General features: G+C 57.5%; 53 protein-coding genes (1 of these 53 cut by a window edge). 37 read left to right on the forward strand and 16 right to left on the reverse strand.

Features of this window, described 5'->3' with window-relative positions; translation table 11 throughout:
- The 5 genes from AC2FLA_RS11930 to AC2FLA_RS11950 form a co-directional block, all read left to right on the forward strand.
- A partial coding sequence (locus tag AC2FLA_RS11930) for a phasin family protein (RefSeq protein WP_496722421.1) occupies window positions 1–297 on the forward strand: 297 nt, incomplete at its 5' end.
- Window positions 298–484: 187 nt separating this feature from the next.
- The gene (dusA, locus tag AC2FLA_RS11935) at window positions 485–1,522 is read left to right on the forward strand and encodes a tRNA dihydrouridine(20/20a) synthase DusA (protein WP_496722423.1); all 1,038 of its coding nucleotides are present in this window, start codon (window positions 485–487) and stop codon (window positions 1,520–1,522) included.
- Between the two features lie 40 nt (window positions 1,523–1,562).
- Entirely contained in the window at window positions 1,563–2,387 is an 825-nt protein-coding gene (locus AC2FLA_RS11940; RefSeq protein ID WP_109311481.1) for a sulfite exporter TauE/SafE family protein, read from the forward strand.
- Complete coding sequence (locus AC2FLA_RS11945; protein WP_496722425.1) at window positions 2,384–3,166, forward strand: hypothetical protein; 783 nt, start codon at window positions 2,384–2,386, stop codon at window positions 3,164–3,166. Before AC2FLA_RS11940 ends, AC2FLA_RS11945 begins: the two co-directional genes overlap by 4 nt.
- 33 nt (window positions 3,167–3,199) lie before the next feature.
- Window positions 3,200–3,928, forward strand: a complete 729-nt coding sequence (locus tag AC2FLA_RS11950) for a SpoIIAA family protein (RefSeq protein WP_496722427.1) — start codon at window positions 3,200–3,202, stop codon at window positions 3,926–3,928.
- A gap of 267 nt (window positions 3,929–4,195) precedes the next feature.
- Here the strand turns inward: AC2FLA_RS11950 and AC2FLA_RS11955 are convergent, their stop codons facing one another.
- From AC2FLA_RS11955 to ccmI, 3 genes are read right to left on the reverse strand one after another with little or no spacing between them, the layout of a single operon-like run.
- Complete coding sequence (locus tag AC2FLA_RS11955; protein WP_058274068.1) at window positions 4,196–4,429, reverse strand: DUF1289 domain-containing protein; 234 nt, start codon at window positions 4,427–4,429, stop codon at window positions 4,196–4,198.
- Window positions 4,430–4,447: 18 nt separating this feature from the next.
- Window positions 4,448–4,912, reverse strand: a complete 465-nt coding sequence (ruvX, locus tag AC2FLA_RS11960) for a Holliday junction resolvase RuvX (protein WP_058274067.1) — start codon at window positions 4,910–4,912, stop codon at window positions 4,448–4,450.
- Window positions 4,909–6,135, reverse strand: a complete 1,227-nt coding sequence (gene ccmI / locus AC2FLA_RS11965; protein WP_496722429.1) for a c-type cytochrome biogenesis protein CcmI — start codon at window positions 6,133–6,135, stop codon at window positions 4,909–4,911. Before ccmI ends, ruvX begins: the two co-directional genes overlap by 4 nt.
- Before the next feature lie 196 nt (window positions 6,136–6,331).
- Between ccmI and AC2FLA_RS11970 the strand changes: the two genes are divergently transcribed.
- The 4 genes from AC2FLA_RS11970 (at window position 6,332) to AC2FLA_RS11985 (ending at window position 11,599) form a co-directional block, all read left to right on the forward strand.
- Window positions 6,332–7,576 (forward strand): sarcosine oxidase subunit beta family protein, encoded by a 1,245-nt coding sequence (locus AC2FLA_RS11970; RefSeq protein ID WP_058278329.1) that lies wholly within the window; start codon window positions 6,332–6,334, stop codon window positions 7,574–7,576.
- A gap of 76 nt (window positions 7,577–7,652) precedes the next feature.
- Entirely contained in the window at window positions 7,653–7,982 is a 330-nt protein-coding gene (locus tag AC2FLA_RS11975; protein WP_282120397.1) for a sarcosine oxidase subunit delta, read from the forward strand.
- Window positions 7,983–8,025: 43 nt separating this feature from the next.
- Entirely contained in the window at window positions 8,026–11,040 is a 3,015-nt protein-coding gene (locus AC2FLA_RS11980) for a sarcosine oxidase subunit alpha family protein (RefSeq protein WP_496722431.1), read from the forward strand.
- The gene (locus AC2FLA_RS11985; RefSeq protein ID WP_496722433.1) at window positions 11,033–11,599 is read left to right on the forward strand and encodes a sarcosine oxidase subunit gamma; all 567 of its coding nucleotides are present in this window, start codon (window positions 11,033–11,035) and stop codon (window positions 11,597–11,599) included. Before AC2FLA_RS11980 ends, AC2FLA_RS11985 begins: the two co-directional genes overlap by 8 nt.
- A gap of 331 nt (window positions 11,600–11,930) precedes the next feature.
- Here AC2FLA_RS11985 and AC2FLA_RS11990 read toward each other — a convergent pair whose 3' ends face one another.
- Entirely contained in the window at window positions 11,931–12,692 is a 762-nt protein-coding gene (locus AC2FLA_RS11990; protein WP_496722435.1) for an FkbM family methyltransferase, read from the reverse strand.
- A gap of 101 nt (window positions 12,693–12,793) precedes the next feature.
- Here AC2FLA_RS11990 and AC2FLA_RS11995 point away from each other — a divergent pair, with 101 nt between their 5' ends.
- Complete coding sequence (locus tag AC2FLA_RS11995; protein ID WP_496722436.1) at window positions 12,794–13,393, forward strand: superoxide dismutase; 600 nt, start codon at window positions 12,794–12,796, stop codon at window positions 13,391–13,393.
- Between the two features lie 281 nt (window positions 13,394–13,674).
- Here AC2FLA_RS11995 and AC2FLA_RS12000 read toward each other — a convergent pair whose 3' ends face one another.
- Window positions 13,675–14,259, reverse strand: a complete 585-nt coding sequence (locus AC2FLA_RS12000; RefSeq protein WP_496722438.1) for a nickel-binding protein — start codon at window positions 14,257–14,259, stop codon at window positions 13,675–13,677.
- A 100-nt stretch (window positions 14,260–14,359) separates the two neighbouring features.
- Here AC2FLA_RS12000 and AC2FLA_RS12005 point away from each other — a divergent pair, with 100 nt between their 5' ends.
- Both AC2FLA_RS12005 and AC2FLA_RS12010 read left to right on the forward strand, forming a co-directional pair.
- Entirely contained in the window at window positions 14,360–16,006 is a 1,647-nt protein-coding gene (locus AC2FLA_RS12005) for a tetratricopeptide repeat protein (RefSeq protein ID WP_496722439.1), read from the forward strand.
- A gap of 381 nt (window positions 16,007–16,387) precedes the next feature.
- Window positions 16,388–17,179 (forward strand): hypothetical protein, encoded by a 792-nt coding sequence (locus AC2FLA_RS12010; protein ID WP_496722441.1) that lies wholly within the window; start codon window positions 16,388–16,390, stop codon window positions 17,177–17,179.
- Window positions 17,180–17,401: 222 nt separating this feature from the next.
- Here AC2FLA_RS12010 and AC2FLA_RS12015 read toward each other — a convergent pair whose 3' ends face one another.
- Window positions 17,402–18,976: an arylsulfatase gene (locus tag AC2FLA_RS12015; protein ID WP_496722442.1), complete on the reverse strand. Its 1,575-nt coding sequence runs from the start codon at window positions 18,974–18,976 to the stop codon at window positions 17,402–17,404.
- A gap of 154 nt (window positions 18,977–19,130) precedes the next feature.
- Between AC2FLA_RS12015 and AC2FLA_RS12020 the strand changes: the two genes are divergently transcribed.
- Both AC2FLA_RS12020 and AC2FLA_RS12025 read left to right on the forward strand, forming a co-directional pair.
- Window positions 19,131–20,036: a LysR family transcriptional regulator gene (locus tag AC2FLA_RS12020; protein WP_496722444.1), complete on the forward strand. Its 906-nt coding sequence runs from the start codon at window positions 19,131–19,133 to the stop codon at window positions 20,034–20,036.
- Between the two features lie 489 nt (window positions 20,037–20,525).
- Window positions 20,526–20,978 (forward strand): baeRF12 domain-containing protein, encoded by a 453-nt coding sequence (locus AC2FLA_RS12025; protein ID WP_496722446.1) that lies wholly within the window; start codon window positions 20,526–20,528, stop codon window positions 20,976–20,978.
- Window positions 20,979–21,027: 49 nt separating this feature from the next.
- Here the strand turns inward: AC2FLA_RS12025 and AC2FLA_RS12030 are convergent, their stop codons facing one another.
- Complete coding sequence (locus AC2FLA_RS12030; protein ID WP_496722448.1) at window positions 21,028–21,579, reverse strand: LOG family protein; 552 nt, start codon at window positions 21,577–21,579, stop codon at window positions 21,028–21,030.
- 126 nt (window positions 21,580–21,705) lie between these two features.
- Here AC2FLA_RS12030 and AC2FLA_RS12035 point away from each other — a divergent pair, with 126 nt between their 5' ends.
- The 3 genes from AC2FLA_RS12035 (at window position 21,706) to AC2FLA_RS12045 (ending at window position 25,389) form a co-directional block, all read left to right on the forward strand.
- Window positions 21,706–23,028 carry a LysM peptidoglycan-binding domain-containing protein gene (locus AC2FLA_RS12035; RefSeq protein ID WP_496722450.1) on the forward strand — a complete coding sequence of 441 codons (1,323 nt, stop codon included), beginning with the start codon at window positions 21,706–21,708 and terminating at the stop codon, window positions 23,026–23,028.
- Window positions 23,029–23,107: 79 nt separating this feature from the next.
- Window positions 23,108–24,907, forward strand: a complete 1,800-nt coding sequence (locus AC2FLA_RS12040; RefSeq protein ID WP_496722451.1) for an ABCB family ABC transporter ATP-binding protein/permease — start codon at window positions 23,108–23,110, stop codon at window positions 24,905–24,907.
- A gap of 158 nt (window positions 24,908–25,065) precedes the next feature.
- Window positions 25,066–25,389 carry a hypothetical protein gene (locus AC2FLA_RS12045; RefSeq protein WP_496722453.1) on the forward strand — a complete coding sequence of 108 codons (324 nt, stop codon included), beginning with the start codon at window positions 25,066–25,068 and terminating at the stop codon, window positions 25,387–25,389.
- A 45-nt stretch (window positions 25,390–25,434) separates the two neighbouring features.
- Here the strand turns inward: AC2FLA_RS12045 and AC2FLA_RS12050 are convergent, their stop codons facing one another.
- Together AC2FLA_RS12050 and AC2FLA_RS12055 are read right to left on the reverse strand one after the other, a co-directional pair.
- The gene (locus tag AC2FLA_RS12050) at window positions 25,435–29,232 is read right to left on the reverse strand and encodes an efflux RND transporter permease subunit (protein WP_496722455.1); all 3,798 of its coding nucleotides are present in this window, start codon (window positions 29,230–29,232) and stop codon (window positions 25,435–25,437) included.
- Window positions 29,229–30,461, reverse strand: a complete 1,233-nt coding sequence (locus AC2FLA_RS12055) for an efflux RND transporter periplasmic adaptor subunit (RefSeq protein ID WP_496722457.1) — start codon at window positions 30,459–30,461, stop codon at window positions 29,229–29,231. The genes AC2FLA_RS12050 and AC2FLA_RS12055 overlap by 4 nt, the downstream gene beginning before the upstream one ends.
- Before the next feature lie 224 nt (window positions 30,462–30,685).
- On the opposite strand from AC2FLA_RS12055, the gene AC2FLA_RS12060 reads away from it, so the two are divergent.
- The 5 genes from AC2FLA_RS12060 (at window position 30,686) to AC2FLA_RS12080 (ending at window position 36,085) form a co-directional block, all read left to right on the forward strand.
- Window positions 30,686–31,357, forward strand: coding sequence for a hypothetical protein (locus AC2FLA_RS12060; protein ID WP_496722459.1), 672 nt, complete (start codon window positions 30,686–30,688; stop codon window positions 31,355–31,357).
- A 42-nt stretch (window positions 31,358–31,399) separates the two neighbouring features.
- Window positions 31,400–32,722, forward strand: a complete 1,323-nt coding sequence (locus AC2FLA_RS12065) for an outer membrane protein assembly factor BamB family protein (RefSeq protein ID WP_496722460.1) — start codon at window positions 31,400–31,402, stop codon at window positions 32,720–32,722.
- A gap of 48 nt (window positions 32,723–32,770) precedes the next feature.
- Complete coding sequence (der, locus tag AC2FLA_RS12070) at window positions 32,771–34,234, forward strand: ribosome biogenesis GTPase Der (RefSeq protein ID WP_496722462.1); 1,464 nt, start codon at window positions 32,771–32,773, stop codon at window positions 34,232–34,234.
- Window positions 34,235–34,398: 164 nt separating this feature from the next.
- Window positions 34,399–35,385, forward strand: a complete 987-nt coding sequence (locus tag AC2FLA_RS12075) for a fatty acid desaturase (RefSeq protein ID WP_496722464.1) — start codon at window positions 34,399–34,401, stop codon at window positions 35,383–35,385.
- A gap of 91 nt (window positions 35,386–35,476) precedes the next feature.
- Complete coding sequence (locus AC2FLA_RS12080) at window positions 35,477–36,085, forward strand: helix-hairpin-helix domain-containing protein (protein ID WP_496722465.1); 609 nt, start codon at window positions 35,477–35,479, stop codon at window positions 36,083–36,085.
- A 54-nt stretch (window positions 36,086–36,139) separates the two neighbouring features.
- Here the strand turns inward: AC2FLA_RS12080 and serS are convergent, their stop codons facing one another.
- Together serS and AC2FLA_RS12090 are read right to left on the reverse strand one after the other, a co-directional pair.
- Window positions 36,140–37,432 (reverse strand): serine--tRNA ligase, encoded by a 1,293-nt coding sequence (gene serS / locus AC2FLA_RS12085; protein WP_496722467.1) that lies wholly within the window; start codon window positions 37,430–37,432, stop codon window positions 36,140–36,142.
- Between the two features lie 72 nt (window positions 37,433–37,504).
- A complete protein-coding gene (locus AC2FLA_RS12090; protein WP_496722468.1) occupies window positions 37,505–39,169 on the reverse strand; it encodes a mechanosensitive ion channel family protein in 1,665 nt (554 codons plus the stop codon).
- A 201-nt stretch (window positions 39,170–39,370) separates the two neighbouring features.
- Here AC2FLA_RS12090 and yajC point away from each other — a divergent pair, with 201 nt between their 5' ends.
- The 10 genes from yajC to AC2FLA_RS12140 all read left to right on the forward strand — a co-directional run bounded on the left by yajC (window position 39,371) and on the right by AC2FLA_RS12140 (window position 46,365).
- A complete protein-coding gene (yajC, locus tag AC2FLA_RS12095) occupies window positions 39,371–39,658 on the forward strand; it encodes a preprotein translocase subunit YajC (RefSeq protein ID WP_058274044.1) in 288 nt (95 codons plus the stop codon).
- Between the two features lie 33 nt (window positions 39,659–39,691).
- The gene (gene secD / locus AC2FLA_RS12100) at window positions 39,692–41,353 is read left to right on the forward strand and encodes a protein translocase subunit SecD (RefSeq protein ID WP_496722470.1); all 1,662 of its coding nucleotides are present in this window, start codon (window positions 39,692–39,694) and stop codon (window positions 41,351–41,353) included.
- A gap of 1 nt (window position 41,354) precedes the next feature.
- The gene (secF, locus tag AC2FLA_RS12105; RefSeq protein WP_113789550.1) at window positions 41,355–42,329 is read left to right on the forward strand and encodes a protein translocase subunit SecF; all 975 of its coding nucleotides are present in this window, start codon (window positions 41,355–41,357) and stop codon (window positions 42,327–42,329) included.
- Entirely contained in the window at window positions 42,322–43,092 is a 771-nt protein-coding gene (locus AC2FLA_RS12110) for a sulfite exporter TauE/SafE family protein (protein ID WP_496722471.1), read from the forward strand. Before secF ends, AC2FLA_RS12110 begins: the two co-directional genes overlap by 8 nt.
- The gene (locus tag AC2FLA_RS12115) at window positions 43,079–43,432 is read left to right on the forward strand and encodes an Mth938-like domain-containing protein (protein ID WP_496722473.1); all 354 of its coding nucleotides are present in this window, start codon (window positions 43,079–43,081) and stop codon (window positions 43,430–43,432) included. Before AC2FLA_RS12110 ends, AC2FLA_RS12115 begins: the two co-directional genes overlap by 14 nt.
- Window positions 43,433–43,578: 146 nt before the next feature.
- Complete coding sequence (ccmA, locus tag AC2FLA_RS12120) at window positions 43,579–44,193, forward strand: heme ABC exporter ATP-binding protein CcmA (protein ID WP_109311433.1); 615 nt, start codon at window positions 43,579–43,581, stop codon at window positions 44,191–44,193.
- Window positions 44,190–44,846 (forward strand): heme exporter protein CcmB, encoded by a 657-nt coding sequence (gene ccmB, locus AC2FLA_RS12125; protein ID WP_496722474.1) that lies wholly within the window; start codon window positions 44,190–44,192, stop codon window positions 44,844–44,846. The genes ccmA and ccmB overlap by 4 nt, the downstream gene beginning before the upstream one ends.
- A gap of 61 nt (window positions 44,847–44,907) precedes the next feature.
- Window positions 44,908–45,681: a heme ABC transporter permease gene (locus tag AC2FLA_RS12130; RefSeq protein ID WP_496722476.1), complete on the forward strand. Its 774-nt coding sequence runs from the start codon at window positions 44,908–44,910 to the stop codon at window positions 45,679–45,681.
- Window positions 45,678–45,836: a heme exporter protein CcmD gene (gene ccmD, locus AC2FLA_RS12135; RefSeq protein WP_186437450.1), complete on the forward strand. Its 159-nt coding sequence runs from the start codon at window positions 45,678–45,680 to the stop codon at window positions 45,834–45,836. Before AC2FLA_RS12130 ends, ccmD begins: the two co-directional genes overlap by 4 nt.
- Entirely contained in the window at window positions 45,829–46,365 is a 537-nt protein-coding gene (locus tag AC2FLA_RS12140) for a DsbE family thiol:disulfide interchange protein (RefSeq protein ID WP_109311432.1), read from the forward strand. Before ccmD ends, AC2FLA_RS12140 begins: the two co-directional genes overlap by 8 nt.
- Before the next feature lie 115 nt (window positions 46,366–46,480).
- Here AC2FLA_RS12140 and acnA read toward each other — a convergent pair whose 3' ends face one another.
- Window positions 46,481–49,171 (reverse strand): aconitate hydratase AcnA, encoded by a 2,691-nt coding sequence (gene acnA, locus AC2FLA_RS12145; RefSeq protein ID WP_496722478.1) that lies wholly within the window; start codon window positions 49,169–49,171, stop codon window positions 46,481–46,483.
- 231 nt (window positions 49,172–49,402) lie between these two features.
- Between acnA and AC2FLA_RS12150 the strand changes: the two genes are divergently transcribed.
- The gene (locus AC2FLA_RS12150) at window positions 49,403–50,104 is read left to right on the forward strand and encodes a DUF1223 domain-containing protein (RefSeq protein WP_496722480.1); all 702 of its coding nucleotides are present in this window, start codon (window positions 49,403–49,405) and stop codon (window positions 50,102–50,104) included.
- On the opposite strand, the gene AC2FLA_RS12155 is transcribed toward AC2FLA_RS12150, so the two are convergent.
- From AC2FLA_RS12155 to purB, 4 genes are all read right to left on the reverse strand, one after another.
- Window positions 50,105–51,028: a lysophospholipid acyltransferase family protein gene (locus AC2FLA_RS12155; RefSeq protein ID WP_496722482.1), complete on the reverse strand. Its 924-nt coding sequence runs from the start codon at window positions 51,026–51,028 to the stop codon at window positions 50,105–50,107.
- Window positions 51,029–51,143: 115 nt separating this feature from the next.
- Window positions 51,144–52,235, reverse strand: coding sequence for a flagellar motor switch protein FliG (locus tag AC2FLA_RS12160; RefSeq protein ID WP_496722484.1), 1,092 nt, complete (start codon window positions 52,233–52,235; stop codon window positions 51,144–51,146).
- Window positions 52,236–52,303: 68 nt separating this feature from the next.
- Window positions 52,304–52,843 (reverse strand): tetratricopeptide repeat protein, encoded by a 540-nt coding sequence (locus AC2FLA_RS12165; protein WP_058274031.1) that lies wholly within the window; start codon window positions 52,841–52,843, stop codon window positions 52,304–52,306.
- Window positions 52,844–53,222: 379 nt separating this feature from the next.
- On the reverse strand, window positions 53,223–54,527 hold the full coding sequence (purB, locus tag AC2FLA_RS12170; RefSeq protein ID WP_496722486.1) for an adenylosuccinate lyase: 1,305 nt from the start codon (window positions 54,525–54,527) through the stop codon (window positions 53,223–53,225).
- A gap of 89 nt (window positions 54,528–54,616) precedes the next feature.
- Between purB and AC2FLA_RS12175 the strand changes: the two genes are divergently transcribed.
- The 4 genes from AC2FLA_RS12175 to AC2FLA_RS12190 form a co-directional block, all read left to right on the forward strand.
- Window positions 54,617–54,949: a hypothetical protein gene (locus AC2FLA_RS12175; protein ID WP_496722488.1), complete on the forward strand. Its 333-nt coding sequence runs from the start codon at window positions 54,617–54,619 to the stop codon at window positions 54,947–54,949.
- Window positions 54,946–55,368, forward strand: a complete 423-nt coding sequence (locus AC2FLA_RS12180; protein ID WP_496722490.1) for a DUF6314 family protein — start codon at window positions 54,946–54,948, stop codon at window positions 55,366–55,368. The genes AC2FLA_RS12175 and AC2FLA_RS12180 overlap by 4 nt, the downstream gene beginning before the upstream one ends.
- Before the next feature lie 68 nt (window positions 55,369–55,436).
- Entirely contained in the window at window positions 55,437–56,024 is a 588-nt protein-coding gene (locus AC2FLA_RS12185) for a biotin transporter BioY (protein WP_282120434.1), read from the forward strand.
- A 140-nt stretch (window positions 56,025–56,164) separates the two neighbouring features.
- Window positions 56,165–56,332: the 5' portion of a hypothetical protein gene (locus AC2FLA_RS12190; RefSeq protein ID WP_496722492.1), read on the forward strand. The gene runs 390 nt beyond the window's last position; the window shows 168 of its 558 coding nt (coding positions 1–168); it begins with the start codon at window positions 56,165–56,167; its stop codon lies off the right edge, out of view.

Consider the following 56,332-nt stretch of genomic DNA (forward strand, 5'->3'; position numbering starts at 1 on the left):
GCTGAGATCTCGAGCAAATGGACCAAGGACACCCTGGCCAAGCTGACCGAGATGTCGAAAGCCAAGGCAGAGCCTGCCGACTACGCCAAAGCGGCCACAGACTTCGCCAGCGCATCGGCTGAAGTTGCAGCTGAAAACATGGCAGCCTTCGCAGAGATCGCGAAAAAAGTTCAGTCCGAAACCGTTGAGCTGCTGATGGCAGCTGGCAAAGACGTAGCCGAAGACACTACCGCGGCCGTCAAAAAAGCCACCAACGACGTGACCGCAGCTGCCAAGAAAGCAACTGCTGCCAAGTAAGCAAACGCCGCGAGGCGCACCTACTCCTCCCAATCGGTGCTATCGCGCAGGGCAGGTCGAAAGACCTGCCCTTTCTTTTTGTGCTGGAGTGCCTTTTAGGTACACGTCTTGACCACAGTTCGTCCTTGGTTGCGAAACGCGGTCCGGTGCAGTAAGCCACCTATTCAGTGTACACCGAGACCCATCCATGACCGCATCGTCAAACCCTGTTTTACAGCGCCAGTCGGCTTCAACAAGCCTTGTCACCAAGGCCGCGAGGCTGTCGGTTGCACCCATGATGGACTGGACGGACCGGCATTGCCGATTTGTGCACCGACTGCTCAGCCAGCAGACACTTCTATACACGGAAATGGTAACCGCCCCGGCGTTGGTGCGAGGTGGCGCATTGCATTTGTTGGACTTCAGTTCGCAGGAACACCCCGTCGCGCTGCAATTGGGCGGTTCTGATGCAGAGGAGCTGTCGCAGGCGGCCCAGCTGGGCGCGCAAGCGGGGTATGATGAGATCAACCTGAACTGCGGCTGTCCTTCGGATCGGGTGCAATCGGGTACATTCGGGGCCGTCTTGATGAAAGATCCCGCTCGTGTTGCTGATTGCGTTGCCGCGATGCGCGACGCTGTTGATGTCGAGGTGACGGTCAAATGCCGTATTGGGGTCGATGATCAGGATCCGGAACGGGTCTTGCCTGAATTCCTGCAGGCCATTCATGCGGCCGGATGCCGACGCGTAACAATCCACGCGCGCAAAGCATGGCTGCAAGGGCTTAGCCCTAAGGAAAACAGGGATATCCCGCCTTTGGACTACTACCTTGTGCATCGGATGAAAGCGGCGTTCCCGGAGCTGCATATCTCGATCAATGGCGGTGTCACGTCTCTGGAACAAGCAAAGGTGCAACTGGACGCCGGGCTGGACGGTGTCATGATTGGCCGTGCGGCCTATCACCAACCCACGGATATTTTGGCCGAGGCGGATGCCATGATCTTCGGCAGCGGGCAGGTGGCTGATCCGTTTGATGTTGTTCACAAAATGGTGCCCTATGTCGAAAACCACCTTGCCGGGGGCGGTCGTCTGCACCAGATCACGCGTCACATGCTGGGCCTGTTTGCCGGTCGTCCCGGTGCGCGCGCGTGGAGGCGGGCTCTGTCCGAGGGTGCGGTTCACGACGGAGCAGGCCCCGAAGTGATGCTGCAGGCGCTGGACAGCATCGCGCCTTTGGCAGAGGTTTGACAGCAACAGGATACGGCCGGTTGGCCGGTTTGGGGGGATGATGCCCGAGACGATGTTACTGGCCCAAATGCTGGGCCTTTTGCTTGTAATCGGGGCGCTGGCCGGTGTTTTGGCCGGATTGCTGGGTGTCGGCGGTGGGATCGTTTTGGTGCCAGCGTTTTTCTATGCGTTCCAAACACTTGGATATGGTGGCCCGCAATTGATGCAGTTGTGTCTTGCGACCTCACTGGCAACCATCATCGTCACCTCATTGCGATCCGTCTTGGCGCACAACAAGAAAGGCGCGGTAGACTGGGATATTTTGCGCGGTTGGGGGCCGGGAATTGCAGTTGGTGCAATTGTCGGCGTGCTGGTCGCCTCAGCGCTACGAACCGAAGCCTTGCAAGCCTTGTTCGGAGTGTTGGGCATGGTCATCGGCGCTTATCTGGGCTTGGGCAAATCGGAATGGCGGCTTGGTGATGTGATGCCAAAAGGCGTGAAGCGGGCCGTTTTGTCACCTTCGGTCGGGTTCCTTTCAGTTCTGATGGGCATTGGCGGCGGTAGCTTTGGCGTGCCGCTGATGAGTCTGTTCAACACGCCCATCCACAGGGCGGTTGCAACGGCGGCCGGGTTTGGCGTGATCATCGCCGTGCCTTCAGTTCTAGGCTTTCTATTCTTGGACATAGCGCCTGAACACCGCCCGCCGTTCACAATTGGCGCTGTCAATTTGATAGCATTTGCAATTGTCGTGACCATGACCATGATCACCGCGCCGTGGGGTGTGAAACTGGCGCATGCGATGGACCCCAAACCATTGAAGCGCGTGTTCGCGGTGTTTCTGACGCTGGTCGCCTTGAACATGCTTCGCAAGGCGTTGGGGCTATGACCGATTTTTGGGACAAGGGCTGGATCAGGTTTCCACACGATCCGACACTTGCCCAATGGGTTGAACACGCTTTGCCGCAAGCCCGCGCCTCGGTCACAGATCCGGCCTATGCGGAATGGCTGGATTGCGAAGGCACGTGGTTCATCGGTGTGGATGCGCTGGATAACGATCCAGAGGGCAGGGTGGGGCAATCAGACCTTTTGTCAGGTCTGGCCATGGACTTTATCGCCGAACATTACGGGCGGTTGCCACTGCACAAGGGGCAAGTCTCGGTCGTTTATCCCGGTTATCCGCGCCCGCGTCGTGGCGAAAACGAAGCCGCCAACAGATACCGGCGGAACCGTGACGCGGCGCATGTGGACGGGTTACGCCCTATGGGGCCGGATCGCCGACGCCGGGTGGATGAGCCACATGCGTGGATCCTGGGCATACCGTTAACCGAGGCCAGCGCGGATGCCGCCCCGATGGTTCTGTGGGAGGGCAGCCACAAGATACTGGGTGCGGCCTTTGCGCGTGTCATGGAAGGCCAGCCCAAGGACAGCCTTCACCAGATTGACATCACCGATGTCTATCAGACCGCCCGTCGAGAGGTGTTTGAAACCTGCCCCCGTATCGAGCTGCCTGCAAAGCCGGGTGAAGCCTATCTGCTGCATCGCCACTGCCTGCACGGTGTCGCACCCTGGACCAAAGCGGCGACCGCCGGGCCGGATGGACGGATGATCGCCTATTTTCGCCCGGAATGCGCGGGGGGAGTAGCCGAGTGGATCGAATCCCCGTAACCTGTTGCCATTATTCAGGTTTGGAGGTTTTCGATGATTACGGTTCATACGCATTCTGACGGGGCCCAGATTGAGGTCGAGCTGTCCGGTGAAGTGACGAGCAAAGATTACAGCGAGACCTTGGTCCCCGCGATCGAAGCGGCGCTTGAGGCTCATGATGCAGTGCGTCTGTTGGCGATCGTGCAGCCAGAGTTCAAAGGCTACGACCTTGGGGCGGCATGGTCCGATACCAAGCTGGGTCTCAGCCACTGGCGCGGGTTTGACCGTATCGCAGTTGCGGCTGATCAGGGCTGGGTGCAGACCAGCATCCGTCTGGCCGCGCCGATTCTGCCATGCCCCGTTCAGGTGTTTGAACTTTCGGAACTTGAGGCCGCGCGCCGTTGGATGCGCGAGTCGCTAGGGGCCATTCATGTGACCGATCTGGGTGGACCCTGCGTGCAGATCAGCCTGATGGGCAAACTGGACCCAGAAGAATACCAGCAGGCAGAGCGTGATCTGGATACCTTGCTAAGCTCGAAGAACGGGTTCCGTCTGTTGATCGATCTGCGCGAGTTTGACGGCTGGCAGGGGCTGACTGCACTGGCCGCGCATTTCCGCCTGGCCCGAGGGCATGTGGGAATGCTGGATCGCGCCGCCATAGTGGGGGACAAAGCGTGGCAGCATATGGCGCAGCGTGTCGCCAGTCACGTTCTAGGTGCCCGTACGCAGTTCTTTCCTTCTGAGGAATTCGAAAACGCAAAATCCTGGCTTGCCGCGGGGTAAGGAGACGCTGATCAAGACGTCAGTATTCGCCCGACTTTACCATTACGTAAGGTTAATTTACCGACTGTCCAATTTTTCTTGATCGGTTGGTCAAAAACCGCTTAAACCTGTGTTGTTCTTCCGCCTTACCACGTCGGAAGACCATTTTGCTGAAAGGCGCTGCTGTGGGTTGCCACTCACTTACGCATGTCGTCGAACTTGATCCCCCCTCGGAGTTCAGACCGACCCGCAGCGGCGCGAATTCAGCCAAAAAGCCAGAAGTGGATATCAGGATTTGTTCATTCGCGCCGCCCGCCCACCGCGCCGTTTGGCGAGGCGGGGTTTGCGTGCAGGCAGATCTTCCATGATTTCGGCACGCTCAACGCTGTCCATTTTCGACCAGCGCGTGATCTCATCAATTGTGCGATAACAACCGGTACAGATGCGCTCGGTCGGGTGCACGACGCATATCTGGATGCAAGGGCTCTCGACCTCGTTCCTTTTCCAGACCATGTTTGTCATCGGTACACCCCGTTGCCCTTATAGAAAGCGCAGCCTATCCAGCGCTCCTTGTAGAATATAGCCTGCCGCAACGTGATCGATAACCTGTCCGCGACGTTTTCGTGACGTATCCGCCTCAAGAAGTGCCTTTTCCGCCGCGACTGTGCTTAGCCGTTCGTCCCAGAAGCTGATTGAAACCTCGGTCAGACGTGACAGATTTCGGGCAAAAGCGCGGGTCGATTGGCACCGGGGGCCTTCGGTGCCGTCCATGTTTTTGGGCAGGCCGAGTACGACACCACCAATCTCTCGGTCCGCGATGATGTCCAGCAATCGGGCCGAATCCAGGGTGAATTTCTTGCGTCGCACGGTCTCAAGCGGGCTGGCCACGCCGCGCATCCGGTCGGACACGGCCACGCCGATGGTCTTTTCGCCCAGATCCAACCCCATCAGGGCAGTCATAGGGGGCAATGCGGCGGCGAAGTCTTCGAACTCGTCGTAAATCATTGAGCAATACCTGCCTGAAGTGCAGCAGCGTCGATGATCTCCAGCGCATCGGCGTTTCCGGCAAAGACTGCCATGGCTTCGTTCCTTATGTCGATGGCGCGCTGTCCTTCGCCCAGAACGCCCAGTGCAGCGATCAGACGGGCCCAATCCTCGGGCGCGCCCCCTTCGGTAGCCAGCCGATCTGATAGCTGGTTGACCATGCCGCGGATCATCTCTTGCCGTTCTTCCGGGGTCAGCGCCTCAGCAGCCTCGATGTCTTCCTGACTTGGGCCAGGGCCTGCCGGGGCTGACATCTCAGGCGCGTTGAATACGCCAGCGCGAAACGCCAGCTCATCCAGTTGGGCCAGAATTGCGTCGACCCATAGCGCGCCGGCCGGTGCGTTGCGCAAGGCGTCGGTCCAGATGCGATACCCGATGTCAGGGCGCCCGACCTGCACCATCATCTGGCCAAGGTAATACAGCGCCGGGCCGTGTCGCGGATCACGTTTTAATGCTTCACGCAATGCGGCTTCGGCTTCAGGGGACACATAGCCGCCAGCCGACACGATCATCATTTCGGCCAGATGCGAATAGGCGTCTGCGCGGACTTCGTCGCCGGACAGTTCGATCACCCGCTGCTGGGCCTTGTATGCGGCCGGAAAATTGCCTGCGTTCGCCTCGTGTTGCGCTAGTAAAATATGGCCTTGCAGGTCATCGGGGCGCGCTTCGACGGTTTCACGCAACTGCTTCAAAAGCGCCGCATATCCCTCCGACAGCTCAGGCAAGGGGGCTGGTGTTGTGGTGGCTTCGAATTCAGCTTGGCTGGGGCGTTCCGCGCGCAAGGTTTCCGCCTGCGCAATACGCAGCGACAGGGGTTGATCCGGCAGCCCCGCCGCACCCATCCGGTCGTACATCCAGGCCGCACCGCCGACCAGGATAAGACCCACGGCTGCGATCGTGGTGACCGAGGCCCAAAGTGGCGGTCCCGGTCGGGTCGACTGTGCCTGTATCTGTGCGTCTGCGGCCAGAATACGGCGTGAAATCTCGGTGCGTACACGCTCGGCATCTGCTTCCCCGATGACACCTCGGGCCAGATCCTTGTCCACGCCCGCCAATTGTTCGCGATAAACACGAAGGTCATAGGCCGCTGCGGGTTCGCGTGTGTCGCGCGCGCGCAGGATAGAATAGCCTAGGAACACTGCAGTCACGGCAGCTGTTAGGATGATCAGGACCCAGAACGACATGGCTTCTCCGAAGTGGCTGCCCTGACTTAGACCTCTCGGCGGGCCGACAAAAGGGACAAATGGCCGCTGGCCGACTTCGTGTCGCAATAATGGGGCCTATGTCGCAATAGTGCGATATTACGGCGTTGAACGGCAGGGGCGCGCTGGCGTTACGCGGCATATCTTCGCGCAATCACCGAACCGGATGGATTCGCCTATGAAACACTATTCAGCCTTTGCTGTAGCGCGCGAAGCGCTGCGCTATCACACCGGATGGGAACGCGCCTGGCGTTCGCCCGAACCCAAGAAGAAATACGACGTGATCATCGTCGGTGCGGGCGGTCATGGTCTGGCCACGGCCTATTATCTGGGTAAGAACTACGGCATCCAGAATGTCGCCGTGATCGAAAAAGGCTGGCTGGGCGGTGGTAACACCGGTCGGAACACGACTATCATCCGCTCAAACTACCTGCAGGACCCTTCGGCAGCGATCTACGAAAAAGCGCGCAGCCTGTACGAGGATCTGAGCCAGGAACTGAACTATAACATCATGTTCAGCCCCCGTGGCGTTATGATGCTGGCCCAAACCCATCACGAAATTCGCGGCTATCAGCGCACGGCGCATGCCAACGCATTGCAAGGTGTTCAGACCGAATGGATCACCCCCGAGCGCGTCAAAGAGCTGGTGCCGATCATCAATATCGACGGCCCGCGCTATCCGGTTCTGGGCGCATTGTGGCAGGAACGCGGGGGCACCGCTCGTCACGACGCCGTGGCTTGGGGATATGCGCGCGCCTGTTCCGCAATGGGCATGGACATCATCCAGCAATGCGAGGTCAAAGGCGTCAGGTCTGAGAATGGCCGCGTTGTTGGCGTCGATACTACCAAGGGTTCGATTGACTGTGACAAGCTGGGTATGGTGGTTGCGGGCCATTCCGGTCAGCTGGCCGAGATGGCGGGATTCCGTTTGCCGCTTGAGGCGATTGCCCTGCAGGCGTTGGTGTCCGAGCCGATCAAGCCCTGCATGGACGTGGTGGTGATGGCCAACACCGTGCATGGTTACATGTCACAGTCCGACAAGGGTGAGATGGTGATTGGCGGCGGCACTGATGCCTTCAACAACTACACCCAGCGCGGCAGCTTCCATCATATCGAGGAAACCGTTCGGGCACTGGTCGAAACTTTCCCGATGATCTCGCGCCTGAAGATGCTGCGCCAGTGGGGCGGGATTGTGGACATGACCGGCGACCGGTCTCCGATCCTGTCAAAAACGCCTTTGGGCGGTTGCTTTATCAACTGTGGCTGGGGCACGGGTGGCTTCAAGTCGATCCCCGGATCTGGATGGGGCATGGCGCAGCTGATGGCCACAGGTCACTCGCCGCTGACCGAAGCCTTTACGCTGGACCGCTTCAAAGAGGGCCGCTTCATCGACGAAAGCGTCGCCGCCGGGGTGGCGCACTAACACCCTGGCCCGAAGGTGCCACCTAATAGAATTCTGGTTGGCCACATTGCCAGCCGACCGCCAAAAGGATGACCATATGCTGATCCTGAACTGCCCGTATTGCGGCGTCGACGCCGAAGAATCTGAACTGTCCGCCGGAGGTGAGGCGCACCTGAAACGCTTCGGTCCCGGCTCGTCGGATGGCGAATTCCACGACTACCTGTTCATGCGTGAAAATCCCAAAGGCGTTCATTTCGAACGCTGGCGCCACAGCAACGGCTGCGGCAAGTGGTTCCACGCCGCTCGCTGCACACAAACGCTCGAAGTGTTCGGGACTTATACCGCCCAGACCACCGAGCCGCCGAAAGAACTCAAGGACGCGATCACTGCAAAGCGCCCTGGCTGGACGTGGAGAGAGTACGAATGATCCGCGCCGCCATCCATAATTCCGCCTGCGAAAGGTCCGCAACATGAGCACCCGTCTCGCAAAACAAGGCCGGCTGATTGACCGGTCGAAACAGGTCACATTCACCTTCAACGGCACGTCGATGCAGGGGTACGAGGGCGACACGCTTGCCTCGGCCCTGCTGGCCAATGACCAAATGATGATGGGCCGGTCATTCAAATACCACCGGCCCCGCGGTGTCGTCGCCAGCGGTGCGGAAGAGCCGAACGCTTTGGTTGGCTTGGGGCAGGGCAACCGGTTCGAGCCGAACCAGCGCGCCACAACGACCGAGCTGTTCAACGGTCTGACCTCAATTTCACAGAACCACTGGCCGAACCTGGAATTCGACATCGGTGCCGTGAACACAGCGCTGGCGCGGTTCCTGCCAGCGGGCTTCTACTACAAGACATTCATCCACCCCAAGCCGTTCTGGAAGCATGTCTACGAGCCGATCATCCGGCGGTCGGCCGGTCTGGGTAAAGCACCCGATAAGGACAACCGCGACGCAGATACTTATGAGCACTTCTACGCTTTCACCGACGTTCTGGTGATCGGTGGCGGTGTCGCCGGGTTGCAGGCGGCCATGGCGGCGGCCGAGACTGGCGCCAAGGTTCTGCTGATCGAGCAAACCGCGCATTGGGGTGGACGCGCTCCGGTTGATGGCGGGACCATTAATGATGAGCCTGTGGATAAGTTCGTGGAACAATTGGTTTCCAAACTGGAAACAATGGACAACGTTATCATGCGCAACCGCTGCATGGGCGCGGGCGTCTACGACCATGGTTATGTGCTGGGGTATGAGCGTCTGAACGACCATAAACCGGGCACACAAGGTCCACGTCATCGCCTGTGGCGGATCCGGGCCAAGCAGGTCGTCACTGCGACAGGCGCAATCGAACGCCCGCTGTCTTTTGCGGACAATGATGTTCCGGGTGTCATGCTAGCCGCGGCCATGCGCGACTATGTGGTGAATTGGGGCGTCACCCCGGGTGAACGTGTGATCGTTGCGACCAACAATGACGACGCTTATCGCACGGCGATCATCCTCAAACAGGCAGGTGTAGATGTTCTGCGTGTGATCGATGCGCGCGCTGCTGCCGGACCGCTGGCCGAAGAGGCGCGACAGCTTGGCATCCGGGTCGACCCCGGCAAAGCCATTGCCAAAGTCAAAGGCGGCAAGCGCGTCAAAAAGGTCGAAATCTGCAATCAGGAAGGCATCGGTGGCGCTCGTGAAGAAGTTGAGTGCGACGCAGTTGCCATGTCGGGCGGCTGGTCTCCGGTAGTTCACATGTGGTCGCATTGCGGTGGCAAGCTGATCTGGGATGAGGCAAACGCACATTTCCGCCCCGATCCTGCGCGCCCTCCGCTGGGTGCGAATGGCGAAGGGTTCGTTGTGGCCGCAGGTGCCTCAAATGGCCCACTGGCGCTGGGTGATGTTCTGACTGACGCGCATGCCGCTGGCAAAGCGGCCGCCAAGGCGGCTGGCTTCAAGCCGAAAAACACCAAGGCTCCGGCTGGTGAGGCCACGCAAGAGGCCGCTATGCAAGCGGTCTGGCTGATGCCCGCCAACGCCGATGTGCAGCTGCGCATGAAATCGTGGCTGGATTTCCAGAATGACGTCAAGGTCTCGGACGTGCAGCTGGCCGCGCGCGAAGGCTATGAAAGCGTCGAACATACAAAGCGTTACACCACGCTGGGCATGGCGACAGATCAGGGTAAATTGAGCAACATCAACGGCCTAGCGATCCTTGCTGATGCATTGGAATCGGAAATCCCGAAGGTTGGCACCACCACCTTCCGCCCGCCCTATACCCCAATCTCGATGGGTGCGATTGGCGGCGAAGCGCGGGGTGAGGTGTTCCAGCCGATCCGCCAAACACCGATGCATGACTGGCACGACAAGAACGGCGCCGATTGGGAACCGGTCGGTCACTGGCGCCGGACCTATGCCTATGTGCGACCTGGCGAATCCGTGCACGATGCGGTGAACCGCGAGGTGAAGAACACCCGCGACAATCTCGGTCTGCTGGATGCCTCGACACTTGGCAAACTGATCGTCAAAGGCCCCGATGCCGGCAAATTCCTGGACATGATGTACACCAACATGATGTCCACGCTGAAGATCGGCAAATGTCGCTATGGCCTGATGTGCTCGGAAAACGGGTTTCTGATCGATGACGGCGTTGTCGCTCGCATCGACGAGGATACATGGCTGTGCCACACAACCACCGGCGGAGCCGAACGCATCCATGCCCATATGGAAGAATGGCTGCAGACCGAATGGTGGGACTGGAAAGTCTACGTCGCCAACGTGACCGAGCAGTACGCTCAGGTGGCAGTGGTCGGCCCCAATGCCCGCAAGCTGCTTGAAAAGCTGGGCGGCATGGATGTCAGCGCTGAGGCGCTGCCTTTCATGGAGTGGCGCGATGGGCAGATCGGTGGTTTCGATTGCCGTGTCTACCGGATTTCATTCTCAGGTGAACTGAGCTGCGAAATCTCGGTTCCGGCCAGCCAGGGGCAAGCCTTCTGGACCGCTCTGATGGAGGCAGGCAAAGAGTTCGGAGTGATGCCGTACGGCACCGAGTGTCTGCACATCCTGCGGGCCGAGAAGGGCTTTATCATGATCGGGGACGAGACCGACGGCACCGTGATCCCACAGGATCTGAGGCTGCACTGGGCGCTCTCGAAAAAGAAAGAGGACTACCTTGGCAAACGCGCCCATTCGCGCAGCCACATGGCCGATCCGGACCGCTGGAAACTGGTCGGTCTTGAGACTGTGGATGGTTCTGTCATCCCTGACGGAGCTTACGCAGTCGGCGAGGGGGTCAACGCCAATGGTCAGCGCAATATGATCGGTCGCGTTACCTCGACATATTACTCGGCCAACCTCGGAAAAGGTATCGCCATGGGTCTGATCAAGCACGGTCCAGACCGCATGGGCGAGATCGTCGAGTTCCCGGGCACCGATGGCAAAACCTACAAAGCTAAGATCGTGGACCCGATCTTCTTCGATAAGGAAGGGGAGAAGCAGAATGTCTGAACCCATCAGCGCACTGAACCACGCAAGCTATGATGGCATCGCCAAGATCCAGGAATGTGGCCTGCAGGGCATGATTACTTTGCGCGGCGACCTGTCCGACAAAGTGTTGGCCAAGGCCGTCAAGGACGCAACGGGTCAGAAAATGCCCGGTCAGCGCGAAGCTCTGGTCGATGGTGAGTCCGGCGTCTGCTGGATGTCCACCGATGAATTACTGGTGCTTGTTCCTTACGCTGAGGTTGAGGCCAAACTGGCAGCCATGACCAACGCGCTGAGCGGTACACACGCGTTGGCGGTCAACGTCTCGGACGCCCGCGCGGTGTTCCGTATCTCGGGCGGCAATGCGCGTGAGGTGCTGGGCAAGCTTGCCCCGGTCGAGCTGTCGGCGGAGGCATTTCAACCAGGTCAAATCCGCCGCTCGCGCCTGGCGCAGGTGGCAGGCGCGTTCTGGATGGATGACGCCGAAACCTTCCGCGTTGTCTGTTTCCGGTCGGCCGCAGACTACGTGTTCAAGCTGCTTAAAGTTGCGGCGCAGCCCGGCAGCGAGGTTGGGGTTTACTGAACCGAAGTGAACTGAAAAGCCCCGGCTACGCCGGGGTTTTCTTTACCCGGTGGTTACGCTGCAAACTCCCGAACCATATGGTTTGTTGGCAGCGCTTGTATGCGCAAAACTGGCGCGATCCAGCCATGGCCGTCCGACTTCGTGATTTCACATTTGTATTCGACAGTATCCGCCAGAACTGATTGTGCGGAAAAGATCGTCTCAGAAATCCCCGTAGGCGATGCTGTCATTTTGCTTTCTCAAAAACTCTTCCGCGGGTGCTATTCAACTAGCACTCGCCAGATTGGTAAGTGAGGAAACAACTACTTAGATAGGAATAGCGGCTGCATTACTAGTTAGAAAAAAGTACCGTACGGTACCGTGTCATTTCCGTTGGGCTGAGCGCTTTCTGAACATCCAGTGGGCGTCCGGTTTCGTCAGTAATTTCAGAATAAAAGGAGAGACTGCTCAGCATGTCTGAGGTCCGCTGATGTCTGTCCTCTTCGGGCAAAAGCGGTGAGTGGAGTGAGAGGTACAGAGTAGGTCGCGTCCGTTTCAACCAGGGCAGGATCGTTGGCAGCACAAAAAACTCAGCCCCTTCAATATCCATCTTGACCAGAGAGATACCCGACAGGTCATTCGCGGCCTCGAACTGGTCCCATGCGATCGTCAAGGCGTCATTGCCATGTATTCCGTCGTGCAAAAGTGAGCTGGTGGAATCGCCCGGCTCGCCGCGCACCGACGCCATGCGAGCCACTCCGAACTGATCCGACAACGCCACGCCAAAGGCCGAAACGTTTTGGATGTCGTTCAGGTCGAGGTTCCAGGCCAGATGCCGAAATGCCGTTGGGTCCGGTTCGAAACACCAAACGTGCCGCGCCTTGCGGGCACCGTACAGGACTGTGGGACCAATCCATGCGCCGATGTCCAGATAATCCCGATCTGCCGACAGATACTTGTCGAGCACGGCGAAGGTTTCAGGCTCCCACTTGCCATCGGATGCCTTGCGCCAAAATTTCGAATGATAAGGGTCCAGACGAAACGGCTCGCCATTCAGCTGGCCCGCATAGTATCCGCGGGCGCGGTAAAACATCTTGCGCGCCTGTGTAAGCATCGTCTGCCTCCGGGTTTTCTTGTCTCGGCTCTTGACCTGCGGCGGCTGCCAAAGCATTTAACCTTGGGAACCGCAACTTACATTTTTAACAGGGGGCCGATATGGCTTTTGAACTTCCTGATCTTCCTTATGCACATGACGCGCTGGCAGCCAAGGGTATGTCCGCGGAAACACTGGAATATCACCACGACCTGCACCACAAGGCCTATGTCGACAACGGCAACAAGCTGATCGCCGGCACCGAGTGGGACGGCAAGTCGCTGGAAGAGATCATCGTTGGCACCTACGACGCAAATGCCGTCGCGCAAAACGGCATCTTCAACAACATCAGCCAACTGTGGAACCACAACCAGTTTTGGGAAATGATGGGCCCCGGCGGCAACGCAATGCCCGGTGAGCTGGAAAAAGCCCTGACCGAGAGCTTTGGCTCGGTTGACGAGTTCAAGTCGCAGTTCAGCGCGGCTGGTGCCGGTCAGTTCGGCTCGGGCTGGGCGTGGCTGGTTAAGAACGCAGACAGTTCGCTGGCCGTGACCAAGACCGAAAACGGCGTCAACCCGCTGTGCTTTGGTCAGACCGCGCTGCTGGGTTGCGACGTGTGGGAGCACTCCTACTACATCGATTTCCGCAACAAGCGTCCGGCTTACCTGTCGAACTTCCTCGACAATCTGGTAAACTGGGAAAACGTTGCATCGCGGATGTGATTGTTAACCCGATAAGGGTTTTCAAGGGCCTGCTGGCGGTGACGTTGGCAGGTCTTTTCTTGTTTAGATAGCTATTTTTAATGGTGATGTTGCGTTTTGCAATCGGCATCTAATGGCAGCAGTGAGCCCAATTTGTCGAATGCCGCGCTTCGAACGAATGACGGCTTTGGGTTCAGGTTCGCTTTTGATGTTGGGTCGAACTCGTGCCGTCGCCCCAATTAAAGTTGCCCCGAAACTTGTCCGGAGCAATTTCCGACTTGAAGTCCAAGACGACAGGTTGTTCAGTTTGCGATTTGGCTTACCGGCGTGATCTTTCCGATCGGCGCTCCGGCCAATGCGCCATGCTCGCGCAGCGTATCGGGATTGTCGGCCCGGTAGATGCAATACGTCCCTTCACCCGTCAGATAGGAATGGTCCCATTCGATCACATCGCCAAGTTTAGCGACCGCTGCATTCGAGCCCTTCGAAATCTTCTCCTTCTTGTCCAGCCCGAAGAACCCGACACCAGGAATTGGACGTTCTATGACAAAAACCTGATGCCCGTCTCGCGGCTCTGCACCGGCGGCCTGACCACCGCCAACGGTGGGTGAGTTGATGAAGAGCACTTCCGAGATTTTCTCTGCTGTGATGGCGGCGGTTTGAAACAAGTCACGCACTGCTCCTTCATTCTTGGCCGTCATTACTACATAGCTGTCAAGACCAGCGGACAGCGTTTCGTCGACGATCACACCTGCCTGCTGCATGAGCGCCTCAGAGGGGGCCTCGAACGGTGCTTCCAGTTCGACAACAAACTGGCCGGCAAATCCGGCAATGGGTGTGAAGAGAGCCGCAACTAGTACGGCACGGAAAGTGGGGAATTTGAACATATGATCCTCCATGGTTCAAATTTAGCGCTTTGTGGCTTTCGTGGCTATGCTGCCCAAAACCGACTATAATGTTGGCGAAATCCGAGCTGAAATGTCCTGAATGACTTCCGAAATCGCTCCGAAATCACGCGTATTGCGAATTGGTCAGGGTCGTTACGACCTTGAAACCGGTGCACTTACCACGACAGATGGCGCGCCAATACACCTGCGGAAGCAATCCGCCGATGTCCTTGCGGTGCTTGCCTCTCGGGCGGGAGAGGTGGTCGATCGCGAAGCGCTTGTTCAAACGGTCTGGAAGGGCATCGCAACAACCGACGACTCATTGATCCAGTGCATCAGTGATATTCGTCGCGCGCTCGGAAAAGATGTGATCGAAACCTATCCAAAAATTGGCTACCGGCTGGTTGCGGTTGTGGCATCTGCGGATCGCCCAACAAGACTGCCTCACACCAGCCTTCGCCTGATCGCAGCGGTTGGGGCTTTCGCGCTGTTTGCCTCAGGTTTGGGCCTTTGGTTCACTTCTGTTTCCGGCAAATTTGATGCAGGTAGCGCAGCCATAGTGCCGCCTCAAATTTTGCCCGACAAGACGCTCGCGGTTCTACCCTTCGTCAATCTTGGCGGTGGCGAAGAGTTGCAATTTTTTGGGGACGGCCTCAGCGAGGATTTGACCACGGACCTCGCCAAGATACCGGATCTGACGGTGATCGCCTTCGCGTCCAGCGGCGACTTTCCTCAAGCCGAGGCCGGTTTCAGGGAGATCGCTGATAATCTTGGCGTGCGCTACCTTGTGCGCGGAACCGTACGGCACTCCAATGACAGGGTGCGCATCAATGTTTCTCTAATCGACCCTTTCGAGGGCGTGAATATCTGGGCAGAGCGATTTGATCGGGTTCGGCAGGACCCCTTCGATGTCCAGGAAGATGTGACGCGCGCGATCGTCGACGCCCTGTCACTTTCGCTCAAAGCCAACGTGGTGCCATCGCGCGTGGCGACAGACGCGTATTTCATGTTGCTACGCGGTTTAGAGCCATTGCGCGACGGGACAAGAGAAGGCAATCAACGGGCACGCGAATACTTCGAAAAAGCTCTTGCGCTTGACCCAAACTATGCACGTGCACATGCGTACATTGCTGTGGCATACGGGCGCGACATGATGTTCGACTATGCCACCCCGTTGCAACGGCAGTCTGTTCAACCGGGGCTTCAGGCCGCCATCACAGCAATACAACTCGATCCGGACATCCCGAATGCCTATTTCGCGTTGGCAATCCTGAACCTTGCCATCGGAGAGAATGACAAGGCACTTGCGGCAGCGCGGCATTCGATCCAACTCAACCGGAATTTCGCAGAAGGCTACGCTATTTTGGCCGAGGCGGCTGTTTATGGCGGCGATCTTAAAGAGGCACGCGAAGCGATCCAGCACGCCAAACGTTTGCACCCTCATCATCCGGCGCGATTTGACTGGATTGAGGCACACGTCCATCTTCAGCTTGGAGACGCAGAAACCGCGCGCGCGTTGCTGGAGACCACGGTTGAGGAAGCTCCTGGTTTTGCCGCAGCCTTCGTCTTGCTCGCTGCCACCTATGCCGAACTGGGAGAGTATGAACGCTCAAAATCAGTGCTGGCCGCGTTGCGCGCTCAACAGCCAGGTTTTCAGGTTAACCGCTTCGTAGCCTCGGCACCGTTTGCATCAGAAGATCGTCGTCAGCGACTCAATGATGCGCTAATAACTGTAACCAGAGATTGATGCGTCATTCCAAACGGATTTCTAATCACTTTCGCCGCCTGTTGGCGAGCAGCGGTCGTATACTCGGAGTCCAACAGCAGACGATGGTGCACTTGCAGCGAAAGTCTGGAAGTCCGCATTGCTGTCGTTGCTGTCGTTGCTGTCGTTGCTGGCGTCTGAACTGTCCCTAAGACCTACCGAAACCGTCGGATGACCCGTCTGAGCCCAAAAAGACGGATGCTGCGCAGTGCACGAAGGTCTGATCTGCATGTCTCGGATCGCAGACATCTAGATTAATAATGAACTTTAGATTGTATGAAGGTCAAGTAACTCTCCCTCGCTGCCTATCAGATCAAAGGTTTGTAGCCTCGCGCAAACAAGATACACTATTTGAGGAACGAGATGGCAATTTGGAAGCGCAGAAAGAATAACAAGGACACTGATTTGCCACCAGAGCAAGGCGATTTCAACCAATCACCGCAAGTCAAATCAATGCACAATGCGATCAACAAAGAGGAGCCATCCGATCCGCTGATCCGTGCTAAAATGACCAGCAAGGACATAACTGCCGCTACGCTTGATATGCTGAACGACGAAAGAGGCATCCGTGTTGAAACGGCTTTGGGTGTGCTTGGGTCGCTTGCTGGCGCATCGTGCTCCTATGCGATGTTAGACCTTGTTGTGCGTGATCCCAATGCACAAGCCCCCGAAGTCGTAGTTGCCAACCTTAAATCCGGCGAACGTTTGATGTTTGGCGACTACATCAATCGCAAGTTAGTTGAGGGCGAAGACTTGGGTTCTCAAACCCTTTCGCTGTGGCATCTTTTTGCTGGAATGGCGCAGCATCATCTTGGTGAAGTTCCGCAGATTGATTTTCAGGAGTTGTTCGGACGTGTCACTGCACAAGGAGGTACGCCTGACTTTGGCAAAATACAGGTGCCTGACAATCATTTGCCTGGCGATTTGCCGCAGAATTTTGTGAAAGAGTTGTTCCCACAATATCTGCCGATTCTGAGGCGGTATGAGTTGCCGAAAAATCAATATTGGTTGGCGCTTGGCCTTTCGGCTCAGGAAGTGATCGGTATGGGCAAAGATACCGCTGATCCGGCCGTGATGGCGCGCTTAGCACTGGAATGCGCAGTCTATGCATCCAAGTTAGACATGACACCGCACTTGGTAAGAGACAGAACGTAGGTGCGCGCTGGAGCAAAATCGGCCATTCAGCGGCAAATATGGAACGGCTCAATTTCCTATTGAAACCGTCAGATGACCGCACTGAGTCCAAATTGACTGATGCTGCGCTACGTCCAAATGACAAGCTTAGGTGTAAAAGCGGACCCTGCGCAAGCAGGTGTTTTCGCGCAAATTCTAGTATGGATCGGGAGGCAACGATTGATGCCTCCCGAGTGTTGGTTTCTACTGCGACATCCCGCCTTCGGTCGAAATTTGCTCTTCGACATGGCCCTGGTTGGTTATGTCCGATCCCCGTGGAGGATATTCCTTGAATGTCGACAGGTGGTTTTGCACGATTTTAGCAGCAGGACCAAATGCCCACATCTTGTTGCCCATCCACCGTGTATACATCCCCGATTCCTCTGCCGCTTTTTCGTAAGGATCGCGGCGCAGGTTGAATAGTAGGGGTGCGTTCAGTTCTTCTTTGGGTCCCGCCCAACCTTCGGTTTGTATCGTGAAGTGCGCTTTCCAGTCACCATGCCGAACCGCTTGCAAGTCCGGACCTTCGTAGTAGATGATCTCATCCCGGTTGCTATCGCCGTCACCAGTCAAAAACGACAGTTGGTTGAACCCATCCAGATGCACCTGATAGCCCTCGTAGCCTTGGAGCAATGATCCGGGCAGATCGTTCGGGCCGCCAGCGGCGGCAACAAGAGTGGGCATCCAGTCAAGACCGGCAAAAATACCATTGCTCACGGTTCCGGCTGGGACTTTTCCGGGCCAACGAATGATAGCGGGAACGCGAAAACCACCTTCCCAGGTTGTCCCTTTTTCACCATGGAATGGCGTTGTTCCTCCGTCGGGCCAGGTCATGGTTTCAGGGCCATTATCCGAGGTGAAGACGACAATTGTGTTTTCTGAGACGCCCAGTTCGTCCAACTGAGCCATGACTTTGCCCACGTTGTCGTCAAGCTCCTTCATGACCACATCCTGCAAACCACGCCCGTCACCCAACATGGCTTCGTATTCGGGGCTCAGATGGGTCCAGACATGCGCGCGCGCCGGGGCCATCCAAACGAAGAAAGGCGTTTCACTGTCAACCGCGCGGTTGATGAAGTCCAGTGTGTGCGCTGTTACTTCATTGTCGAGCGTCTTCTGCCGCTCGGGCGGAGCGGGACCATCGTCGATGATGCGTTGCTTTCCGACCAAACCCCAGCGCGGATCAATAGTTTCATCCATGGTATCAGTTGCGTAGGCGTGGATGATGTTCCGGGGGCCAAAAGTGTCGTTGAATTTCTGATCTTTCGGCCAGTCCGGATCGGATGTGTATTCCATCGCGTTCAGGTGATAGAGCCAGCCCCAGTATTCGTCAAAACCTTTCACTGTTGGCAGGAACTTGTTCATATCGCCCAGATGGTTCTTGCCAAATTGACCAGTTGTGTAGCCCAGAGATTTTAGCATGTTGGCTAGAGTAGGGTCATTTTCGCTCAGACCTTTTTCCGGGTCTCCGGGCAGGCCAACTGTGTGCATCCCAGTTCGAACCGGAAATTGTCCGGTGATAAAGGCAGACCGTCCGGCGGTACAGCTTGGCTGCGCATAGTAATCCGTCAGACGCATGCCATCCGCAGCAAGCTGATCAAGGTTGGGGGTTTTGATGCTTTTTACACCCTGATGGTAGCTGCCCAGACTGGCCCAGCCGACATCGTCGGCCATTATGACAAGGATATTGGGTTGGTCGGTTTCGGCCAAAACTGGCATGGCACAAACCGAAGCTGTGGCCAGCGTGGCGGAAACCGCAACAGATCGAAGAATGAACATTTTTACCTCTGTGGACGTAGAAGACGATATCGATGGTGGGAGTATCGAAGGGTCCATCAGGGATAGCGGTCGAAACTTTCGCGTCGCAACAGAGCTTTACCAGGATTTCATATTATGAAATCTAAAAAACGAAACCTGAAATGAAATTGACCACATGATGAACGAAAAAGCACTGACTGCCTTTCTTGCATTGGCTGAAACCGGCAGCTTCCAAAATGCAGCCCGTGCCATGGGTGTGTCCAACGCGTCATTGTCCCGCTATGTCGGGCAGGCCGAGGACCATACGGGACTTGTTTTGTTTCATCGAAGCCGAAACAGCAGCACACTGACACGCGCGGGGCAGGAGTTCTTTCCAATCGCCCAGGAGCTGCGCGAAGACCTGAACCGATATGCGACACGTGTGGCCGGTTTGCGCGAAACCGGGCCGGGCACTTTGCTGATCGGTTGCGGGCCTCTGACCACGAGGACCCTGATCCTGCCCGTTTTGCGATCAATGCGGCAAGTGATGCCTGACTTGCGCTTCCGAATTCTGGTAAGCGCCTACGCACGCCCGCTCGACTTTTTGCAGGCAGGAAAATTCGACATATTCCTCGGCGATCTGACCTACACACCTGAAGCCGAGGATGTCGAGATCATGGTGATGGAAAAACAGCAAATCCAGTTTGTTGCTCATCGCGATCATGGGGTTCACCAGCGCGGCCCGCAAACTATAGCTGGTATATTCGATTATCCCTTTGCATCGCCGCATCTTCACAAACATTGGAAAGCAACCTTGATAAAGTCACTTGGTGGCGATGCCGAGGCCGTCGAAAAGGTCAATGCCCAGCCGCATATCGAATGCGACGACTACAACCTCCTGACCGGATTGTTGGCGGAGCCTGACTTCATTGTGGGAGGGATGTCGGACACGTTCGCAGGGCTGATCCGTGCAAAGACAATCAAACCCGTGTCGATGAAACAGAACCTTACGTGGAACATTTGCGCGGCGCGTAAGTCGCAGAACACGTCGGATGCTCTTGAATTGTGTTGGAGTGAGCTTGCTAAATACCGCGCCCAATGACGTGAGGCATCTAAAGGAGTCCAATTGAAACGTTTTATGGCTCAAACTAGGTTGTTTGCCTGTGTCCCATAAACTTGCCGAAGTTCCGCACTACAACCAGAGCGGCTTTTGAATGCAAATGACCAATGGCAGCTTTGTTCGCATAGCAGACATCAGTCGCTCCTTATTGTGAACTGTTCATGTGTTGCTGCCGCTCTCTACTTCCCGCCATTTGTCCCGCAAAGCTGACTTCTGCAAAAAAGGCCATTCGACGTTACCGACGTGACCCTGCAACTCCGCCGCAGGAGAAAACCTGCCTACACGTCAACTTTCGAATTGAGACCTATTGTACGCCGTCCCGCAATACCTAGCTAAAGTATGCGGAGGGAGAGAGCCGCAAATCACTAAGAAAACGGTCAGGCAACGCGCTGAAAGACTTCGGCGCGTCTCGGGTAAGCTGTGCCTGACGCATGAGGGATGGCCAAAAAAACGCCATTACAGGAGAACACAATGGTCGAACTTTCACAGGGAACATGGGTTGTCATCGCTGACGGGGAAAAGGCGCTGTTCATGGAGAATATCACCGACGCCGAAGATCCCAATCTGGTTGTCGTATCCGTAGAAGAAAGCGACGGACCAAGGGCCAAGCCCTCGGACCGGGCCGGTCGTCGTTTTGACACTGCGCCGCATCAGAAATCGGCTGTGGAAGAGAGCAAATGGAAAACCCATGCGAAATCCCTGTTCGTGCAGGATGTCGCCAACCTGTTGAACCGTAAGGGTTTGAAAGGGGCCTATAAACGATTGGTCCTGGTGGCCAGCCCGCATGTTCTGGGGTTGCTGCGTCGACGGTTGCACAGCGAAGTGCTGGGCAAAGTGGTTGCCGAGGTGGATAAAACGCTGACCAATCACCCGCTGCATAAAGTTGAACAGGTGTTGCGACAGCGCCTTGCCCCTGCGACTTGAATTTGGCGGAAACAAACGGGCGGCCCTGACCGCCCGTATACCGGACAGCCTAAGTAAGAACTTTCCTAAGCGTTGACATTGCAGCCTCCGGTCCATCGACCCATGTGATGAAATCCGACAACGATGCGTCTGCAAAGCCTTGGCCGATGACCTGTTGCAACAGCTCGTGCAGCGTATCCCAATAGCCATCCACATTCATGACCAGAATGGGCTTGTCGTGCAGGCCCAGTTGCCGCCAGGTGAGCGCCTCGAAGAGCTCATCCAGCGACCCCGGACCGCCGGGCAGGACAATAACCGCATCGGCGTTCATGATCATGACCTTCTTGCGCTCGTGCATCGTCTCGGTGACCACGAAACGGGTCAGGTCCGTTTTGCCGACTTCGCGTTGCAGAAGGTGCACTGGGATGACGCCGAACGTGTCACCACCGGCGGCTTGCGCGGCCCTCGCGACCTCACCCATTAGCCCCACATCCCCGGCCCCGTAAACCAGCCGCCAGCCTTCTTCGGCCAAAAGGGTTCCGAAGTGTTGCGCGGCGTCGGAATAGGCCGGATTCGCGCCATTTCGTGACCCGCAATACACACAGACAGATTTCTGAGACATGGGATGGCTTCTCCGGGCTTGTATATGGTGTTTTGACCCGTGATAGCGGGATTGATAGATTGGCTCAACCGTTAGGCAGAATGTGTTTTACTCAAAGCACTTGCGCTGCGGAGCGAAAGGAAAAGAATGAACTCCAAGTCGGGAAGCGAAAGCTCCGGTACTTTCATCTGGGGGGTGATTGCCGGCATCGTTGCATTGGTCGGGGCGGGCGGGTTGTACCTGTCCGGCGTCTTCGGGACGGGTCCTCAGGAAGCTTCACCGCAGCAAGACACCGCCGTCCAAACCACGGAAGAGGCCAGTTCGGTTTCCACCCCGTCCGAGGATCAGAGCACAGCAATTGACGAACCGGAAACCGCTGATCCGTCTGATTCCGCGACCGCACCAGCGACGGAAACGGCTGAGGCCGACCCGGGTGTCGCGCCACCGACTCTGGACCAGATCTTTGTTGAGCCCGACGGCAATACTGTTCTTTCCGGCAATGCAGAGCCAGGCACGGATGTTCGTGTCTTGCTGGATGGTGAGCAAGTGCACAGCTTTACCGTCGACAACACCGGTCAGTTTGCCGAGTTCCTTTCGATCCCATTCTCAGACGATGCACGCGGGCTTACGCTGGAAACTGCGGGCGAGGATCAACCCGTTCGTTCCGACGACTATTTGATTGCAGCCTTGCCTGAACCGGAACCGACGACCGAGCAGATCGCTGCCGCCGAAACAGGTGACGCCGCGCCCACCAATGATGGATCGGCAGAGACGCAAAACACATCCTCGTCAGAGCCAACAGATGAAGCGACAACCACAGGTGATGTTGAAACGGCGGATGCAACTGCGGAACCGTCTGCGGATCAACCCCAGGAGACGGCACAAGAAACCACTGCAGAAGGCGATGAAAATCAACAAGTTGCCATTCTGCGTTCCGGCGAAGACGGGGTTGAGCTGGTTCAGTCTCCAACTGCCGAACCCAACGCCTCGGACGAGGTGGCTTTGGACACGATCGGCTATTCCGACGTTGGCGACGTAGAGCTTACCGGCCGGGTCCCAGACGGGTCTGCGGTTCGACTGTATCTGGACAACCAGCTTGTCGATGATCTGTCACCGGTTGATGATGGTAAATGGCGCAGCGAACTCGAGGGAATTGATCCCGGCATCTATACCTTGCGCGTCGATGAAATCGCCTCGGACGGCACCGTGGTCAGCCGGCTGGAAACGCCGTTCAAACGCGAACCGCTGGAAGTACTGCGCGCGGCAGAGGCCAATGATGCGCCCGAGGGCGAACCAGATGCGCCCCCGATCCGGGCGGTCACCGTGCAGGAAGGCGACACGCTTTGGGCCATTTCGCGCGACCGGTTCGGCGATGGTATCCTTTACGTGAAATTGTTCGAGGCCAATCGCGACGCGATCCGCGATCCTGATTTGATATATCCCGGTCAGATATTCACCATCCCGGAATGAACTATTGCTGCTGGCCCTTGGTGGGCCAGCGGTCTATCTCTGACCGCAGATCAGGTACGTGATGAGACGAGCAGCGCCAATGACCTCAGCCGATACGCCCACGCCCGACGACCGCCGCTCTGGCTGGCGCACGATCCGGAAGGTTGCGCCTTATATGTGGCCCGAGGATGAGCCTTGGGTAAAACGACGCGTCGTTCTGGCCATGGGCATGCTGGTTCTGGCCAAGCTGATCGCCGTCTATACCCCTATCCTTTATAAAGGCGCGGTCGATGGGCTGGCGGGCGAGGGTGTTCCGCCACTGGCGTTGGGCGCTGTTGGCCTTACCGTGGCCTATGGCGTTGCGCGTATGATGACCGTTGGTTTCCAGCAGTTACGCGATGCGGCCTTTGCCCCGGTAGGGCAGCGGGCCTTGCGCGCACTGGCATTGGAGACCTTCCAGCACATCCACCAGCTGTCCATGCGCTACCACGTAACGCGCCGCACCGGGGGGCTGAGCCGGATCATCGAGCGTGGTGTGAAAGGTGTGGAATTCCTGCTGCGCTTTTTGCTGTTTTCCATCGGTCCGTTGATCCTGGAACTGCTGCTGGTCGCGATCATTCTGATGTGGCTGTTCGACGTCTGGTATCTGGTTGTCGTTGCTGTCACCATCGCGCTGTACATCTGGTTTACCTTTGCGGTGACCGAATGGCGCGTGAAGCTGCGCCGCGAGATGAACGATCAGGATACTGAGGCCAACCAACGCGCCATCGACAGCCTGCTGAATTTCGAAACCGTCAAGTATTTTAATGCTGAATCGCGCGAGGCGGCACGGTACGACGTGTCGATGAAGGCCTATGCCGGGGCAGCGCTTAAGACGGCGTATTCGCTGGCCTTCCTGAATTTTGGTCAGTCCCTTCTGATCACCTGCGGGCTGATCGGCGTGATGGTTCTTGCGGCCATGGGGGTGCAGCAGGGTACGCTGACCGTCGGCGATTTCGTCATGGTCAACGCCTATATGATCCAGATCACCGTGCCGCTGAACTTTCTGGGCACCGTCTACCGGGAAATCCGCCAATCGCTGGTGGATATGGGGCAGATGTTCGACCTGTTGGAACAACCGACCGAGGTACAGGACAAGCCCGGCGCGCCAGATCTGGTGGTCAGTGGTGGTGAGGTGACATTGGACAATGTGCGCTTTGGCTATGATGCGGACCGCGAGATCCTCAAAGGTGTGTCGCTGACGGTACCTGCTGGCCAGACTGTTGCAATTGTCGGTGCCACAGGTTCGGGTAAGTCAACGATAGGTCGCTTGCTGTTCCGGTTCTACGATGTCACCGGGGGCGCGTTGAAGATCGACGGGCAGGACGTGCGCGATGTGACCCTGAACAGCCTGCACTCAGCCATCGGTGTCGTGCCGCAGGACACAGTGCTGTTTAATGATACCATCCGCTACAACATCGCTTATGGCCGGGACGGGGCCACGCAGGAAGAAGTCGAAGCAGCTGCCAAAGCTGCGCAGATCCACGACTTTATCGTGACGTTGCCAGAAGGCTATGACACCACGGTTGGAGAGCGGGGCCTGAAGCTGTCGGGTGGCGAGAAACAACGGGTGGGCATTGCGCGTACCCTTCTGAAGAATCCGCCGATCCTGCTTTTGGACGAGGCGACTTCGGCGCTGGACACAGATACCGAACAGGACATCAAGGACGCATTGGCACGGGCTGGTGAGGGACGGACCGTGCTGACGATCGCGCACCGCCTTAGCACCATTGCCGAAGCGGACCGCATTGTCGTTCTGGAACGCGGTGAAATCCTTGAACAAGGCACCCATGACCAGCTTTTGCAGCGCGAGGGCCGTTACGCGCAGCTCTGGAGTCGTCAGCAAGCGGACGCAGCCTGATCCGGTCACCTGTGTAATTCCAGAGACCAGGTAGAACTACACTGCAAAAATGCGTTCATTCCTCCAAGTTTAATTTGACGTTCATTTTCCTTGGTGACAAATCACCTAAAGTCACGGTGCCAGGTTCTTTGGCCGGACCTTAATCAAAGGAATATCTAATGAAAATGCGTGCAGCAGCAGCCTTGGCCGCAACTGTTCTTATGGCGACTTCGGCATTTGCCGAGGATCTTGAATTTCTGGTTGTGAATGACTCCAGCGCGGATCTGGTCGAGTTCAATGTCTCACCTGCATCTTCCGGCAGCTGGGAGGGGAACCTGCTGAGCGGTGGCTATGTCGCGCCCGACTACGAAATCGATGTTGTCATCGCGGATGGTCTGACCACATGTATCTACGATATTCGGGGGGCGTTCGACGATGGGTCGTCGGCGGAAGACTTCGGCCTGAATCTGTGTGATTTGGGTGAATATGTATTCACCGACTAAGTCTTAGAAAAGAATAATGGCGAACCCTGGGGTTCGCCATTTGTGTTACTCAGCCGCCTTGAGGGGCGATGTTGGTGGGTGATCGGGACGCTCATCCTTGTCTGCATCCGGTGCAGGTGCGGCGGGTGTTTCATCACCCCAGACAACCTCGGTGGCCTGTACCTGACGGGCAGCGTGACCAACGGCCATATCCTGGGCGATTTGGCTGGAACGGCCTGCAGTGGCCCGAGCTATCGCCTTGGCCAGCCATACCGCATAGGTGGTGAACCACACCCGCAGGGCCAGGAACGATGGCGTCACGATCAGGGTCAGAACCGTTGCAATACCAAGCCCGAACACAACCGCCGTAGCCAGCTGTTTCCACCACAGCGCAGTTGGGCTGTCGATGGAATAGCCGCCATTGATGAAGTCCAGCGACAATCCGAACATCATCGGCGTCAGACCGGCCATCGTGGTCAAGGTGGTCAGTAGAACCGGCCGGATACGCGCTTCAGCCGTGCGGATGATCGCCTCGATTCGGGGCATATATCGGCTATATTCCTGATATGTATCGATCAGAACTATGTTGTTGTTCACCACAATCCCTGCCAAGGCCACAATCCCTGTACCGGTCATGATGATCGAGAACGGTTGCTGCATGACCATCATCCCGATCAGAACGCCGGTGGTCGAAAGCACAACGGCCAGCAGAACAAGCACCGAGTTGTAGAACGAGTTGAATTGCGCCAGCAGGATCACAAACATCAGGCCTAAAGCAGCCAAGAAAGCGCTGGAAAGGAAAGCCTGGCTTTCTGCCTGATCTTCCTGATCGCCGGTCCATTCCCAACTGACGGTGCTGCCGAAGGGATTGGTTTCAAGCCACTCGGTCAGCACTGCAATGCGTTCGTTGGCATTGATCAGGCTAATCCGGGCGTTTCCAGATTCCAGATCGGCGCGCACTGCATCGACATCTTCTGCACCAGTCAACTTGACAAGCTCGAAATTGCTGCCGGTCGGTCCAGTGAAGATCGCACCTGTGGGTTCTGTGCCTTCCACGACGCCGCGCACAACGGCCAGCCGCTGTTCCGCGCCGTCTGCGTTATCTATCACAACTTTGCTCAGACCCGGCTCAACGTCGGCCTTCACATCGTAATAGCGCTGCTGGTTGATCCGGTTGATCTCGGCCAGTTTGGCCACTGGCTTGCGGGTGACAAAGTTCGACAAAGGCACCAGCCCATCAGGCGTTCGCACTTTGAGCGTATCCAGTGTCGACAAAACCCGATCTTCGTCGGGCAGGCGAACGCGGATTTCGATTTCCTCGTCCACGCTGTCGGGGCGCATTTCGCCCAGCAGCAGCCCGCGCGTGACCAGTTGCACCATCGCGCCGACGGTTGCCACATCTGCGCCGAAACGACCCGCTTTGGCAACATCCACGTCGATCTGCCAGTCGATGCCGGGCAAGGGCAGGGTGTCTTCGATCTTGATCAGGCCGGGTGTTTCATCGAACATTTTACGGGCCGCAACAGTGGCTGAGGTCAGTTCTTCCCAGCCATCCGCCTTGATGCGCAAATGAACGGGCTTGGCCGAGGCCGGGCCTTGTTCCAGCGGTAGGATTTCCACGATGAAGCCCGGAATTTTCGCAAGTTCGGCGTTCAACTGATCGAGCACGAAGTCACCGTCATATTCCGGGGCAACCGTTTCACGATCGATCAACCCGCCGAAGATCGGTTCGGACACGTTGGGTCGATCTTCCCACGGGATGATTTCGAACTGGACGCGACCGACAGTGTCTGCCGGTGCCTGCGCACCTCCATTATTTTGGTTCAGCCCGCCTTCTCCGGCAAAGGAAAACACGTTCACGACTGCGGGATGTGCGCTGATAATTTCTTCGGCTGCCAGTACCATCTGGTCCTTTTCGATCAGCGATATGTTGCCGCGTGCACGAACATAGGCCGTGGCTTGCTCGGGTTCGCTTTCGACGAAGAATTCTACACCCCGATTGTTGTTCCCAAATGCGGTCATGACTGACATCACGGCGAAGCCTATTACGACAATCGAAACAATCGGCATGATTGGGTTGCCGACGAGGAACTTGATGACATAGCCAAAGGGTGTGTGTTCGCGTGCTGTATGCACATGCTGATCGGGTGCGCGTTCTATTTTGGCGGCACTCAACGTAACAGAACCAGCAAATGCTCCAAAAATGAACAGGAAGGCACCAAGCAGAACTGCTCCAAATGCGCCTTCGGGCAACAGATAGGTCGGATTCAGCAGTTGCATCGCACCAAGGAAAATCAGGTACAGCGATGGCGGCACCATAACCGCGCGAACCCACCACCGGGTGCGCGCGCGCAGCCAGTCGGATGTGCGGTCAAAAATCCGGCTCAGGCGGCCTGAAACACCACCCATGACAGGCAGATAGATCAGTGCAACGATCAACGAAGCGGACAGAACGAAGATCAGCGTGACAGGCAGCATGCCCATGAACTCACCCGGGACACCCGGCCAAAACAGCATCGGCAGGAAGGCACATAGGGTTGTGGCTGTGGATGACACGATAGGCCAGAACATACGCTGCGCAGCCTCGACATAGGCGTGCATCGGGCCAACGCCCTCTTTAATACGCCGGTCCGCGTATTCCACGACAACAATGGCCCCGTCGACGAGCATACCAACCGCAAGGATCAGGCCGAACATCACGATGTTCGAGATGCTGATGCCCATGACTGCCAGGAACGCAAAACACAGTAGGAATGAGGTCGGGATCGCAAAACCCACCAGCAATGCCGCGCGTGTGCCCAAAGAGGCCAGAACAACGATCATCACCAGTGCGATGGCCGTCAGAACCGAGCCTTCCAACTGGCTGACCATCGACCCGACGATGCGGCTTTGGTCGTTCGAGGTGCCCAGCTGGATTGCGGCCTGCATCTCGGGTGGCCATTTGGCCTGTGCAGCGGCAATGGTTTGTTTCACGCCCTCGACTGTGTCGATCAGGTTGTAGCCCTTGCGCTTGACCACCTGCAGCGCGACGGTTTGCTCGCCGTTGAAACGGGCGGTGCCTTCGCGGTCTTCAAAGGTATAGTTGATCTGCGCCAATTCCCCTAGGGTGACGACCCGGTCGCCGTTCACTTTGACCGGCAGGCCATAAACATCCTGCGCGGTTTTGAAGGAAGAGGGGATCTTGACCGAGAATGTGCCCTGTGCGGTTTCAACCTCACCGGCAGCGATCAGCTGATTGTTGTTGCGCACCACATCGATGAGCTCGGCGGCGGTGACGTTATACGCCTCAAGCCGAAGGGGATCGATAATGACCTCAAGCAGTTCGTCGCGGTTTCCCGCGATACCGGCTTCGAGCACCGAATCCATCGCTTCAAGGTCGTCCTGCAAAGCCTTGGCGACCCGCGCCATAGTGCGCTCGGGGACTGCACCCGTCAGGTTGACGATAACGATGGGGAATTCTGAGAAATTGATCTCGGTCAGCGAGTATTGCTCGGCCCCGTCGGGGAATTCGGCTTGCGCGCTGTTCATCGCGTCGCGCACATCAGCCATGATCGCGGTCTTGTCCCAGCCGAAATCGAACTCCAGCGCCACGCCCGCATACCCTTCGGCGGCGGTCGAGGTCATCTCTTTCAGCCCATCAAGGTCCGCAAGCTCGGTCTCCATTGGTTTGACCAACAGATTTTCCGAATCCTCGGCTGAGATGCCCGGAAACTGAACTGAGACAAACAGGGCAGGGATTTCAATGTCGGGCTCGCCTTCTTTCGGCAGGCTGACATAGGCAAAGCCGCCAATCACCAATGAGATGGCGATGAAGGCCAGAACCATTCTGGCCCGGCCGGCGGCCCAACTGACGATTCCGGTCATTTCGAAGCTTCCCGATATGTGGGTTCAACTGTGACACCGCGGGTTACGAACTCTTGCCCGATGACGATGATGTCCACAGTTTCCGGCAGGCCACCGACCCAAACGCCTTCGGCAGTATCACGCAGAAGAACGACGGGCTGGAAATCGACCACGTTGCTCTGGCCAATGGTGCGGACACCGAGTTGACCGTTATTGCTCAGCGTCAGTGCTGATTGCGGCAGGAAATGCGCCTTGGCCCCGGCGGCCGAAATGCGGATGTCGGCGGTTTGGCCGTCCCGAATGGCCAGTTCCGGGTTCGGAACAGTGATTTCGACTTCGAACGTGCGGGTTGTTTCATCGGCCGAGCGGCTCAGGAATGTCACACGACCAGAAACCTGCAGGCCAGTGACCAACTGCGCGGTGGCTTCGGAACCGACAATGATGCGGTTAACCTCGGTTTCCGGCACAAAACCCACCAGCTTGATCGGGTCCAGTTGGATAACGGTCGCGCATAGCGCACCGGGCTGCATCAGGCTGCCCAATTCTGCGGTGTCGCTTTCCAGCAATCCTTTGAAGGGTGCTGTGATGGTCTGGCGGTCGATTTCGCGTTCCGCGGCTTTGACCTCTGCGGTTGCGGCTTCGATTCCGGCGCGGGTGGCCTCAAGACCGGCTTCAGCGGTCTTAATACCAGCCTCAGCGGTTCTCATCGCCGCCTCGCTTGAGATTCTGCGTGTCTCAGATCCAAACCCGGAGTCAGACAGTTTATTCGCAGCCGTCAGGTTGATCTCGGCCTCGGCGACACGCGCATGTGCTTCTTCCAGGCGGGCTTCGGCTTCTGGAATGCGGCTTTGGGCTTCTAACTTGGCAGCCTTCGCTTCGGCCAGACTGGCGGGGCGGGTGCCTGGGTCAAGCTCGCACAGAAGATCGCCGGCTTCGACGAACGTGCCTTTGCGCTTAGGCTCTGAGATGACGGTCGATGTAGTTTCGGCCAGTACTTCGACCTGACGATTGGCCTTGGTCTGGCCCCGCAACAACACGGCGCTGTCAATTTCACGTGCAGTTGACCTAACGGCAACGACGCCAATCGTCGCCTGATCCACGTCCGCGACTTCGCCAGATTCGCTGGCAGCCTCAGGGCTGGCCTCGGCTTCCGCGCGCCCGGCGAAAGAGAACAGGCTGTCCCGTTCGAAAACCAAAAAAAACAAAACAACAATAACCAAAGCGGCGTTTACTAATGAAATCAATCGCATGCAGGACTACTCCCAGAATTCTGCGCCACATATTTTTTGCGGTCATGCTAGAAAGTGGGGACGATTATGTATCGTTTCCACACTAAACTGAATAGTTCGGTTTATTTTTTTCTACAAGAGGGCAGGCCACCGGTGGGATTGTAAAAAATCGGGCTCTTGGCTTGGCGATTGCGCCGGGGTATGACATGGCGCCATACACCAAGGATGCAGCCCCGGAGGCAGGGATGAGCGACGTCGACAGTTTTATTGATGAGGTGACCGAAGAGGTGCGCCGGGACCGCCTGTTCTTGCTATTGCGCAGATGGGGTTGGGTCGGTGTGCTTGTGGTTGTCCTGATCGTGGGCGGTGCTGCGTTCAATGAAGTCCGAAAGTCGCGCGCAACCAGTCAGGCGCAGGATTTAGGTGATTCAATCCTGGCAGCGCTGGCACAGAATCAGTCGGAAGACCGTGCCGCCAGTCTTGCCGCCGTCGAAACACAATCTCCGGGTGGGGATGCGGTTCTTAACATGCTGTTGTCGGCGTCTCAGTTTGAGGCCGGATCGGAACAGGATGCGGTCGCCAGCCTGAATGCCATTGCGTCCCAAGGGGATCTGCCGGAAATCTATCGCGCGATCGCGGCTTTCAAGGCGCTGCTGCTGCAGAGCGACACTCTGCCTGCAGCCGATCGCCGTCTTCAGTTCGAAGCGCTGGCTGCACCGGGTGCTCCGCTGCGGTTGCTGGCCGAAGAACAGTTGGCCTTGATTGATGTGTCCGAGGGCAATGTTGACGCGGCCATCACGCGGCTTCAGGCCTTGCGTCAGGACGCAGAAGTTGGCGTGGATCAGCAACAGCGTGCGGCTCAGTTGATTGTAGCGCTGGGTGGCGAACCAGAGCCGCTGATCGCCCAACAGGGCTGATCCGGTGGCGGCAGGAAAACTTACAGGCGAGTTCGGAACATCATGGTAGCAAGTCTATTCTCCCGTATTGGATTGCCGATGGCAGCCCTTTCATTGACCCTGGTCGCCGCCTGCCGGGAACCCGAGGTTATCTTGCCGGGGCCGCGAGAAGATATCCGGCCCACTGCCGATACCGAAACGGTGGAAACTCGGGGCTCAAAATCGATCAGCCTTCCGGCGCAAAGAGCCAACGCGAGTTGGCCGCAAAGCCCGGGTACGGCTGCGTTCCGGACGACCAATGCACAATTGCGGGCAACGCCGCAGCGCATCTGGTCCGCATCAATCGGTCAGGGTGACTCGCGCAAGCAGCGGATCACGGCTGATCCCGTTGTTGCGGGCGGGTTGATCTATACGCTTGATGCCGGCGCAACGGTGTCTGCCGTGTCGCCGCAAGGGCAGGTTGTTTGGAACACCGATCTTATTCCGCCAAGTGATGGCGACTCGGATGCCACGGGTGGTGGCATGGCCTATGACAACGGTGTGCTTTATGTGTCTTCCGGTTATGGCCGCCTGACAGCGCTGGATGCCAAAACCGGTGCAGTTCGTTGGCAAAAAAGGTTGAACGCGACCGGTAGCGGCGCGCCTTTGGTCAGTAACGGTCTGCTGTATCTGGTGGCGGGTGACGAAACCGGTTGGGCGGTCAACACCAAGGACGGCCGGATTGCCTGGCAAATTCAGGGCACCCCAAGCGTTGGAAACGTTCTGGGTGCGCCGGCGCCAGTCATTGCATCCGATTTTTCCGTGTTCGCCTTTGGCTCGGGTGATGTCGCAGCGACGTTCCGTCGAGGGGGTATTCGCCGCTGGAACGCATCAGTGGCCGGGGGACGTCGCGGACGTGCGGCGGCGCAGATCGTCGATGTAACTGGTGGACCAATGGTTGCGGGCGATAAGATCTATATCGGCAACCATTCAGGGCGCACAGTCGCGTTTGACGCCAATTCCGGCGAACGGATATGGACCGCAGACGAGGGGGCCGTCGATACGGTCTGGGCCGCTGGCAACAGTATTTTCCTGATCAGCGACCGCAGCCAACTGGTCCGATTGGACGCTGCGACCGGAGCGATTGTCTGGGCGCAGGACCTGCCGGGTTTTGTCAAGGATAAGCCGGGACGCCGGGGCCCAGTCTACGCGCATTATGGTCCGATCATAGCGGGTGGGCGCATCGTTATCGCCTCGAACGATGGCTATGTTCGGTTCTTCAGCCCTGTTGACGGAGCACTGGTGAACCGTGTCGAAGTGCCGGGTGGCGCGACCACGGCACCGGTTGTGGCGGGTCAAACACTGTACGTCGTGTCGACCAAAGGTGATTTGTACGCTTTCCGTTGACCACAAGATGCGCTAAAGGGCGCGTCTGAGTCTTGAAAGTTGAGTATCATGTCGCTGACCCTCGCCATCGTGGGGCGCCCGAATGTGGGCAAATCCACCCTGTTCAATCGCCTTGTGGGCAAACGTCTGGCTTTGGTCGACGACCAGCCCGGCGTGACGCGCGACCTGCGCGAAGGCCCGGGGCGTCTGGGGGATCTGCGCTTTACCGTGATCGACACTGCGGGGCTTGAGGACGCAACCGACGACAGCCTTGAGGGCCGCATGCGCCGCCTGACCGAGCGTGCGGTAGACATGGCAGATGTCTGTCTGTTCATGATTGACGCGCGCGTCGGGGTCACGCCGACCGACGAATTGTTTGCCGAAATTCTGCGCAAACGTTCCAAACACGTGATCCTTGCGGCCAACAAAGCCGAAGGAAACGCAGCGGATGCCGGTGTGCTTGAAGCCTATAACCTTGGTCTGGGTGAGCCGGTGCGCCTGTCGGGCGAACATGGCGAAGGAATGACTGATCTTTATTCCCAGCTTATGCCCTTGGCCGATGCCGCCGAAGAACAGGCGGTCGAGGATGCACCGGAAACCGATATTGAACTGGATGAGGACGGCGAGGGCGAGACGCCCCTGATCACCGCTGAAAAGCCGTTGCAGGTGGCAGTTGTTGGCCGCCCGAATGCCGGTAAATCCACATTGATCAACAAGATCATTGGCGAAGACCGCCTGCTGACCGGGCCAGAGGCTGGTATTACGCGCGATGCCATCAGTCTGCGGATCGACTGGGCCGACCCGGACGGGGACAGCACGCCAATGCGTATCTTTGATACGGCCGGTATGCGTAAAAAAGCCAAGGTGCAGGAAAAGCTTGAAAAGCTTTCAGTCTCGGATGGTCTGCGTGCTGTGAAATTTGCTGAAGTAGTGGTGGTTCTGCTGGACGCCGCCATCCCCTTCGAACAGCAGGACCTGCGTATTGCCGATCTGGCCGAGCGCGAGGGTCGCGCCGTTGTTGTCGCCATCAACAAATGGGACATCGAAGAAGACAAACAAGAAAAGCTGCGGGATCTGAAAGAGTCGTTCGAACGTTTGCTGCCGCAACTGCGTGGCGCACCGCTGGTGACGGTCTCGGCAAAGACAGGCCGGGGTCTGGAACGGTTGCGTGCCGCTATTCTGCGGGCTCATGACATTTGGAACCGCCGTGTGCCGACGGCCGCGTTGAACCGCTGGCTGACAGCCATGTTGGAGCAGCACCCGCCGCCAGCCCCGCAGGGTCGTCGGATCAAGCTGCGGTATATGACTCAGGTCAAAACCCGCCCGCCGGGCTTTGTCGTCATGTGTTCGCACCCTGACAAGATGCCAGCCAGTTACACCCGGTATCTGGTCAACGGTCTGCGCGAATCTTTTGACATGCCCGGTACTCCGATCCGCCTGACTTTGCGCGGGCAGGGGGACAAGAATCCGTACAAGGGACGCCGTAAGAAAAACGCGGGCGCCTTGGCCAAACATCTCAAGGGCCGCGCGTAACTGCGCCAATTTTCAGCATTTTCGGCTGAGGGGCGTGACAGCCCCAATTCCCCGCGCTAGCATTCACTGGCGTGCATCTGTTTTTGTGTGCGCGTAATTTCACGCGGAGCTTCCGCACCAGTTTTTGACAACCATTGGACCTGACCAACGTGAGGAGCGGCTGGATGGATCTGAGGGAATACACTCGGCAATACGCGGTTCAGGACAACAGATTGGCCGCGCTGAGCTATTTTGGGACTTTCGCGATGTATTTCACATCGCTGGCGCTGGCGATCATCTATGTGGATCGCTGGTATGTCATGATTCCCGCCGGGATCATCTTTGCCTTTTCGGCAGTGCGCCTTTACGTGCTTCAGCACGATTGTGGGCATCACTCACTGTTTGAAACGCGCGCGCAGAATGAATGGGCCGGTCATGGACTTTCACCATTCACCTTTGCTCCGTTCGAGGTGATGAAGCAAAACCATAACCTGCACCACGCCGGTATCGGCAATCTCGAGCACCGCGAGACGGGTGAAATCCACACGATGACCGTGCGGGAATGGAACAAGGCAGATTGGAAAGGGCGCTTGTTTTACAGGCTCTACCGAAATCCATTCATCCTGGTTCCGGCTGGGGCGCTGTTCACGTATTTCATCCGCTATCGGTGGCCCAAGAACACGGTTAGGTTTGGCGTGAGGGGTGTATTGCTACACAACTTGTCGATCACCGTCTTTCTTGGCCTTCTGTTTTTGATCGCCGGCACCACGGGTATTCTGGTCTGGTTGGTATTTTCGCTTTTGGGTGGGATGCTAGGTGTTTTTCTTGTCTATCTGCAGCACAATTTCGAAGACACATACTGGGACCGTCGTCCGGATCTGGACCCGCAACTGGCCGCGCTACAGGGATCATCGGCGCTGGATTTTGGGTGGTGGTTCGACAATGCGGTTGCCTGCATCACGCTGCACGACATCCATCATTTCAATGCGCGCATTCCGTCTTATCGGCTGCGTGCATGCCACTATAACCTACCGCCCGAATTCACGCCCCGCCGGATCAAATTCCCCGAGGCTGTCGCGGCTTTGAACCTGAAACTGTGGGACGAAGACGCCAAGCGGCTTGTTCCGTTTCCCGGAAAGGATCAATCCGGTAACCTCGCACACAGTAGCTGACACAAATGACCTGGATCTCTGGGCACTGGCTTGTGAGAGTGTGTTTCTGGTATACATAAGAGAATGCAGGGAAAATCGGAAAGGACAAAGAATGACCGCAGTGACCGCAATAAAAGGCGTTGGAGAGGGACTGGGAAAGTCACTTGCCGCCAACGGTTTCAAAACCGCTGAAGCCGTTGCCAAGGCAACCCCCGCTGCACTGGTCAAAGTTCCTCGTATCGGCAAAGCCCGCGCAGCCGTTTTGATCGCCGCCGCGAAAGAGGCGATTGCAACGAAACCGGCAGCCGCAAAACCCGTCGCGGCGAAACCAGCCGCCAAACGCCCTGCTGCGAAAACAAGTACGCGCCGCGCGCCTGCCAAAAAGCCTGCAGCGCGTCGAACAGCGCCCCGCAAGACCATTGCCGCCGCCGCTGCCGAGAAGCGGGCGGAAGAGGCTGCGCGCAAAGCGGCTGAGGAAAAGGCCGCAGCCGAACTGGCAGAAGCCAAAGCAAAAAAGAAGGCAAAGGCCAAAGCCAAGGCTGAAAAGGCCGCTAAAAAGCTTGAGGAAATGGAAGCGGTCTTTTCAAAAGCCAAGGACAAGGTGAAGGCCAAGGCGAAGAAAGATAAGAAGAAAGACAAAAAGAAAAAGGCCGACAAGACGGACAAGAAGAAAGATAAGAAAAAAGAAAAAAAGAAGGATAAGAAAAAGGCGAAGAAGTAAGCCTTCTCCGCCCTTAAGCCTTTTGAACCGGCGCCCTGTTGGCCGCCGGTTTTCTTATGCCAGCGTGCCGTCCAGTTGCAGCGTCAGCTTGCCACCCAGATAGGGGGCCAGAACCTCGGGCAGGGTGACGGTGCCGTCTGCGTTCTGGCCGTTTTCCAGCACGGCGATCAGGCAGCGCCCAACAGCCAGACCGGATCCGTTCAGCGTGTGAACGTATTCCGGCTTGCCCCCAGCCTCGGGACGGAAGCGCGCGTTCATCCGGCGCGCCTGAAAATCACCACAGGTCGAGACCGAACTGATCTCGCGGTACGTATCCTGACCCGGCAGCCACGCTTCAATATCAAAGGTCCGACGCGCGCCAAAGCCCATGTCGCCTGTGCACAGGATCACAGTGCGATAGGGGATGCCCAGCTTTTCCAGAATGCCCTCGGCACAGCGCAGCATGCGTTTTTGTTCATCATCCGACTTATCGGGATGGGTGACCGAGACCATCTCGACCTTTTCGAACTGGTGCTGGCGCAACATGCCGCGCGTGTCCCTGCCAGCCGATCCGGCCTCAGACCGGAAGCACAGGGAATGCGCGGTGTAGCGGCGGGGCAGATAGTTTTCTTCAATCATCGTGTCGTTGACGATATTGGTTAGCGAGACCTCGGAGGTCGGGATCAGCCACCAGCCTTCGCGGGTCTGATAGCTGTCTTCGCCAAACTTCGGCAATTGGCCTGTGCCCTGCATCATCTCGGACAGAACCAGAACCGGAGCATTCACTTCGGTCAGTTCGTTTTCGTTGATGTGCGTGTCCAGCATGAACTGCGCCAGTGCGCGGTGAACGCGGGCAACGCCGCCGGACAACAAGACGAAACGCGAGCCGGACAGCTTTGCCGCCGTTTCAAAATCCATGCCGTTCTGAACAGCTTCGATTTCGAAATGCTCTTTCGGTGCAAAATCCAACTCACGCGGGGTGCCCCAGCGGTTGACCTCGACATTGTCGTTCTCGTCCGCACCTTCTGGCGCGTCCTCGGCTGGCAGGTTCGGGATGCGGATCAGCTGATCAGTCAGCAGCGCGTCCAGATCCTTGGCCTCGGTCTGCATCCGGGCGATTTCGGCCTTTTTCTCGGCGACCAGTGCGCGCAGGCGTTGGAATTCATCCTCGTCGCCGCGTGCCTTGGCGGCACCGACCTCTTTGCTGGCCTTGTTCTGTTCGGCTTGTGCCGTTTCTGCGGACTGAATCTTGGCCCGGCGGCTTTCGTCCAGTCTCAGCAAATCTGACGACACCGGCGCGTCCCCACGGCGCGCAAGTGCGGCGTCGAAGGCGGCGGGGTTTTCGCGAATGGCGCGGATGTCGTGCATGGTTCAGATCCTTAAATGCGTGAATCACTGAAACCGCTTATGCACCATCTGAAAGGCAGGGTGTAGCGCCGGTTACGACTTATCGGCATCCTCGTGTTTTTCATGCGCCAGATGGCCATCCCAATGTTCGGTTGGGATCTTGGGATCAGGCGGATCAGCCATGTAAGAGGGCGTCATGATCTGCACACTGTTTTCATTGAACACGGCCACGATGTTGCGATGAAGGTCCGATTTTATCTTTGGAATAATACTGCCGCGTGTCGAATACCCGTTGATTTGATAATTGATCGCGTAATCGGCCAATGCTGTCCACAAAACAAACGGTTCCGGCTTGGACTTGATCCCCTTGGTGCGGTTGGCGGCCTCGATCAGCATCGCCTCGACCTTCTCGGGCGGCTCTTCATAGCCAATGCCAACCGTGGTGTGCAGCAGCAGTCCGCTGCCGTCTGTTTTCTTCGAGAAGTTCACCACATCCGAGTTCATCAGTTGCGCATTAGGGATCGAGATCAGTTCGTTCTTGATGGATTTCAGATACGTCTCCATCAGTTTGATCTGAACTACATCGCCGATGTGGTCGCCGATTTGAATGCGGTCCCCGATCGAGGTCGAGCGACGATAGATCACAAACAGTCCGGCCAGCATGTTTGAGACGACAGAATTTGCACCCAGCGACAGCATGGCACCCACCAGGATCGTCAACCCCTGGAACGCCGCCGAATCCGATCCGGGGATGTAGGGAACGGCAAAGACCAATGCGATCATGATCACCACAACACGGGCAATGTTGAAGGTTGGGCTGACCCAGTGCTTTTCGAAATCGCCCATGTCGAAGGAACCCGCTTCGACTGCGTCGAAGAACACCCGCATCCCCTTGATAATGTACAGCGCCACCCAAGAAATCAGGCCCAGCATGATCAAATTCGGGATGTAACTGATAATGCCTTTGAAGATCAGCAGTACCGGCTCGGTCAGATAGGTCAGCAACAGCTGCGCAAAATAGCGGGTTTCGGCGAAAGCCAGCAGAACAAACGAAAGGTAGTAATAAAAGCCGAGAAAGAAGATGATGAGCAGAACGAAGTTCAACCCATATCGTACCAGCGCAGCGATCGCTTCGGCCTGAACGCTTTTGGCTGTGGCAGTTTCCACGTCCTTGAGGTGGAGTGAGACAAATTTTAATGTCTTCCGTCGAATCCGACGGTGCACCCACAGGATTGCCACCACAAACGCCACAAAACCAATGGTCCATGCCACTGCCTCAATTGCACCGGACACGCGCGCCCGATCGGTGCGGTTGGCGCGGTAGTCTTCGATGGATTGTTTGATCGCGTTCCCGTGCAAAACGCTTAGAACGCTAAGCTCCATCTGATCCAACTCGGCATCAGCTTCGGTGACGATCGAAACTCTCTCGCCATCGGCCAGAGTCCAAATGCCGAACTCGGTCTCTTCGTATGTCACCTCAACCGTCGGTGCATCCGAGGCTTCGGCGATTTCGATGATCTTGTCCTGAACGTCTTCCGCCCGCTCTGGCGCGGGCAGGGCACTGGATCCCCGGACCTGGAACAATACGTCCCCGTCCACGATGACCGGAGCCACGAAACTGTCCGAATCTGCCCCGTCAGAAGCAGGGGACTCTGTTGGTGTTTCCTGTGCCAGTACGACATCCGAAAACCACAGGCTGGACGCCAAGGTTGTCAGAAAATAAATCAGCAAAAGGAAGGGCTTGAATTGCCTTGCCATATGTCCCCCTTAACCCGAACTATACCCGGTTTCAACAAGGTGCCTAGGACATATCTGCAACGCCTGGCTTGTTCTTTGTGCACTGTGGCCGGGTCACGGCGGTGTACAGCGTTGCCTTCGCTTGCAAAGGCGCAATTCAGAGCATAGGTTCCCGCCAAATTTGCGGAGTATCTCCGCAGCACCAAAACAAAGGAATATCCCATGGAAGGTGGCGCAATCGCCCAGTTTCTCCCGCTGATCCTGATCTTCGCGATCATGTATTTTCTGCTGATCCGTCCGCAGCAAAAAAAGATGAAGCAACATCAGGCCATGGTCGAAGCCGTGCGTCGCGGCGATCAGGTCGTCACCCAAGGTGGAATGATCGGCAAGGTGTCCAAGGTCAAGGAAGGCGACAACGAGATCGAAGTTGAAATCGCCGAGGGTGTGAAGGTTCGTGTGGTCAAGTCGACCATTGCGCAGGTTCTGAACAAGACTGAACCAGCGAAGTAACTTCGCGCTACAATCCCTTGAAAAGGCAGGGTAATGCTGCAAATTGATACCTGGAAGCGGGTTCTGATCTGGCTGGTCTGCGTGATCGGTCTGATCCTTGCCCTGCCGAATGCGTTTTATACGCGCGTCGAGCAATCCAACGATGCCAAGGCCGCAATTGAGCTTGGCATCGACACTCCCGAAATGCAGGCCGAGGCGGCGCAATGGCCGAACTGGTTGCCGTCATCGCTGGTCAATCTGGGCCTCGATCTGCGCGGTGGTGCGCATCTGCTGGCCGAAGTTCAGGTCGGCGATGTGTACGAATCCCGGATGGAGGCCATGTGGCCCGAAATTCGCGATGCGCTGCGGGATGAGCGCGCCACCGTAGGCACCATCCGCAAGCAAGAGTCGGCCCCGGACGAGATTCGGGTGCGCATCAGCCAGCCCGAGGGCATGTCCCGCGCGCTTGAAGTTGTGCGCGGCCTGGCCCGTCAGGTGCAAACCCTGACCGGTGTAGGTGCAACCGATATCGAGGCGCGGGCTGAGGGCGACACAATCGTCGTTCAACTGTCCGAGGCTGAAAAACTTGCCACAGACGACCGCACTGTGCGCCAGTCGCTTGAGATTGTGCGCCGCCGTATTGACGAGGTCGGAACACGTGAACCCACGATTCAGCGCCAGGGTGCGGATCGTATCCTGATACAGGTGCCGGGTATCGGCAGTGCTGGTGAACTGAAAGAGATCATCGGCACCACCGCTCAGCTGACATTCAATCCCGTTGTGGGGCGGGGCACCAACCCGGACGCAGTGCCGGGGATTGGCGAAGAGGTCCTCCCCTCCATCGACGAAACTGGTTTGTTTTACACAGTCGAGTCGGCCCCAGTCGTCACCGGTGAAGAGCTGGTAGACGCGCAGCCAGCCTTCGACCAGAACGGTCGTCCTGCAGTCAGCTTCCGGTTCAACACATCGGGTGCACGCAAGTTCGGCGACTATACGTTGGAAAATATCGGCCAGCCGTTCGCAATCATTCTTGATGATGAGGTCATCTCGGCCCCTGTCATTCAAAGTCACATTCCTGGCGGGTCGGGCATCATCACCGGCAACTTCACCGTTGAAGAAAGCACCAATCTGGCTGTTCTGTTGCGCGCAGGCGCGTTGCCTGCTGGGCTGGAATTCCTCGAAGAGCGTACAATCGGCCCCGAACTGGGGCAGGACAGCATCGACGCGGGTAAGGTCGCAACCATCGTGGCCTTCGTCGCCGTGCTTGCCTTTATGGCGCTCAGCTATGGTTTGTTTGGTCTCTTTGCCAACATCGCCCTGATCATCAACGTCGGCCTGCTGTTTGGCCTGTTGTCCCTGATCGGAGCCACCCTGACACTGCCCGGTATCGCCGGTATCGTGCTGACGGTTGGTATGGCGGTGGATGCCAACGTGCTGATCTTTGAGCGTATCCGCGAAGAACTGAAATCCGCCAGAGGCCCGGCGCGCGCGATCGAACTGGGTTATGAAAAGGCGTTGTCGGCCATTCTGGACGCAAACGTGACCACATTCATCACCGCTGTTATCCTGTTTGCCATGGGCAGCGGTCCGGTGCGCGGTTTTGCCATCACGCTGGGTCTGGGCATTCTGACCTCGGTCTTCACCGCGATCTTCGTGACGCGCCTGATGATCGTGATCTGGTTTGAACGCCGCCGCCCGAAAACGATCGAGGTTTGACATGAGACTGAAACTCGTACCCCAGAATACCTCGTTCGATTTCTTCAGCCGATGGAAAATCTGGCTCGGTATCTCGGCCTTGATGATGATCGTGGCGTTCACGTCCTTCATGCTTCAGGGGCTGAACTTTGGCATCGACTTCCGCGGTGGCACAACGATCCGGACGCAAAGCACCCAAGAGATTGATGTCGGAGTCTATCGTGACGCCCTTGCCCCGTTGGAATTGGGGGATGTGACAATCACAGAGATCTTCGATCCAAACTTTGGACCGGATGAGAATGTTGCGATGATCCGTATCCAAGCTCAAGAAGACGCCGAGGCGGTTACATCGGACGTGATCACTCAGGTCGGCGAGGTGCTTGCCGCGGCTGATCCCGGCCTCAAATTGCCATTTGAAAGCGTTGAATCCGTCGGCCCCAAAGTGTCCGGTGAGCTGATCCAAACTGCCGTTATCGCGGTGGTATTGGCGATCGGGGCGGTGCTGGTCTACATCTGGCTGCGTTTCGAATGGCAGTTCGCCTTAGGCGCGGTGGCCGCATTGGTCCACGACGTAATCCTCACCATCGGCATCTTCTCGGAACTGCAAATCCGGTTTGACCTGGCCATCATTGCCGCGTTGCTGACCATCGTGGGGTATTCGCTGAATGACACCGTGGTCGTCTTTGACCGCGTCCGCGAGAACCTGCGGAAATACAAGAAAAAAGACCTGAAAGAGGTCCTGAATATCTCGATCAACGAAACGCTTAGCCGGACAGTGATGACCTCGGTCACCACGCTGCTGGCGCTGATCTCGCTTTACATACTGGGCGGGGACGTGATCCGCGGCTTTGTTTTCGCGATGATCTGGGGCGTGATCGTAGGGACGTATTCCTCGGTCTTTGTGGCCTCGACCATCCTGCTGTGGCTGGGCGTCAAGCGCGACTGGTCGAAGCCGTCCAACAACGCGGGCAACCAGTTCGCAAATGTGGATGCCTGATCTGCTCGGCCAGTCCCCCACGGGGCTGGCCGTTATCTTTTTTGCAGCGACGCTAGGCGGCATCGTACGCGGGTTTTCCGGCTTTGGCACCGCGCTGATTTTTCTGCCTCTGGCCACACCGTTCCTCGGCCCGTTTGGGGCGCTGATCGGACTGACGATCATGGATATCTTCGGGCCACTCCCCAATCTGCGACGGGCGTGGCGCGCCGTGGACCGCGGCGACCTGGCACGGCTGCTGCTTGGCTGCGCTTTGATCCTGCCTGTTGGCCTATGGGTCCTCACGCAGGTCGAGCCCGAGGTGTTCCGATACGCAGTCAGCTTCCTGGCGCTGTTCATGCTCGCAATCCTGATCCTTGGATTACGCTACCAAGGCCGCGTGCGACGCGCGATGGTGACTGCGATCGGTGGCGCTGCGGGCTTTCTCGGCGGCGTCGCGGGGTTGCCTGGACCGGCGGTGATCCTGTTCTACATGTCCCGTCCGCTGCCGGTAGAAGTCATTCGGGCCACGATCCTGCTGTTCCTTTTCGGCTTCGACTTTCTTATTTTCGGCTCTCTGTCTGCCATGGGTCGCGTGACTTTCGACAGTGTTGTTCTGGGGCTGGCTTTGTCGGTTCCGAACCTTTTGGGCAATTGGCTGGGCGGCTGGCTGTTCAACCCGGAAAAGGAAAAGCTCTACCGCACCGCCGCCTACGTTGTTATCGCGCTGGCCGCCTTGTCGGGCCTGCCGCTTTGGGGCATAGAAGATATCCATGCGGTTGAATGAGATCACATATAACAACGCAACACCGGTCGATGGCTACGGGCCCGGCTTTTTCCGTATTGGTGGCCAGGTCCACGAAGGGGCGGTTCTGACCGGTCCATCGGGCACCACCGGTTGGGGCGGATACGACGATCAATCCTCTTTGCTTGCACTGGCTGGGCATGTGGATGTCCTGTTGATCGGAACGGGCGCAGATCTGGCCCACATCCCCTCTGAACTTCGAGCGGCGCTGGAGCAGGCCAGCATAGGCGTTGAGATCATGAACTCTCCTGCAGCCTGCCGTACCTACAATGTACTGCTCTCCGAAGGCCGCCGCATCGCGCTGGCTTTGCTTCCCACCTGACGGGATCCGTTTCATCTGGCCAAAAATATCCCAGGAGCGCGAAGGGCTGGCCCCTCATTTTCATACTTATCCGACAGCGGCTCGGGCATTGCCCTGCGGCAAATCCCGCCTTTTGCCCCTATGCGCAATAAGATAAGCGGGAACGTATGACACTGACCGTAACCGATCTTGCCATCACCCGCGGGGGTATCCCCGTGCTCGAGGGGCTCAACTTCTCGCTTCAATCCGGGCAAGCACTGATCCTGCGTGGGCCAAACGGGATCGGCAAAACAACTTTGTTGCGTACACTTGCGGGGTTGCAGCCGGCGTTGAGCGGAACCATTGACGGGGCCGAGGATCAAATTGCCTACGCCTCGCATTCCGATGGGTTAAAGCCAACGTTGACGGTTGTGGAAAACCTGACCTTCTGGGCCTCGGTCTTTGGGACAGATGACATCCAACCGGCATTGGATGCCTTTGCTTTGAACGAGCTGTCGGACCGCCATGCGGGAAACCTGTCCGCCGGGCAGAAACGTCGCCTTGGACTGGCCCGGATGCTGGTCACCGGGCGGCCGATCTGGATGCTGGACGAACCGACGGTGTCACTGGACAAAAGCGCCGTCCAGATGTTCGCCGATACCGTTCGTGCCCATCTAGGGCAGGGCGGTTCCGCCCTGATCGCCACCCATATCGACCTTGGTCTGGACGGTGCGGTGCTGGATGTGGGTCCCAACAAAGCCAAACCAAAACCCATCGACGACTTTGACGGAGGCTTCCTGTGATCGCCCTGCTGCTGCGCGACCTGAAACTGGCCTTCCGCGCGGGCGGGGGTTTTGGCCTTGGTCTGGCGTTCTTTTTAATTGTGACCGTTCTGGTGCCGTTCTCAGTCGGCCCGCAATCTTCGCTGCTGTCGACCATTGCCCCGGGTGTGCTTTGGCTGGGCGCGCTTTTGGCCTGCCTGTTATCGCTTGATCGTTTGCTTGCGTTGGATTGGGAAGACGGGTCGCTTGACCTGTTGGCCACCGCGCCCTTGCCGCTTGAGGCGGTTGTGTCGATCAAGGCGCTGGCCCACTGGATAACAACGGGTTTGCCACTGGTTCTGGCCGCGCCGTTTCTGGGTGTGCTACTGAACTTGCCGGTGCCAGGCTTTTTCTGGCTGGTGATTTCACTTTTGGTCGGCACCCCGGCCATGAGTGTGATCGGGACCTTCGGCGCAGCTCTGACTGTCGGCCTGAAACGCGGGGGGCTATTGTTGTCATTGCTTGTCCTGCCGCTGTATGTTCCCACGCTGATCTTCGGGGCCGAAATCGCACGCCGCGGCGCCACGGAGATGGAAACGCAGACACCGCTGTTGATGCTGGCAGGGATCACGGCGGCCACGATAGCTCTGTTGCCTTTTGCCAGCGCAGCCGTGTTGCGGATCAACCTTCGGTGACACGGTCGCAGTTTGACTGATGTCAATTGAGAACAAACACGAGTCGGACTAAATAGAGCCCATGTCTATCGCAGCCAAAGCCAATACCCTCTGGGAATACGCCAACCCGCGCAAATTCCTCGCGACCAGCGAGCGGGTCCTACCGTTCTTCTGGATGACTTCTTTTGTGTGTCTGGTCGTCGGGCTGATCTGGGGCTTTTTCTTCACGCCGGATGACTACAAACAGGGCTCGACCGTCAAGATCATCTACCTGCATGTGCCTGCGGCGCTGATGGCGATCAATTGCTGGCTGATGATGCTGGCCACATCTTTGGTCTGGCTGGTGCGCCGCCACCATGTCAGTGCACTCGCTGCGCGAGCGGCAGCTCCCATCGGTATCGTGATGACCCTGATCGCGTTGGCAACCGGCGCGATCTGGGGGCAACCGATGTGGGGCACGTGGTGGGCCTGGGATCCACGCCTGACGGCTTTCCTGATCCTGTTTCTGTTTTACCTTGGCTACGTAGCCCTGTGGGAAGCGATCGAGGATTCCGATACAGCCGCCGATCTGACCTCGGTCCTGTGTCTGGTGGGGTCGGTTTTTGCCTTGCTCAGCCGCTATGCGGTGAACTTCTGGAACCAAGGCCTGCATCAGGGGGCATCCGTGATGCGCGCCGCAGCCGTCACCGGCGCGGATACCGAAGAAAAAGTCAGCAACATTTATTTCTATCCGCTGCTGTTGTGTATCATCGGCTTTGTGCTGCTGTTCATTGCGTTGGTTCTGTATCGCACAGGAACGGAAATCCGGGCGCGACGGATCAAGGCGCTGCTGGCGCGAGAAAGGCTAAACGGATGATCCCTGATCTTGGAAAATATGCCGACGCGGTCCTGTGGTCCTATGCGGCCTCGCTGGGGTTGCTGATTGCACTGGTCGTTCTCAGCGTAATGCGTGGGCGCAAAGTCCGGGCGGAAATGGAAAAGCTCGAACACAGGATGTCACGCAATGGCTAAAATCTCACCACTGATGATTGCGCCGCCGTTGATCTTCGGCGCTTTTGCCGTTTTGGCCGGCATTGGCATGTTCCGGGATGACCCCGATGCCTTGCCATCTGCACGCGAAGGGCAGCCCGCGCCACCTGTCGTTCTGACCGAGTTTCCGGGCAAAACGTTGTTCGACGATGACACCCTGCGTGATGGTGAGGTCAAGCTGGTCAACTATTGGGCCAGCTGGTGTGCCCCTTGCCGGGCCGAGCATCCCAACCTTGAGGCGCTGTCCGAAGAGGGCATCCCGGTCTATGGCATCAACTACAAGGATCAGTTGGCCAATGCCGAAGGTTTTCTAACCGAACTGGGCGACCCATATGAGGCCATCGGACGGGATGAACAAGGGCGCATGGCGCTGGACTGGGGTCTTTACGGTGTTCCGGAAACTTATGTGATCGACGGAGAGGGCACGATCATCCTGCGCTTTGCCGGTCCGATTACGCAGCGCGTCATCGAAAGCAGGATACGCCCGGCATTGGAAAAAGCCGGCCAGTGATCTGATCCGTTGCCATGCGAAGCGTGCCTGCTGCACGCGCTCTATTTCTTGTTTCTGCTAGTTACGCTGGCACCCAAGAAAAAGCCCCGGCGCATTGGCCGGGGCTTTGTTGCTTTTAAGCGTCCTTGGCAAGGTTCCGCAGCACATATTGCAGCACGCCGCCGTTTTCGATGTATTCGATCTCGGGCGCGGTATCGATCCGGCATTTCAGCGTGATTGTTTTCTCGGTTCCGTCGCCGAAAATGATGGTGCAGGGCACCTCTTGCAGCGGCTCGACCGAATCCAAGCCGTGGATTGATACGGTTTCTTCGCCTGTCAGGCCCAATGTCTTGCGGGTGTCGCCGCCGGTGAACTCGAACGGGATTACGCCCATTCCAACCAAGTTGGACCTGTGGATACGCTCAAAGCTTTCGGCGATCACGGCTTTGACGCCCAGCAAGGCCGTGCCCTTGGCAGCCCAGTCCCGGGATGAGCCGGCGCCGTATTGCTCGCCACCAAAGACGACCAGCGGAAGGCCTAGTTCCTGGTAGGCCATCGAAGCGTCGTAGATCGAAGCCTGTTCGCCGTCAGGACCTTTGGTATAGCCGCCTTCGACGCCGTCCAGCATCTCATTCTTGATGCGGATGTTGGCGAATGTGCCACGCATCATGACCTCGTGATTGCCGCGGCGGGAACCGTAGGAGTTGAACTCGCGTGGCTGCACCTGACGTTCGATCAGGTACTGACCGGCAGGTGAAGTGCTTGCAAAAGAACCTGCGGGTGAGATGTGGTCGGTCGTGACCATGTCCCCAAGAATCGCCAACACCTTGGCCCCTTCGATATTTGAGATCGTGCCCGGCTCGGTACCCATTCCCTGAAAATAGGGAGGGTTCTGGATATAGGTCGAAGTCGGCGGCCAGTCATAGGTTTCCTGTTGCGGAACCTCGACGCTTTGCCATTTCTCATCGCCTTTGAAGACATCCGCATATTTCGACTGGAACGCTTCGCGTGTGACAGTTTCCTGCACCAGCTCGGCAATTTCGCTTTGGGTCGGCCAGATGTCCTTCATGAAGACGTCATTGCCGTCCTTGTCCCGCCCAATCGGCTCGGATGTCAGGTCGATATCCATGGTGCCAGCCAACGCATAGACTACAACCAGCGGCGGCGAGGCCAGATAATTTGCACGCACGTCCGGCGAAATCCGGCCTTCAAAGTTGCGGTTGCCCGAAAGAACTGAAGTTGCGACCAGATCGCCTTCGGCAATCGCTTCGCTGATCTCCCTCTGGATCGGGCCAGAGTTGCCGATGCATGTGGTGCAGCCATAACCAACCAGGTTGAACCCGATGGCATCCAGATGTTGCTGCAGGCCAGCCGCCTCAAGGTATTCTGACACAACCTGCGAACCGGGGGCCAGCGAGGTTTTGACCCAAGGCTGCCGGTTCAGGCCCAGCTCATGCGCCTTTTTCGCGACCAGACCGGCGCCAATCATCACGTAAGGGTTCGAGGTGTTGGTGCAGGAAGTAATCGAAGCGATCACGACCTTGCCCGATTCCATGCCGTAGTTTTCGCCCTTGACCACGACCTGCTTGCCCATCGGGCGCTTAAAGGTTTCGGACATTTCCTTGGTAAATGCCGCCTTGGCGTCGGTCAGCGCAACATAGTCCTGCGGGCGTTTCGGGCCGGAGATAGCGGGAACGATCGTGCCCATGTCCAGCGTCAGAGTGTCAGTGTAGATGGGCGCGTAGTTCTCATCACGCCAAAGGCCGTTTTCCTTGGCATAAGCTTCGACCAGTGCCAGGCGATCCTCATCCCGGCCGGTGTTACGCATATAGCGCAGGGTCTCACCATCGATCGGGAAGAAACCGCAGGTCGCGCCATACTCGGGGGCCATGTTGGCAATCGTCGCGCGGTCTGCCAGCGGCAGACGGTCCAGACCTTCGCCGTAGAACTCGACGAATTTGCCCACCACGCCTTTCGCGCGCAGCATCTCGACGACTTTCAGAACAAGGTCAGTGCCAGTGGTGCCTTCGAGCATCGCGCCGGTCAGCTCAAAACCTACAACCTCGGGGATCAGCATCGAGATCGGCTGCCCCAGCATCGCGGCCTCGGCCTCAATCCCGCCAACACCCCAGCCCAGAACGGCCATACCGTTGACCATCGTGGTGTGGCTGTCGGTACCAACCAGCGTGTCGGGGTAGGCAACCTCGTCGCCGTTCTGGTCGGTGTCGGTCCAGACGGTCTGGGCCAGATATTCCAGGTTCACCTGATGGCAGATGCCGGTTCCGGGGGGAACAACACGGAAGTTGTTAAAGGCCGACTGCCCCCATTTCAGGAACTGGTAACGCTCCATGTTGCGTTCATATTCGCGATCCACGTTCATCTGGAACGCACGCGGGTTGCCGAACTCATCGATCATAACCGAGTGGTCGATGACCAGATCAACCGGGTTCAGCGGGTTGATCTTCTGCGCATCGCCGCCCAGCCCTTTGATGCCATCGCGCATCGCGGCCAGGTCAACAACAGCCGGAACGCCGGTAAAGTCCTGCATCAACACGCGGGCGGGGCGATACGCAATCTCGCGCGGGTTCTTGCCGCCATTACGTGCCCATTCGCCAAAGGCTTTGATATCGTCGACCGCGACGGAAAAGCCGTCATCCTCAAACCGCAGCATGTTTTCCAGAACCACTTTGAGCGCGGCGGGAAGCTTGGAAAAATCACCCAGACCAGCCTCTTGGGCGGCAGGGATCGAGTAATATGAAATGGATTTGCCATTCACGCTAAGGTTGCGGCGTGTTTTGGCAGTATCTTGTCCGACTTTGATGGGCATCTGTGGCCTCCCTCTGAAATGACTTAGATCCCGGGATTCGCTAATAGTTATCTGCATCACCAAAGTCTTTGGTTCAAGGACCAAGGTGGTGAGCTTGTTGAGTTATGTATACTATTGCACACAAAATTTAAGGGTAACGATGGTCGCATGTCTCAAGAAACGTTGATTGGAGGTTGAACGGGCTTGCGTTTAAACCGGTCGGTACATCCAGCCAAAGGCCCGAGACCCGTAATGTTCAGATCCATTCGCGCAACAGCGTTAGTTTCCTTGTTTCTCTCTACAGCAGCCCTGGCCGAGGGCGATCCGGTTGTGGTTGAGTTGTTCACATCTCAGGGCTGTTCGTCCTGTCCGCCTGCCGACCGGATCATGCATGATTTGGCCAAACGCGACGATGTGATCGGCCTGGCACTGCATGTGGATTACTGGGACTACATCGGGTGGAAGGACGAATATGCCGACCCGGATCACACTCTGCGCCAGCGCACTTATGCGCGAGAAGGGGGACGGTCGATGATCTATACGCCTCAGATGGTGGTGAATGGGCAGCAGGATGTTGTCGGAGCGCAATCGCGGGAACTGGATCGCTTGATCAATGCGCATCTCAAGGCCGCCCCGCAAGCGTCCGTGACGGCCGTGCGCTCGGGCGATGATGTATCGGTGGATGTGACGCCGGTCGAATTGCCGGCCGGAGAAACCTATGACATCCGGGTCATCCAGTATTCACCGATGCGCCATGCCTCGATCCGACGCGGAGAGTTGGCTGGCCACGATCTGGACTATGCCAATGTTGTCGAGGCCTGGTATATGGCAGGTCAATGGGACGGCGTCGCGCCTCAGGCGTTTTCGGTAACCGTCGACGCAGGTTTTCCGGCAGTTGTGCTGGTGCAAAGGGCAGGGCACGGCCCGATCGTGGCGGCCGCGCGGGTCAAATAATCAGGGCATGTCCTCGGGTTGCACGCCCAAACCGTTCCAGGCTTTCCAGCGCCGGTGGATCCAAAACCACTGACCCATATGCTGTCTCACCATGGCCTCAAGATCGTCATTGGTGAACTGGGTCATGGTCTTCGGATCTGTATGCGGCACCGGGTCGTGTAGCACGATTTCAAAGTCCACGCCGTTAGGTTGCCGCACCGCATAGCATGGGATCAGGACGGCGTTGTATTTCATTGCCAGTTCTGCATTCAGGACTGAGGTCACGGCGGGCTTGCCAAAGAATGTCAGCTCTTCACCGCCATGGGCGTGCAGATCGGATACGATCGCGATGATCCCACTTTTCTTGAGCGAACGCACCATCTCGACCATTCCGCGACGGCCTTGCTCGAACATCGGCGAGCCGGTCTTATGGAACGCCTCGACATACATGTCGTTGAAATAAGGGTTCGCCATGCGGCGATAGAGGCATCCAATCGGTTGACCGCTGCGTTCCTGCAGGGCGATGCGCGCTGCCAGATAGTGACCAAAATGCGCGGTAATCATCATGATGGGCCGCCCTTCGGCGACGGCAGAGTCAAATGCGGCAACACCCGAGCCGCTTACCTTTGCCGTGCGCTGACGTTCGGTGAACCCTTCCGGCGAAAAATGCTCCATAATCGCGCGACCGGCATTGTCCGGAACGGCGCTGCAAATTCTGTTGACCTCGGCCTCTGACAGGTCAGGGCGGGTCAATTTCAAGTTGCTGCGCACGCGTTTGGTAAAGCCGATCAACGGTGAAAGCCCACGTGCGATTGCGCCCATGGTGGCCAGACGTGTTTCATAGGGCAACAACCTCAAGGTCCCGATGACGCCCTTCATGAACAATCCAGTGATGTAGTATTTTCTAAGCTCTGTGCGGCTTAGTTCCGACTTTTCGACGGGCATGAATAGGTCTCACCGGCTGTTGCGATTTGCCGGGCAAGACATACAAGGCGGAAACCGCAACCACAAGCGTTGCAAAACAAAGCCATGTTTTGACTTGCCGGATCGGACTTGCCCGTCACTCTTCGCTATCCTCTTCGATCAACGCTATTGCGCCTTCGTCGACCAGTGTTCGAATTGAGCCGATGACAAGTGTCATCGCTTCTTCGGCTTCTGCCAGCTTCACCTTGCCGCGTTCGGTGATTTCCTCGCGCAGGTTATCCGCCATACGTGTCGACATGTTGGATAGCAGGAACTCGACCGCGGCTTTGTCATTCTCGGCCGTGGCGCCAGCCAAGGCGGTGACGAGATCAGCCTGATCCAATCCACGCAGAATCGCAGGCACGTCCCTGGGCAGGATGCGGGCCGGGATATGGGCGAAGGTGAATATTGATTGGCGCACCAAAGCTGCAAAGTCGGTGTCTTCTTCATCCAGGGCCGTCAAAAGCCCGTCGCGCGTCGCTGCGGCTGATTGGTTCAGAATCGCACCGACCCGCGCTCCGGGGCCATCCGAAAAGGCCGTGGCCGGGCGTCGATCAAGTTGCGCCGCCAGCGACCAGCCAATCCGTTCAACCGCCTCGGGTGTGATGTTGGCCGTTTTGGACACGGCATAGGTGATGCGCCGCGCGACCGGGCCGGGCAGGTGACCCAGAAGTTGCGCGGCATTCGCAGTTTCCAGCTTGGACAACATGACCGCTGCAATTTCAGTGCTTTCGGCCAGAGCGATGGTGGCCAAATCTACTGTCGGGATTTCGCGCAGCCGTTGCCACGGATCGCCGATCTGGCGCACCCCGGCTTCCTTCCGCAACCTGGCCGCTGTTGCCGGCGTAATCTTGTCGCTGACCGCATCCAGAGCACCGGCCAGCCCATGCGGAAAGGACAGGCCGACACTGTCCAGAGCTTCGGCAAACTCTTGTGCGACGGATGCCAGCGTGATGCGATCCACAAGGCCCATCTGACCCAGCTGGTGCGTCAGCTTTTCCTGCAAATCGTCGGGAAGCTCTTCCAGGGGGATATCTGCGCCCTCATTCAACAAAAGACGCACCACGACGGCGGCTTTTTGTCGGCTGCTCAGCGCCTTGGGGACGACGCGGGGCGCGTCGTTCTGGGCGTCGGCTGTGGGTGTTGATGTCCCCGGTGCCAGTTGAACCAAAGAGTTTGTGTCCTGCATCTGCCTGTGGTGCCAAGTTTCTGTTCCACAGGCAGATTACGGAGAGTCGGGTAAAGAAAGGCTGAAGTTTAGTAGTTGTAAGTCAGCCCGGTGCGGATCGCCTCGCGCAAGGATGCCTCGGCCCAGGTGCCTTCACCGCCGCGCGCCTTGATCTCGCGCCACTGTGCGATGGCAAGATCGGTTTTGCCCTCGGTGACAAAGCCCTGACCCATGTAGCTGCGCGCCAGTATGTTGTCGGGATTCGCCTCAATGGCGTTCGAATAGAAGGCATTCGCCAGATCAAGCTCACCCATTTTGCGGTAGGTGAAACCCCAGTAGGTCAACACGCGATCATCATCCTGATCCATGATGCGCAGGATGTCTTGAGCATTTTCGAACTGTCCGTCATAGGCCAGTTCGCGCACGGCGTCATACAGCTCTTCTTCAGTAAAGTTGGTCTTGTCCGGCTTCACGCACCGTCCGGCGTCTTTGTCATAGACGCGACCGAAGAAACACTTCTTGGTCGTGTTGGTCGGTTTTGGCGGGCTGCTGTCACCGCCAGCGGCGATCGCGACCGGCGCGAATGCAAAGGCCTGAAGGGCGATGGCTGAAGCGAGTACTAGGCGCATTTTCCTACTCCGTTGTCTGGGCTACTTACAGAAAGCATAGTGCGTTTCTCTCAAAAGCTAACAACCGAAGGCTCGCGTTTATTCACGAATAAGGAATTTTTTTCTCAGCTATTCACAATTTTGGCGCAGGTTTGGGCTTCTGAATCCCAATACGTGCCCGGCGCGCAGGACTGGGTTTGCTTGGAATGGCCACTACAAGCTAAGGCAACGGAGGCTGAACAACTAAGGGCCACAGCGCAAATCAAAGTGCGGATCATCGTGTTTCTCCTGTCCGGACATACACTGGCATCATAGCCTGTTTTGGCCTGTCTGGCAAAAGAGCAGGGCCCGGATCGCGTCACGCGAACCGGGCCCTGCGAAGCATTTGATCAATCGCGGGTTATTCGCCGAACACGCGGGCGAAAATCGTATCAACGTGTTTGGTGTGATAGCCGAGATCGAATTTCTCTTCGATTTCTTCCGGACTCAGCGCGGCGGTGACGTCCGCGTCTGCCAGCAGTTCTTCTTTAAAATCGGTGCGGTGTTCCCAGACTTTCAGCGCGTTGCGCTGAACCATGGCATAAGCATCTTCGCGGCTGACACCTGCTTGTGTCAGCGCCAGCAGAACCCTCTGGCTCATCACAAGACCGGGGAACTTGTTCATGTTTTCGATCATGTTCTCGGGGAAGATCAGCATCTTGTCGATCACGCCTGTCAGTCGCGCCAGTGCAAAATCCAACGTGATCGTGGCATCCGGCCCGATCATGCGTTCGACCGAGGAATGCGAGATATCGCGTTCGTGCCAGAGCGCCACGTTTTCCATCGCCGGGATCACTGCCGCGCGTACCATGCGGGCCAACCCGGTCAGGTTCTCGGTCAGCACGGGGTTTTTCTTGTGTGGCATGGCTGAGGAGCCTTTCTGACCCATCGAGAAGAACTCGGCCCCCTCCAGCACCTCGGTGCGCTGCATGTGGCGGATTTCTACGGCGACGTTCTCGATGCTGCTGGCGATAACCCCCAGCGTGGCAAAGAACGCAGCATGACGGTCGCGCGGGATGACCTGAGTGCTAATCGGCTCGGGCACCAGACCCAGCTGGTCGCAGACATGCTCTTCCACACGCGGGTCAACATTGGCGAAGGTGCCGACCGCACCGCTGATCGCGCCAGTGGCGATTTCAGCGCGGGCGTCGCGCATGCGGGACAGGTTGCGGTCCATCTCGGCGTAAAAACGCGCGAAAGTCAGGCCCATGGTGGTTGGCTCTGCGTGGATACCGTGGCTGCGACCGATACGGACGGTATCCTTGTGTTCAATCGCGCGGCGTTTCAGGGCAGCCAGCAGACCTTCTAGATCTGCGATCAGCAGGTCGGCGGCGCGGGTCAGTTGCACGTTGAAACATGTGTCGAGTACGTCCGAGCTGGTCATGCCCTGGTGGACAAAACGCGCCTCTTCACTGCCGACATGTTCGGACAAATGGGTCAGGAAGGCGATGACGTCGTGCTTGGTAACCGCTTCGATTTCGTCGATGCGCGCCACGTCGAATTCCACATCCTTGGCCTTCCAGACGGCCTCAGCATTCTCGCGTGGGATCACACCCAGATCCGCCATGGCGTCGCAGGCATGGGCCTCGATCTCGTACCAGATGCGGAACTTGGATTCGGGCGACCAGATGGCGACCATATCGGGGCGGGAATAGCGTGGAATCATTGGCAGCGGCACCTTATTGTGATTTGGCAGGAGGCGTTGCGGCGGGGTTTAAACCCGCGCAGACAAAGGAACAAGGCGCGAGTGCGAATATGAGACGGTTTGCCCTGATTTTGGCCCTATGGCCCGGTTTTCTGGCGGCTGAGGAGTTCAGAACGCTGACGGGGGATGAAATTCTGTCTGCATTGACTGGAAAGAAGCTCGATTACGGGGAAGGTATCTGGCAGACCTTCGATGACACGATGCTGACACAGTATTTTTCGGGCGGACCCAGCGCCGGGCGGTGGGCGGTGCGCGAGGATCGTTATTGCTCGGTCTGGCCGCCTTCGGATTTTTGGGCCTGCTATGAGGTCCAACAAAGCGGCAAAGTGATCCGGTTCGTGGATGATAACGGTGCCACGACCGACGGGGCACTCGCCGAATGAGTCTGCCGCGCAATCTGTCGGATTTCAAAGGCCAGTGGAGCCTGACCCGGACCATTCTGGACGCGCAGGCGGGGCAGGTGCTGCAGGCCGATGGTCACGCGGTCCTGAGCCCGAACGAGGACGGTTTGATATACGACGAAGAAGTCACTCTGCGTGTGCCGGGGCAAGCCGAGATGAAAGGCACGCGCAGGTACCTGTGGCACGCGGCGGGTGAGGCGATTGCCATAAATTTTGACGACGGCCGCTATTTTCACCGGCTGGCCTTGGGCCAGGCACATGCGTCTGACCACCACGATTGCCCGCCCGACAGCTATGATGCTGTCTACGATTTTTCGGCCTGGCCAGTCTGGTCAGTGCGCTGGATCGTCTCGGGACCCAGAAAATCTTATGAAATGAGCACCGAATATCGGTTAAGATAGCGTAATCATGTTGCAGTCAAAGCTCTAAGCGGGCATTTCTGCAGTTGAAAATAGGTGGAGACATAAGAATGAATGCGAATGTACTGGCCAATGCGATTGGCCCGCGCGAAGGCACCGCGCTGCGCGTCAAGCAAGTTGTGCTGGTGGCACTAGGTATTCTTGCGCTGGCAATAGCTGCCAAGATCAAGGTTCCAATGTGGCCTGTCCCGATCACTATGGGCACCTTTGCCGTGCTGACAATCGGCACCGCCTATGGCACGCGTCTGGGTCTGGTCACCATGCTGGGTTACCTGCTGATCGGCGCGCTGGGCTTCGACGTGTTCGCGGGCTCTTCGGCCGAAAAATTCGGTCTGACCTACATGATGGGCGGCACCGGCGGCTATCTGGTTGGCTACCTTCTGGCAACCGTTCTGCTGGGCGCACTGGCCGCGCGCGGCTGGGACCGTTCGTTCGGCAAGATGGCGTTGGCTCTGGTTCTGGCAAATGTCGTGATCTATGTGCCCGGCCTGCTGTGGCTGGGTCAGCTTTTTGGGTGGGATCAGCCGATCCTGCAGTGGGGTCTGACACCCTTCTTGGTGGGCGACGCGATCAAGCTGGTGCTGGCTGCACTGCTGATCCCTGGCCTGTGGAAACTGGTGGGCGACGCACGCTCGTAATTGCCAACCAATCCAAATCTGACGAAGCCGCGCCCGGAGATATCCCGGCGCGGTTTTTTGTACCCGCAGATCGGGATGCTGGACAAAAGGGGCCACTACAGGCCAATCTGCACTTAATGAAATCATCAGGTTATTGAGATATGCGTATTCAATTAGCTTCGGCACTCGCTGTTTGCGCCTCGCTTTTGCTGAGCGGCGGGACGGCATCCGCCGACACTCCGGTCACTTATACGGACAACGGGCGTGCGCTGTTCGGCTTTTCCGTTCCCGACTATTGGGCGCTGCGCACCGGTGGCCCGCGCGAAATT

Source organism: Ruegeria sp. CDSA033, assembly GCF_059612305.1.

Coding starts and splice junctions, on each gene's coding strand:
- dusA (WP_496722423.1), top strand. CDS start 485: ATGACCGCATCGTCAAACCCTGTTTTACAGCGCCAGTCGGCTTCAACA.
- AC2FLA_RS11940 (WP_109311481.1), top strand. CDS start 1,563: ATGCCCGAGACGATGTTACTGGCCCAAATGCTGGGCCTTTTGCTTGTA.
- AC2FLA_RS11945 (WP_496722425.1), top strand. CDS start 2,384: ATGACCGATTTTTGGGACAAGGGCTGGATCAGGTTTCCACACGATCCG.
- AC2FLA_RS11950 (WP_496722427.1), top strand. CDS start 3,200: ATGATTACGGTTCATACGCATTCTGACGGGGCCCAGATTGAGGTCGAG.
- AC2FLA_RS11955 (WP_058274068.1), bottom strand. CDS start 4,429: ATGACAAACATGGTCTGGAAAAGGAACGAGGTCGAGAGCCCTTGCATC.
- ruvX (WP_058274067.1), bottom strand. CDS start 4,912: ATGATTTACGACGAGTTCGAAGACTTCGCCGCCGCATTGCCCCCTATG.
- ccmI (WP_496722429.1), bottom strand. CDS start 6,135: ATGTCGTTCTGGGTCCTGATCATCCTAACAGCTGCCGTGACTGCAGTG.
- AC2FLA_RS11970 (WP_058278329.1), top strand. CDS start 6,332: ATGAAACACTATTCAGCCTTTGCTGTAGCGCGCGAAGCGCTGCGCTAT.
- AC2FLA_RS11975 (WP_282120397.1), top strand. CDS start 7,653: ATGCTGATCCTGAACTGCCCGTATTGCGGCGTCGACGCCGAAGAATCT.
- AC2FLA_RS11980 (WP_496722431.1), top strand. CDS start 8,026: ATGAGCACCCGTCTCGCAAAACAAGGCCGGCTGATTGACCGGTCGAAA.
- AC2FLA_RS11985 (WP_496722433.1), top strand. CDS start 11,033: ATGTCTGAACCCATCAGCGCACTGAACCACGCAAGCTATGATGGCATC.
- AC2FLA_RS11990 (WP_496722435.1), bottom strand. CDS start 12,692: ATGCTTACACAGGCGCGCAAGATGTTTTACCGCGCCCGCGGATACTAT.
- AC2FLA_RS11995 (WP_496722436.1), top strand. CDS start 12,794: ATGGCTTTTGAACTTCCTGATCTTCCTTATGCACATGACGCGCTGGCA.
- AC2FLA_RS12000 (WP_496722438.1), bottom strand. CDS start 14,259: ATGTTCAAATTCCCCACTTTCCGTGCCGTACTAGTTGCGGCTCTCTTC.
- AC2FLA_RS12005 (WP_496722439.1), top strand. CDS start 14,360: ATGACTTCCGAAATCGCTCCGAAATCACGCGTATTGCGAATTGGTCAG.
- AC2FLA_RS12010 (WP_496722441.1), top strand. CDS start 16,388: ATGGCAATTTGGAAGCGCAGAAAGAATAACAAGGACACTGATTTGCCA.
- AC2FLA_RS12015 (WP_496722442.1), bottom strand. CDS start 18,976: ATGTTCATTCTTCGATCTGTTGCGGTTTCCGCCACGCTGGCCACAGCT.
- AC2FLA_RS12020 (WP_496722444.1), top strand. CDS start 19,131: ATGATGAACGAAAAAGCACTGACTGCCTTTCTTGCATTGGCTGAAACC.
- AC2FLA_RS12025 (WP_496722446.1), top strand. CDS start 20,526: ATGGTCGAACTTTCACAGGGAACATGGGTTGTCATCGCTGACGGGGAA.
- AC2FLA_RS12030 (WP_496722448.1), bottom strand. CDS start 21,579: ATGTCTCAGAAATCTGTCTGTGTGTATTGCGGGTCACGAAATGGCGCG.
- AC2FLA_RS12035 (WP_496722450.1), top strand. CDS start 21,706: ATGAACTCCAAGTCGGGAAGCGAAAGCTCCGGTACTTTCATCTGGGGG.
- AC2FLA_RS12040 (WP_496722451.1), top strand. CDS start 23,108: ATGACCTCAGCCGATACGCCCACGCCCGACGACCGCCGCTCTGGCTGG.
- AC2FLA_RS12045 (WP_496722453.1), top strand. CDS start 25,066: ATGAAAATGCGTGCAGCAGCAGCCTTGGCCGCAACTGTTCTTATGGCG.
- AC2FLA_RS12050 (WP_496722455.1), bottom strand. CDS start 29,232: ATGACCGGAATCGTCAGTTGGGCCGCCGGCCGGGCCAGAATGGTTCTG.
- AC2FLA_RS12055 (WP_496722457.1), bottom strand. CDS start 30,461: ATGCGATTGATTTCATTAGTAAACGCCGCTTTGGTTATTGTTGTTTTG.
- AC2FLA_RS12060 (WP_496722459.1), top strand. CDS start 30,686: ATGAGCGACGTCGACAGTTTTATTGATGAGGTGACCGAAGAGGTGCGC.
- AC2FLA_RS12065 (WP_496722460.1), top strand. CDS start 31,400: ATGGTAGCAAGTCTATTCTCCCGTATTGGATTGCCGATGGCAGCCCTT.
- der (WP_496722462.1), top strand. CDS start 32,771: ATGTCGCTGACCCTCGCCATCGTGGGGCGCCCGAATGTGGGCAAATCC.
- AC2FLA_RS12075 (WP_496722464.1), top strand. CDS start 34,399: ATGGATCTGAGGGAATACACTCGGCAATACGCGGTTCAGGACAACAGA.
- AC2FLA_RS12080 (WP_496722465.1), top strand. CDS start 35,477: ATGACCGCAGTGACCGCAATAAAAGGCGTTGGAGAGGGACTGGGAAAG.
- serS (WP_496722467.1), bottom strand. CDS start 37,432: ATGCACGACATCCGCGCCATTCGCGAAAACCCCGCCGCCTTCGACGCC.
- AC2FLA_RS12090 (WP_496722468.1), bottom strand. CDS start 39,169: ATGGCAAGGCAATTCAAGCCCTTCCTTTTGCTGATTTATTTTCTGACA.
- yajC (WP_058274044.1), top strand. CDS start 39,371: ATGGAAGGTGGCGCAATCGCCCAGTTTCTCCCGCTGATCCTGATCTTC.
- secD (WP_496722470.1), top strand. CDS start 39,692: ATGCTGCAAATTGATACCTGGAAGCGGGTTCTGATCTGGCTGGTCTGC.
- secF (WP_113789550.1), top strand. CDS start 41,355: ATGAGACTGAAACTCGTACCCCAGAATACCTCGTTCGATTTCTTCAGC.
- AC2FLA_RS12110 (WP_496722471.1), top strand. CDS start 42,322: ATGCCTGATCTGCTCGGCCAGTCCCCCACGGGGCTGGCCGTTATCTTT.
- AC2FLA_RS12115 (WP_496722473.1), top strand. CDS start 43,079: ATGCGGTTGAATGAGATCACATATAACAACGCAACACCGGTCGATGGC.
- ccmA (WP_109311433.1), top strand. CDS start 43,579: ATGACACTGACCGTAACCGATCTTGCCATCACCCGCGGGGGTATCCCC.
- AC2FLA_RS12130 (WP_496722476.1), top strand. CDS start 44,908: ATGTCTATCGCAGCCAAAGCCAATACCCTCTGGGAATACGCCAACCCG.
- ccmD (WP_186437450.1), top strand. CDS start 45,678: ATGATCCCTGATCTTGGAAAATATGCCGACGCGGTCCTGTGGTCCTAT.
- AC2FLA_RS12140 (WP_109311432.1), top strand. CDS start 45,829: ATGGCTAAAATCTCACCACTGATGATTGCGCCGCCGTTGATCTTCGGC.
- acnA (WP_496722478.1), bottom strand. CDS start 49,171: ATGCCCATCAAAGTCGGACAAGATACTGCCAAAACACGCCGCAACCTT.
- AC2FLA_RS12150 (WP_496722480.1), top strand. CDS start 49,403: ATGTTCAGATCCATTCGCGCAACAGCGTTAGTTTCCTTGTTTCTCTCT.
- AC2FLA_RS12155 (WP_496722482.1), bottom strand. CDS start 51,028: ATGCCCGTCGAAAAGTCGGAACTAAGCCGCACAGAGCTTAGAAAATAC.
- AC2FLA_RS12160 (WP_496722484.1), bottom strand. CDS start 52,235: ATGCAGGACACAAACTCTTTGGTTCAACTGGCACCGGGGACATCAACA.
- AC2FLA_RS12165 (WP_058274031.1), bottom strand. CDS start 52,843: ATGCGCCTAGTACTCGCTTCAGCCATCGCCCTTCAGGCCTTTGCATTC.
- purB (WP_496722486.1), bottom strand. CDS start 54,527: ATGATTCCACGCTATTCCCGCCCCGATATGGTCGCCATCTGGTCGCCC.
- AC2FLA_RS12175 (WP_496722488.1), top strand. CDS start 54,617: ATGAGACGGTTTGCCCTGATTTTGGCCCTATGGCCCGGTTTTCTGGCG.
- AC2FLA_RS12180 (WP_496722490.1), top strand. CDS start 54,946: ATGAGTCTGCCGCGCAATCTGTCGGATTTCAAAGGCCAGTGGAGCCTG.
- AC2FLA_RS12185 (WP_282120434.1), top strand. CDS start 55,437: ATGAATGCGAATGTACTGGCCAATGCGATTGGCCCGCGCGAAGGCACC.